Origin of the sequence: Streptomyces sp. NPDC046557 (genome assembly GCF_040645975.1) — a bacterium.
In the GTDB taxonomy this organism is placed as follows: Bacteria; Actinomycetota; Actinomycetes; order Streptomycetales; family Streptomycetaceae; genus Streptomyces.
Genome location: NZ_JBEYZH010000005.1, coordinates 63450 through 121120 on the forward strand (window position 1 = coordinate 63450; position 57671 = coordinate 121120).

The window sequence follows — 57671 nt, forward strand, 5'->3', positions numbered from 1 at the left end:
CCGCGGGGGCGCCCGGTCCGCCGGGCGGGGTCGGTGTTCGCCTCAAACGCCGGCGGGGCCGGTGCCCTGGCCGGGTCGTCGTGCGGTCCTCCGCGGGAGCTGCCCGTGGCGCAGGGCGGGGTCGGTGTTCGCCTCAAACGCCGGCGGGGCTGGGGTGGGGGCCGGGGCCGGGCGCAGCCATCCCCAGTCCCGTGGGGGCACCTCCCAGCGGTAGCTGGGGGAGCTTGTGAGGCGCAACCGACCCCGCCCGGCGCACCGGGCACCCCCCGCGGAGGCCCGCACGACGACCCGGCCAGGGCACCGGTTAGGGGAGGGACGACAACAGCGCCGACAGCGTCAGCGACCACGCGCTGTCCGGTGGGGTGCCGTAGCCCACCACCACCGCCTCACGGGCCGGCAGGTCGGTCGTGGGGTGGCGGAAGGCGGAGAGTCCCTCCAGGGCCAGGCCCTGGCCCGCCGCCGCCTGGAGCACCGGCCGCTCCATGCCCGGCGCGAGGTCCAGCACCACGTGCAGCCCCGCCGCGATGCCCGCCACCCCCGTCACCGACGCCCGTTCGGACACCGCCTCGACCACCGCGTCCCGCCGCCTGCGGTACCGCATCCGCATCCCCCGCACGTGCCGGTCGTACGCCCCCGACCGGATGAACTCCGCCAGCGTCAGCTGCTCCACCGCGCCGGAAGTCCAGTCGGTGTGGCCCTTCGCCGCGAGCACCTCCTCCAGCAGCGCGTCCGGCACCACCATCCAGCCCATCCGCAGCCCCGGCGCCAGGGACTTGCTCGCCGTGCCCAGGTACACCACCCGGTCCGGGTCCAGCCCCTGGAGCGCGCCGACGGGCTGGCGGTCGTAGCGGAACTCGCCGTCGTAGTCGTCCTCCAGGATCAGGCCGCCGGTGGTCCGCGCCCAGTCGACCGCCGCCGCCCGCCGCCGCGGTGTCAGCGCGCCGCCCGTCGGGAACTGGTGGGCCGGGGTGAGCAGCACCGCGCCCGCCCCCGTACCGGGCAGTTCGTCGGTCCGCGCCCCGGCCCCGTCCAGCCGCAACGGGTGCGTACGCAGCCCGGCTTCCGTGAGCAGGTCCCGGTGGATGTCGAGGCCGTAGCCCTCGACCGCCACGTCCCGTACCCGCCGCGCCCGCAGCACCTTCGCCATCAGCATCAGCCCGTGCGCGAACCCGGCGCACAGCACGATCCGTTCGGGCTCCGCGTACACGCCGCGCGCCCGCGCCAGATACCCGGCCAGTGCCTCCCGCAGCTCCACTCGGCCGCGCGCGTCGACCGCGTACCCGAGCGCGTCGTTCGGGGCGGCCGTCAGTGCCCGTCGGGTCGCCGCCGCCCAGGCCGCGCGGGGGAAGCTGCCCAGGTCCGGCGAGCCGGAGATGAGGCTGTACGCGGGCCCCCGGCGCGCGGGGGGACGTACCCGGGCGGCGGCGGGCGCCGGGGCCGCGCGGCGTGGTCTGGCCCGTTCCGCGACGCGGGTGCCCGAGCCCTGGCGGGCCGTCAGCCAGCCCTCCGCGACGAGTTCGGCGTACGCCTCCGCGACCGTGTTCCGGGCGATGGCCAGGTCCGCCGCGAGCGACCGCGAGGACGGCAGCCGGGTTCCGGGCGCGAGCCGCCCGCTGCGCGCGGCCTCGCGCAGGGCCTCCGTCAGCCCGGCGCGCAGGCCCCGTCCGGCGGCGAGGTCGAGGTGCAGGTCGGCACCGAAAGTGGCCCAGGATTCCGTCATGGATGTGGACCATATCGGCGGGCTGCCCCCTTCGTACGGTGGGGGCATGACGACGACGACCAACGCCACGGAACACGCCCCCGAAGAGCCCGCCCGCCTGAACTGGTACAAGCACGCGCCCGAGGTCTACAAGGCCATGGTCGCCCTGGAGATCGCCTCCAAGAAGGGCCTCGACCCGGTCCTGACCGAGCTGGTCAAGACCCGTGCCTCGCAGCTCAACGGCTGCGCCTTCTGCCTGGACATGCACACCAAGGACGCCCTCGCGGCGGGCGAGAGCGTCGAACGGCTCGTGCAGCTCTCCGCCTGGCGCGAGTCCCGACACTTCTACACCGAGAAGGAGCTGGCCGCGCTGGCGCTGACGGAGGCGGTGACCGTCCTGACGGACGGTTTCGTTCCCGACGAGGTCTACGCGACCGCCGCGAAGCACTTCGAGGAGCCCGAACTGGTCCAGCTGATCGCCGCGATCACGACGATCAACGCCTGGAACCGGTTCGGTGTCACCTGCCGCCTGGTCCCGGGCCACTACACGCCGGGCATGTACGGCAACTGAGTCACGGGGCGGCCCGGGCAGCACCGGGCCGCCGGCGCCTCACCCGCCGGGCCGGAACGCCTCCAACGCCGCCGTGTGGTGCGCCCGGGTGACCGCCCAGTCGGCGGCCGGGCCGGCGGTCAGCACGGCCCACTTGCCTCCGTCGGGGGTGCGGGAGACCCGTTCCACGCCCCGGCGGCGGCCGTGGGACTCCACGCTGTCGTACTCGTAGACCAGTTCCGCCGCGTCATCGAACCCCGGGACCTGGCCGACGCGGATCTCCTCGTAGCCCGAAGTTCGGGCGCGCAGATCGGTGGAGGCGCCTTGTACGGCCTGCAGCGGGCTGAGTTCCGCTTCGCTGACCCTAAAGACCTGGAGCAGCGACGTGCGGTCGGGCGAGCGGTAGAAGACGCCGCTCCCGCTCTCCTCACGGGCCCAGCCGGTGGGTACGGCGATGGTGAACCCCTTGGGGTCGCGGACCGTCTCGTGCGCACCGTCCGCGGGGGAGCCGGTGCTCGCGGAGGGGCTCCCGGTCGGGTTGTCGGCCGTCGGGGAGGTGCGCGGCGGCCGGGACCCGGACGCTCCGCCGGCCACTGAGGCGTCGGACGCGGTCGCCCCGGCGCGTGCGGGCGGCCCCGAGGGCTTCCGCTCGACGAACCAGACGGCCGCCGCCCCGATCGCGAGGGCGGCCACCGCGACGCCCGCCGTGGTCGGCGTCAGCCACCGTCCGCCCGCCCCTCCGGGGCGCGGGGGCCCCGGGGGTACGGGCGGCGGTGGCGGCAGGTGCGGGTCGTACACCGGCGGCAGCGGCGGCAGGTTCCCCTCGTACGCGGGCGGCACCGGCGGCCGGCCCGGGTCGTAGGCCTGCGGCGCGGTCGGTGCGAGCGGGTCGTACGCCGGCGGGGCCTGCGACGGCCCGGCCTGCGGGGGCGCGGCCGGGGCCGGTGCATCGGCAGGGGCGTCCCACACCCAGCGCTGCGTCCGCGCGTCCCAGCGGGGCGCGCCCTGCGGCTGCGGGGCCACGGCTCAGCCCCCCAGCGAGGTCAGCAGCCCGGCCAGCGCGGTCGCCGCGCTGACCGACTCCACCAGCGGGGCCCAGCGTTCCAGGGCCGCGCGCAGCCGGGCGGCGAGCCCCGGCCGGATCTCCCCCGCCGTCTCCAGTTCCTCGGCGGCGCCGTCCAGTTCGGCGTCCAGGGCCGACCGGTCCTCGCCCCGCGGCACCCGTACGAGGGCGGCGCGCAGTTCCAGTACCGCGTCGAGCAGCACCTGCGGGGTGGGGGTCCCGGTCTCCACTCCCCCGTGCCGGACGGTGTTGGTGTTGTTGCTGCCGCCGACGCTGAACGCGCTGCCGGTGACGTCTCCGAGCGTGACAGACGGCTGCGCCGAGTCCCTCGCGCCCGCGTTGCTCCCGTCAGTTGCCACCGCTGCTCCCCCTGCCCTTGCCGCCGTTGTGGTGACCGGTGTTGGTGTTGTTGCTGCCGCCGACGCTGAAGGCGCTGCCGTTCACCGAATGGATGAACACCCCGCCCTCGGCGACGTTGACGGCGCGAGCCGCGAACTCCTCGGTGTGCCAGCCCGCTTCGTGCAAGGCGACGATAATGCCGCCGACGACGCGGTCCTGAACGGTTTTCAGGAAGCGGTCCAAGTCCATGAGGTGGAACAGGGATCCGTTGTCCTCGGAGGCGAGTTCGCGGACCGACTGGCGCGGCCCCTCGGGGCGCGCGCCGCCGTGGCCTCCGGTGACGATCCGCCACCAACTCGCCAGGCCGCGGGCCAGGGTGGCGACGGAGGCGGCGATGGAGCCGGGGGTCTGCCGCAGGGCCCAGACAGCCTTTCCGAAAGCGTTGTTGTTGCGGTAGCGCTGGGCGTCGGCGTCCGCGTTGTGGAAGGCGACGTCCACGGGGAGCAGCACGTGCGGTGCTACTTCGAGCATCATCATGCCGCCTTGGGTGTGGACCCGTACGAAGACGGTGACGACGAGGTTCTCGTCCCAGCCGCCCACGCGTACGCGCAGGAAGTGTCGGCGGCGCTCGCCGCCCTCCTCGATGGCGGCGGCCCGCTGCTGCGCGTACTGGGCGTGGATGGCCTGTGCGGCGTCCCGGTGCGGCAGCCCGTTGGCGGGCAGGAACACGCATTCGTCGACGACCAGTTCCCGCATCCGGTCGCCGACGGCGGCCTGGGCCTCGGCGGAGCCGTGCGGCGAGGGCACCCGCAGGCGCTCCAGCAGGGGCACGATCCGGGAGACGAGATGGGCGTTGGTGACGGGCGTCGGCTTGCGGTCGGGCCCCAGGTCCTCGCGGGGTCGCAGTTCGACGGAGAGCTGCCAGGGCCGGTAGGGGTCGCCGGCGCCGCAGAACGGGTCGTTGACGTCGTACATGATCACCGGCGTGTGCTGCTCGGCCCGGATGCGGGCGCGGACGCGCTGGAAGCGCACTCCGGGGGCCGCTTCGGCCGGGTCGCCGGCGTGGTCGGCGTAGCGGCGCTCGTTGAGGTCCTGGGTGATGGTCCGGTAGACGTGGCCGCGCTGGAGGCCGACGACGGTGACGACGGCCGCGAAGACGACGGGCACCCACCAGAAGGCGGCGGTGGCCGCCGCGGTGTCCCCGAAGGAGGGGGTGAGGAGCAGGGTGCCGGGTCCGGCGGAGTCACCGAGGGCGCTCATGAGGGCGAATCCGCCGAGGACGAGGAAGAACAGGCTGAAGGCGAGCGTCAGGAAGACGTAGACGCGCACCATCACGGCCAGCGCCCGCATGAGCGGCGTGTTCCGGCGGCGCAGCCAGTCGGCGAGGCTCAGCAGCAGGAAGGGCAGGACCAGCAGCATGAGGGCGCCGCCGGTGAGGAGGGAGCCGACGAACCAGGCGCCGAGTACCCCGGCCGCCCAGCCGAGTTCGGTGCGGCGGGCGCGCAGGGCGTGGGCGAGGACCCGGGAGGCGTCGTAGCCGTAGGAGGGGGCGACGATGCGCTCTTCGTGGACGTAGAGCTCGTCGATGACCCGGTCGCGGAATCCGGCGTCGAGGTAGGTACCGGCGCACAGGAACCGGCCGGCCTCGCTGAGCGAGGGGTGTACCGGGGGGCGTCCGGTGCGTGGATCGCCCCGGCCGGCCGGACCGGTCGGCTGGTGGGGAATCGGTGTCTCGGTCACCGACCGACCTTAGGTTCCTCCTACATCGCATGACAGGCCGAATCACGCCAAAACGCCCCGACCTGGTTTGGCCGGGGCGCTTCGTCGTTCGTACTGGTTCGAACGGGTGGGTCGGTGCGGGGACCGGCCCGACCCGTCCGGTCAGTCGGTTCAGATCAGGCCGAGCTCGCGCACCGCGTCGCGCTCCTCGACCAGCTCCGCCACGGACGCGTCGATGCGCGCACGGGAGAACTCGTTGATGTCGAGGCCCTGGACGATCTCGTACTTGCCGTCCTTGGTGGTGACGGGGAACGAGGAGATGATGCCCTCGGGGACGCCGTAGGAGCCGTCCGACGGGACACCCATGGACGTCCAGTCGCCGGCGGCGGTGCCGTTGACCCAGGTGTGGACGTGGTCGAGGGCGGCGTTGGCGGCGGAGGCGGCCGAGGACGCGCCACGGGCCTCGATGATCGCGGCGCCGCGCTTGGCGACGGTCGGGATGAAGGTCTCGGCGAGCCACTGCTCGTCGTTGACGACCTCGGCGGCGTTCTTGCCGGCGATCTCCGCGTGGAAGATGTCCGGGTACTGGGTCGCCGAGTGGTTGCCCCAGATGGTGAGGCGCTTGATGTCGGAGACGGCGGCGCCGGTGCGGGCGGCCAGCTGCGAGATCGCGCGGTTGTGGTCCAGACGGGTCATCGCGGTGAACCGCTCGGCCGGTACGTCCGGGGCGGCGGCCTGCGCGATGAGCGCGTTGGTGTTGGCCGGGTTGCCCACAACGAGGACCTTGATGTCGTCCGCGGCGTGGGCGTTGATCGCGGCGCCCTGCGGCTTGAAGATGCCGCCGTTGGCGGAGAGCAGGTCACCGCGCTCCATGCCCTTGGTGCGGGGGCGTGCGCCGACGAGCAGCGCGACGTTGGCACCCTCGAAGCCCTTGTTCGGGTCGTCGAAGATGTCGATGCCGCGGAGCAGCGGGAAGGCGCAGTCGTCGAGCTCCATGGCGGTGCCCTCAGCGGCCTTCATGCCCTGGGGGATTTCGAGGAGCCGGAGCTTGACCGGCACGTCCGCGCCGAGCAGGTGACCGGACGCGATGCGGAAGAGCAGCGCGTAGCCGATCTGGCCGGCGGCGCCGGTGACGGTGACATTCACGGGAGTGCGGGTCATGGCCTTCTCCGTTAGACAGCTGGCGGTGGGGCGTCCCTGCCCCATGTGCTGGAGGACGCCGCTTCGCTGTCCTCTAAATCTTGACGTGAAGAGACATCCGCGGTCAGGCTATCCGACCCCGGGGGCGGCTAATCCACAGGCCCGTGTGGTGCGTGGCACACGGACCCGGATGTTCGAAGGCCCGCCTGCCGTCAGGGCCCCCATTCCACCCGGAAGACCTCCCCCGTCCGATGACCTTCGACGGATTTGACGTAGGCGTTCGCCGCGCGGGCGACCGGCACGGCGTTGAAGCCCGCGAAGGCGTCCCCGTAGGCGTCGAGGGACTCTTGCGGGAGACCGACTGGGTCAGCGCGCCCGCCCCGAGCAGTTGCCGCGAGATGCTGCTGCACGCCTGCCGCAACGCCGGCTTCAGCCCGCGGCTCGCCCACGAGTGCGGGGACCTGCGGGCCGGGTTGTGACTGGTGGCCACCGGCCGGGCGGTCTCGATGCTGCCGAAGCCGATGTGTGGCGCCCCGCCGCCGGGCCCGGTCGTGGTGGACCTGCCGGGCCCGGGGCGGACGCTGGAGGCGCTGGTACGGGCGGGCACCGAGGCGCAGCCGGCGGTCGCGGCGGTCCTGGCGGCCCTGGCCGCCGCGCCGGGCGGACGGTGAACCGGGCGGGTGGTCGGCCCGGCGTGCGGTGCGCTCAGCGGACGGTGAAGCGGACCGCCGTCTCCAGGAACGGGATGTGCACCCAGGGACCGGGCTCCATCACCAGCGCGAGCAGCGTGATGGCCACGCCCAGCACCCCGTACGTCAGGAGGTCCGTGAACCGGGAGCGGACCGCGAGCATCCCCACCGAGGGCAGTACGCGCCGCATCACCGCGGCCGCGATCAGCGCGACGCCGATGATCAGACAGCCCACCCGGGCATAGCCCACGGCCGTCGTCAGCAGCCCGGCCGCGGTGGCGGCGAGGACGCTGAGCATCGGCCACTGCCGGGCGGGCGCCGGCGCGTCCCCGGGAGCGGCCCGGCCGCCGCCCTCGGGGCGGGCGGTGTCCCGGGTGACTGACGGGAACCGACGGGACTTGGGGGCCTCGGCGGCCCCCTCGTCCCCGGCGGTCGGGCCGGTGTTGTGCTCAACCCGCACTGGTGGTCCGTTCCGCCGCCTCGACGACATTGACGAGCAGTTGGGCGCGGGTCATCGGGCCCACACCGCCGGGGTTCGGCGACAGCCACCCCGCCACCTCCGCGACGCCCGGGTGCACGTCGCCGACGATCTTCCCGCTCTCGTCGCGGCTGACGCCGACGTCGAGCACGGCCGCGCCCGGTTTCACGTCCTCCGGCTTGACCAGGTGCGGCACCCCGGCGGCCGCGACGATGATGTCCGCCTGCCGCAGCAGCCCGGAGAGGTTCCGCGTACCGGTGTGGCAGAGGGTCACGGTGGCGTTCTCGGACTTGCGGGTGAGGAGGAGGCCGATGGAGCGCCCGACGGTGACACCGCGGCCCAGGACGACGACGTGCGCGCCGTTGATCTCCACGCCGTGGTGCCGCAGGAGCGCCACGATCCCGTACGGGGTGCAGGGCAGCGGACCGGGCTCGTTGAGAACCAGCCGGCCGAGGGACATCGGGTGGAGTCCGTCGGCGTCCTTGAGCGGATCCATCAGCTCCAGGACGCGGTTGGTGTCGATGCCCTTGGGGAGGGGGAGTTGCACGATGTAACCCGTGCACTCGGGGTTTTCGTTGAGTTCCCGCACGACCGCCTCGATGTCCTCCTGGGAGGCGGTGGCCGGGAGTTCGCGCTGGATGGAGGCGATGCCGACCTCCGCGCAGTCCTTGTGCTTGCCGTTGACGTACCAGCGGCTGCCCGGATCGTCACCGACCAGCAGGGTGCCGAGGCCGGGGGTGACGCCCCGGGCCTTCAGCGCCGCCACGCGGGCGGTCAGTTCGGACTTGATCGCGGTTGCGGTGGCCTTGCCATCGAGAATCTGGGCGGTCATGCGGTCCATCCTCCCGGATGGAGCGGTCCCGGTTCCAGTCGGGCAGAACCGGACGGTCTACTTCATTGCACTTGCACAACGAGTACGCCCCAGCCTCGCAACCGGCTGGACAAGGCCGGTACGGGACCACCACGATGACGTTCGGCAACACGATCGCAATGAGTGCCGCGGGCAGTGCCGGGGGGCGTACCGCAGAAAGCCGAAGTCCTCCGTGCGTGCCGTGCGTCCCCGCACTTCACGGAGGAAAGACCCAGATGAGCTTCGGCGACCCGAACAACCCGTACGGGCAGCAGCAGCCGCCGGCCCCCCAGGGCCAGCCCGGCTACGGATACCCGCAGCAGGCCCCGCAGGGCGTTCCGCCGCAGGCCGGTTACGGATACCCGCAGCAGCCGGGTCAGCCGCCGTACGGCGCCGTGCCGCCCCAGGTACCGGGCACGCTGCAGGCGAACAACGGTTACATCAACGTCGCGGGCCTGGGCACCGTCCAGGTCGCCACGATGGGCCGCCGGTTCGGCGCGCGCCTCATCGACGGCGTCGCGATCGGCATCCTGTACACGATCCTCAGCCTGGTCGGCGTAGCAGGCGTCTTCAGCGCCTCGAAGTCCGTCAACGACTGTGACGTGACGTCGACGACGTACACGTCCTGCGTCAACGACGCGAACGCGGCCACCGGCAGCATGCTGATGACCTTCCTGGGCATCATGCTGCTGTTCTTCCTGGTCACCGCGCTCTACGAGTGGCTGATGATCGCCTTCGTCGGCGCGACCGTGGGCAAGATGGCGCTCGGCCTGAAGGTCGTCAAGGAGAACACCGGCCAGAACCCGGGCCTGGGCGGCGGCTTCGTCCGCTGGATCATCCCGATCGTCGGCGCCTTCCTCTGCTACATCGGCGCCGTCCTGGTCTACCTGTCCCCGTTCTTCGACAACTCGGGCAAGCTCCAAGGCTGGCACGACCGCGCCGCCGGCACCCTCGTCGTCAAGACGAAGTAACCGTCACCGCGTTCACCGCTCGAACGCCCGAAGGCCGCGCCCCCGATGGGGGACGCGGCCTTCGGCCTTTGACGGGGCCCGTCAGTGGAAGAAGTGGCGGGTGCCCGTGAAGTACATCGTCACGCCGGCCTTCTTCGCGGCCTCGATGACCAGCTCGTCACGGACCGAACCGCCCGGCTGCACCACGGCCTTGATGCCGGCCTCCGTGAGGATCTCCAGCCCGTCCGGGAAGGGGAAGAACGCGTCGGAGGCGGCGTACGAGCCCCGCGCCCGCTCCGCGCCGGCCCGCTCGACAGCGAGCTTCGCGGAGTCGACCCGGTTGACCTGGCCCATGCCGACGCCCACCGAGGCGCCGTCCTTGGCGAGCAGGATCGCGTTGGACTTCACCGCCCGGCACGCCTTCCACGCGAAGGCCAGCTCGGCGAGTTCGGCGGCCGAGAGGGCCTCGCCGGTCGCCAGGGTCCAGTTCCGCGGGTCGTCGCCCTCGGCGCCCCGTCCCGCTTCGAACGTGTCGGACTGCTGGAGCAGCACACCGCCGGAGATGGGCTTGAGGTCACCCGGCTGGTGCGGGGTGCCGTCCACCTTCAGGACGCGGATGTTCTTCTTCTTGGCGAGGATCTCGACCGCGCCGTCCTCGAAGCCCGGGGCGGCGATGACCTCGGTGAAGATCTCCGCGACCTGCTCGGCGAGCTCCACGGTGACCGGCCGGTTGACGGCGATGACGCCGCCGAACGCGGAGAGCGGGTCGCAGGCGTGCGCCTTGCGGTGGGCGGCGGCGACGTCGTCGCCCACGGCGATCCCGCACGGGTTGGCGTGCTTGATGATCGCGACGCAGGGCTCTTCGTGGTCGTAGGCCGCGCGACGGGCCGCCTCGGTGTCCACGTAGTTGTTGAAGGACATCTCCTTGCCGTGCAGCTGCTCGGCGTTGGCGAGCCCGCCCGGCTGCCCGTCCGTGTAGAGGGCGGCGGCCTGGTGGGGGTTCTCGCCGTAGCGGAGGGTCGACTTGCGCTCCCAGGCGCCGGCCAGGAACTCGGGCAGGACAGCCTCGGGCTCGGGGGCGTAGGAGTTGGTGAACCAGGAGGCGACGGCCACGTCGTAGGCGGCGGTGTGCTGGAACGCCTCGGCCGCGAGCCGCTTGCGGGCGGTCAGGTCGAAGCCGCCGCCCCGGGCCGCGGACAGGACGTCGGCGTACCGCTCGGGGCTGGTCACGACGGCGACCGAGGGGTGGTTCTTGGCGGCGGCGCGGACCATCGAGGGGCCGCCGATGTCGATCTGCTCGACGCACTCGTCGGGAGTGGCGCCGGACCGCACCGTGGCGAGGAAGGGGTACAGGTTCACGACCACCAGGTCGAAGGGCTCGACGCCGAGCTCTTGGAGCTGCTCGCGGTGGCTGTCCAGGCGCAGGTCGGCGAGAATGCCGGCGTGCACGCGCGGGTGCAGGGTCTTGACCCGACCGTCCAGGCACTCGGGGAAGCCGGTCAGCTCCTCGACCTTGGTGACGGGCACCCCGGCCGCGGCGATCTTGGAAGCGGTGGAGCCGGTGGAGACGAGCGCGACGCCCGCCTCGTGCAGGCCGCGGGCCAGCTCTTCCAGTCCCGTCTTGTCGTAGACGCTGATGAGCGCACGACGGATCGGCCGCTGGGTCGTGGTCGGGTCGTTGCTGCTGTCTGCGGTCTCTACGGCGGTCACTGGATTGTTACCTTTCGTCCCTCAATGCGGTAGCCGTGCCGGGCCAGGCGCCCCACGACGTCGACGAGCAGCGTGCGCTCGACTTCCTTGATGCGCTCATGGAGAGCGGCTTCGTCTTCCCCGTCCCGGATCTCGACGACACCCTGGGCGATGATCGGACCGGTGTCCACGCCGCCGTCCACGAAGTGGACGGTGCAGCCGGTGACCTTGGCCCCGTAGGCGAGGGCGTCGCGGACGCCGTGCGCGCCCGGGAAGGCGGGCAGCAGGGCGGGGTGGGTGTTGATGAACCGGCCGCCGAAGCGAGCCAGGAACTCCGGCCCGACGATCTTCATGAACCCGGCGGAGACCACCAGGTCCGGCTCGTGGGCGGCGGTGGCCTCGGTGAGCGCGACGTCCCACTCGGCGCGGGTGTCGTACGCCTTGACCGGGCACACGAAGGTGGGGATCCCGGCCTTCTCGGCGCGCTCCAGGCCGACGATGCCGTCGCGGTCGGCGCCGACCGCGACGACCCGGGCGCCGAAGCCCTCGGGGCCCTCGGGGTGGGAGTCGATGGCGTCGAGCAGGGCCTGGAGGTTGGTGCCGGAACCGGAGACCAGCACGACCAGGCGAGAGGCGGCCATGGGAGGCCCTTTCTTGGGGGGCATCACTTGCACGTGTTGCGCTTGCTGCACTTGTACGGTCGTACGAAACTCCGGGTCCCCGATATACGGGGAACCATACGAAGCGGTGGACCGCCTGCAACGATACCGGCACACGGGACGGCCCCCGAGGGACGGAGGGACGGCCGGGGGGTAGCGTGCGGCGTGGAACCGCGAACGGCGTGACGCGAGGTGCCCCACGCCGGAGCCACTCCGATGCCACGCCGATGCCACGACCACAGCACCGTCCACGACACAGGGGAAGTAACGCACTCGATGCCGGACCGCCGTCAGCCCGACTCCTCGACCGACGACAACCCCTTCGCGGCGCCCCCCGAGGGCAGGCCCGACCAGCCGTGGCAGCCGCGGGGCGGTGACGGCTCGGGCGGCCCCGGCGGCGCCGGCCCGACGCCCGAGGGCCCGGCCCGATGGGACCCGACGGACCCGATCCAGCGCCGCGCCCGGTACGCGCTGCTCGCGGGCATGTGGGGGTTCTTCTTCGGCATCTTCGGGATCCCGTCGGTGGGGCTGCTGCTGGGCGCGCTCGCGCTGTACTGGGGCGTCAGCGCCCTCCGCGGCGGCGTCGAATCCCTCGGCCCCGCGGCCCGCCCGCAGCGCACGGCGGCGGTCAGCGGCCTGGTGACGGCGACCCTGGCCCTCCTGCTGGCGGCGAGTTCGTACGCGGTGCAGTTGGCGTACAAGGACTTCTACGTCTGCCGCGACGACGCCCTGACCAAGACGGCCGAACTCGAATGCAACACCCTCCTCCCGGACAACTTCCTGGGCCAGGTCCTCAAGGTCCACCGCTGACCAGACCCAGCCCCGCCGGCGATTGAGGCGCGGGCGCAAACCCAGCCCCGCCGGCGATTGAGGCGCGGGGTCTGGGGCGGAGCCCCGGAAGGCCCGGCGCAGCCGGGCTGTCCAGCCCCGCCGGCGTTTGAGGCGCCGGGGTCCGAGGGGCCGGCCCCCGGCAACGCCGCCGCACCCGCCGTGCGCCCGTCAGACGGTCGGCCTCCGCGACAGCACCCGTGCCCCGGACACCCCCGGCACCAACTCGGCCGCCGCAACCGCCGCCATCGACACGGCCACCACATCCGACTCCGTCTCCGGCTCCGGCACCGGCACCGGCACCGGCACCGGCACCGGCACCACCTCCGACGGCACGTCAGCGGCCCCCTCCCCCACCCTCGCCAGAGCCGGCGGAGCCCCCGGTGGAGCCCCCGGTGGAGCCCCCGGTGGAGCCACCATCGGAACCGCCGCCTCCCGCAACGCCGCCCACCGCAACTCCCGTACGCCCGAGTCGTGCCACTCGTCCGGCACGTCCACCCCCCGCGCCCCCCTCACCGGCCGCACCCGCCACCCGTGCACCGCCACAGCCACCGGCACGGCCAGCACCACCGCCCACACCACCGCCGCGCCCCCCACCTGCCACCACACCGGCCCGAACCGCGCCAGCTCCCGCGACCCCAGCGGCCCCGCCGCCACCGCGGCGAGCCCCGCCATCAGCACCCCGCACACCACCGCGCCCAGAGCCGCCGTCCACGCGGTCTCCCCGTACGAGACCTCCCGCGCCCGCCGCACCGCGAACCACCCCACCGCCAACCCCGCCACCACCGGCACGGCCAACGCCGCCCAGGTCAGCGGCGTCCCCGCCCCCACCCCCGGCAGCGCCGCCAACAGCGGGAACCTCGGCAGCGCCGCGTGCGATCCGACCGAGCCGAGCGGCGTCACCGTCGCCCCCGCGCCCAGCGCGAAGCCCGGCCCCAGGCCGTACGCCGCGCCCCACACCATCGCGTTCGGAACCAGCGTCACCGCCAGCAGCAGCACCGCGAACCTCCCCGACCACACCCCGGTCAGCCCCAGGAACGACCCCCGCACCTCCGCCCCGTGCCACACCAGCGACGCCCCGACCAGCAGCACGCCACCGCTCAGCAGCACCAGCGCCCCGGCCGCGCCGGAACGCAGCGCCAGCTCGTAACGGGGGCGCGCGATGGCCCTCCGTACGCCCCCCGCCAGCCACGCCGGCACCCATCCCGGCAGTTCCCCGAGCGGCCTCCCCCGCGCTGCCCACACCCCGCCCGCCGCGGCCAGTACGGCCACCAGCGGCACGTGCCAGGCCGCGCTCAGCGGGTCGGCCGGCATGGGGCCACCCGACGCGTACACCGTCGCCAACGCCCCGACGCCGAGGTACCCGCAGGTCACCGCCGAGAACACGACACCGGCCGGCAACACCTCGTCGTCGCCCCCGCCGTCCACTTGGCCGTCGCCCAGGGCGCTGCCCAGCCGCGCGGCCCGCCGCAGCAACAGCACCGGCAGCGCCACCAGCAGCAGCGGCGTCACCCCGACGGGCGCCGGCACCCCCGACAGGGTCTCGTAGCGGACGAGTTCGGTGCCGTGGGCGAGCAGCCACAGCCCGGCCGCCAGGTGCAGCGCGCCACCCGGCCCGCTGTCGGGGTAGGGGGAGCTGATCCACAGCACGATCACGAGCACGGCCAGGAAGCCGAGCCCCAGTCCTGCGGCCACCGCGCCGCCGAACACGCACGCGGCGGCCGCCGGCGAGCGGCGCCGCACGGCGGCCCGGGGGGCCGTCGGCAACGAGGTACCGCGTTCCGTCACTTGGGTCACCCCGCCATGGTGCCAACGACACGCGCTATGGGCGGGTAACAGGCGATTGTCCGTGGTGTCGCTCAATATACGTTTATGTACTTTTTCGCGCAGAGCTACCGGGTCGCGGGGAGAGTGGCATGACACAAGGCGTCGGAACGACCTCCGCCTCGGGGGAGGCCGACCTCCCTTCCCCCCAGGAACGCCGAAGGCTGCGCGAATCCGCCGAACTGACGCACGGTGAGGTGGCCGCAGCCGTCGGTGTCAGTCCCGCCACCGTCCGCTCGTGGGAGTCGGGGCGGACGCAGCCGCGCGGCCGAAAACGCAAGGCCTACGTCCGGCTCCTCACCCGTCTCTCGGCGTCCCGTCCCCCCGACGCCCCGGAACCGGAGGCCACCGAGGCTGCGAAGGCCGCCGGCCCCACCGCCGTACGGGTCTCCCCCTCCCCCGCGCGGCCGATCAGCTCCCGCAAGCGGCCCAAGGCTGCATCGAAGCGGGCCGCGAAGCCGCCGGCCAACTCCGCGCGACACGAGAGCAGGACCCCGGCCAAGGCCGACGGCGACCACACCCCGCAGCCCCCGGAAGCCGGACCCGAGCCCCAACCACAGCCGCAGCCCCAACCACAGCCACAGCCCGAACCGCAGCCGCAGCCACAGCCACAGCCACAGCCCGAGACCCGGACCGACCCCGAACCCGTCGCCGGCACCGACCCCAACGCCGACGTCGACACGCCGCCCACCGAGGCCCCGGCCGCCGCCGAGGCCGAAGCACCCGTCGACCCGGGCCCCCTGACGCCCGCTCGGGCCTTCGACGCCCTGCACACCTACTCCGCCCCGGCACTCGTACGCCAGGCGTACCTGCTCACCGGTCGCCGTTCACTCGCCCTTGAGGCCGTCGACAAGGCGTTCCTCCAGGCGTGGGCGCGTTGGCCCGAGGTCGCCACCGACCCGGACCCGGTGGGGTGGGTGCGCGCGGTCTCGTACGAGTACGCCCTCTCCCCCTGGCACCGGTTCCGCCGGGCCTTCCGCCACCCCGACAAACCCCCGGCCGAGCCCGCCGACCGGATTACGATGGACGCGCTGTTGGCGCTGCCGACCGCGTACCGCCGGGCCGTCCTGCTCTACGACGGCGTCGGCCTCGACCTTCCCGACACGGCCGCGGAAATCGAGGCCTCGACCCCGACCACCGGCCTGCGCCTCCTGAACGCCCACGCCGCGCTCGCCGCCCGAATCCCCGAGCTGGACGGCCTGCCGCCCGCGCAGCGCTCGGCCCGGCTGCGTGAACGCATGGGCTCGGTCAGGCCTGCCGTTTCCCTGGAGCCCCGCCCGGCAGCCGCCGTACGCACCTCCTGCGAGCGCCGCTCCCGGGCGCTGAGCCGGGCGGCGCTCGGGCTGACGGCGGTGATCGCGGTCGCGACGGCGTACACGGCGACCACGGCGCCGACCGAATACATCGCCCCGATCGCACCGGGTTCGAGCGTCTCGGGGGTGCCCCCGCTCAGCGGACCGCAGCGGTTCACCGAACAGAGCAAGGAACTGCACGACCGGCTCCGCTCGGACCCGGCGGCCGGGCCGGCCCGTCTCGCGCCGAAGGTCGAGTAACGGGGCGGCGCACGGAAAACGGGCGTGGCCCGCACCCCGGGAGGTGCGGGCCACGCCCGTACACGCGTATGGCGACTGCTTACTGAGCGGCGTTCAGGATCTCGCGCGCCAGCTTGGCCGTCTCGGTCGGCGTCTTGCCGACCTTCACGCCCGCGGCCTCAAGGGCCTCCTTCTTGGCCTGTGCGGTGCCAGAAGAACCGGAGACGATGGCGCCGGCGTGGCCCATGGTCTTGCCCTCGGGGGCGGTGAAGCCCGCGACGTAGCCGACGACCGGCTTGGTGACGTTCTTCGCGATGAAGTCCGCCGCACGCTCCTCGGCGTCGCCGCCGATCTCGCCGATCATGACGATGAGGTCGGTGTCGGGGTCCGCCTCGAACGCCGCGAGGGCGTCGATGTGCGTGGTGCCGATGACCGGGTCGCCACCGATGCCGACGGCGGAGGAGAAGCCGATGTCACGGAGCTCGTACATCATCTGGTAGGTCAGCGTGCCGGACTTCGACACGAGACCGATCCGGCCGGGCTTGGTGATGTCGCCCGGGATGATGCCGGCGTTGGACTGGCCGGGGGTGATCAGACCCGGGCAGTTCGGGCCGATGATCCGGGTCTTGTTGCCCTTGGCGGTCGCGTACGCCCAGAAGGCGGCGGAGTCGTGCACCGCGATGCCCTCGGTGATGACGACGGCCAGCGGGATCTCGGCGTCGATGGCCTCGACGACGGCGGCCTTGGCGAAGGCCGGCGGGACGAAGAGGACGGAGACGTTGGCGCCCGTCTTCTCCATCGCCTCGGCGACCGAGCCGAAGACCGGGACCTCGGTGCCGTCGAAGTCGACGGTGGTGCCGGCCTTGCGCGGGTTCACGCCGCCGACGATGTTGGTGCCGTCAGCCAGCATCAGCTTGGTGTGCTTCATGCCCGTGGCACCGGTCATGCCCTGGACGATGACCTTGCTGTCCTTGTTGAGGAAGATAGCCATGTGAGTCTGTGACCTCTGCCCTTACTTCGCAGCCGCGAGCTCGGCGGCCTTGTCGGCCGCGCCGTCCATGGTGTCCACGCGCTGCACCAGCGGGTGGTTGGCGTCCGAGAGGATCTTGCGACCCAGCTCGGCGTTGTTGCCGTCGAGACGGACGACGAGCGGCTTGGTGACCGCCTCGCCCTTCTCCTCCAGCAGGGCCAGCGCCTGGACGATGCCGTTGGCGACCTCGTCGCAAGCGGTGATGCCACCGAAGACGTTGACGAATACGGACTTGACGTCCGGGTCGCCGAGGATGATCTCGAGACCGTTGGCCATGACGGCGGCGGAGGCGCCACCGCCGATGTCCAGGAAGTTGGCGGGCTTGACGCCGCCGTGGTTTTCGCCGGCGTAGGCGACGACGTCGAGGGTGCTCATGACGAGACCCGCGCCGTTGCCGATGATGCCGACCTCACCGTCGAGCTTGACGTAGTTGAGGTTCTTCGCCTTGGCTGCGGCCTCCAGCGGGTTCGCGGCCGCGTGGTCCACGAACTCCTCGTGACCCGGCTGACGGAACTCGGCGTTCTCGTCGAGCGAGACCTTGCCGTCGAGCGCGATGACGTCGCCGTTGGCGACCTTCGCGAGCGGGTTGACCTCGACGAGGAGGGCGTCCTCGGCGATGAAGGTCTGCCACAGGGTCACGAGGACCTCGGCGACCTTCTCGGCGACCTCGGACGGGAACTTCGCCTGGGCGACGATCTCGCGGGCCTTCTCGATGGTCACGCCCTCGTTGGCGTTGACCGGGACCTTCGCGAGGGCCTCGGGGGTCTTCTCCGCGACCTCCTCGATGTCCATGCCGCCCTGCACCGAGGCCATGGCCAGGAAGGTGCGGTTGGTGCGGTCGAGGAGGTACGAGACGTAGTACTCCTCAAGAATCTCGGGAGCGGTCTCGGCGATCATCACCTTGTGGACCGTGTGGCCCTTGATGTCCATGCCGAGAATGTCCGTCGCCCGGGCGACGGCCTCGTCCGGGGTGGCGGCGAGCTTGACGCCGCCGGCCTTGCCTCGGCCGCCGACCTTCACCTGCGCCTTGACGACCGACTTGCCGCCCAGCCGCTCGGTGGCCTCGCGAGCCGCCTCAGGCGTGTCGATCACTTCACCGGCCAGCACCGGTACACCGTGCTTGGCGAAGAGGTCCCTCGCCTGGTACTCGAACAGGTCCACGCGCGTCCGTCCCTTGTCTTCAAAGATTCGCAGTGATTCGCGGTTGTCTGCTATCTGCGTGGGCGTGCCGCGGAGGGCAACGTGACGGCGCTGTCACAAGGAAGGCGCACACGGTGACCGTGGACGCGGCATGTCCGTCTCGCAGGTTATCCCCGTGGGACGTGCGTCCCTAAATCGCGGGTCACACCTGAGCGGTGATACCTGTCACAGATCGCCTCACGGTTGAGCTGCGCGTTCGTGCGATCCGCCGAGTGTCGGTCGTGGGCGCGGGGCCGCTCAGGGGACGGGCAGCGGCCGCTTCTCCAGGGCGGCGGCCATAACGTCGGGGAACAGGTCGGGGGTGCAGGCGAAGGCGGGCGCGCCGAGAGCGACGAGGGCCGCCGCGTGCTCGCGGTCGTAGGCGGGGGCGCCTTCGTCGGACAGGGCGAGCAGGGTCACGAACTCCACTCCGGCACCCTTCATCGCGGCGACCCGCTTGAGCATCCCGTCGCGTATGCCGCCCTCGTAGAGATCACTGATCAGGACCACGACGGTGTCGGCCGGCCGGGTGATCTTGGACTGGCAGTAGGCGAGGGCCCGGTTGATGTCGGTGCCACCGCCGAGCTGGGTGCCGAAGAGCACGTCGACGGGGTCGTCGAGCTGGTCCGTGAGGTCCACGACCGCCGTGTCGAACACCACCAGCCGGGTGGCGATCGCGCGCATCGAGGCGAGCACCGCGCCGAAGACGGAGGCGTAGACGACGGAGGCCGCCATCGAGCCCGACTGGTCGATGCAGAGGATGACCTCCTTCTTCACCGACTGCGCGGCGCGGCCGTATCCGATCAGCCGCTCGGGGACCACGGTGCGGTACTCGGGCAGGTAGTTCTTGAGGTTGGCGCGGATCGTGCGGTCCCAGTCGATGTCCCGGTGGCGGGGGCGGCTGACGCGGGCGGAGCGGTCGAGGGCGCCGGTGAGGGTGGCGCGGGTGCGGGTCGCGAGGCGCTTCTCCAACTGTTCGACGACCTTGGCGACCACCGCGCGGGCGGTTTCGCGGGTCGTCTCGGGCATGGCCTTGTTGAGCGAGAGCAGGGTGCCGACGAGGTGGACGTCCGGTTCGACGGCCTCCAACATCTCCGGCTCCAGCAGCAGGGAGGACAGGCCGAGCCGTTCAATGGCGTCGCGCTGCATGACCTGGACCACGGAGCTGGGGAAGTACGTCCTGATGTCCCCGAGCCAGCGGGCCACCTGAGGCGCGGACCCGCCGAGCCCGGCCGACCGCTCCCCCGCCCTCTTGCGCGATCCGGCGCCGCCGCTTCGGCCGTACAGCGCCGTGAGCGCGGCGTCCATCTCCGCGTCCCGCCCGGAGAGCGCACATCCGGTGCCCTCGCCCTCGCCGCCGCCGAGCACCATGCGCCACCGCCGCAGCCGCTCCCCGGCGTCCGTCGGCCGCCCCGTGCTGATCTCCATCCGTCCGTCCCCCTTCGTCCCGTGTCCGTTGTCCCGCTGTCTGCTGTCTGCTGTGCCGGTCCCTCGTCCGCGGCGCCCTCCCCTCCCCGCGGGGCCGGGCATCAGCCCGCTCCCACCGCCGCTCCGGCCGCTCCGGCGAGCAGCAGGCGGGCCACCTGCGCCACCGCGTCCGCGCGGACGGCGTCCAGCTCCGGGGCGAAGCCCTCGGGGGCCGAGCCCGGCCCGGCCGTACGGGCCCGGCCGGACGGACCCCGCCGGACCAGTTCGCCCAGGGCCCGCTTCACCCCCGGCTCGTACGCCCCGAAGGTCCGCCGCAGCAGGGGCAGTACGTCGATGAAGCCACTCGGCGGCACCGACACCAGCCAGCTGTCGATCAGGCCGAGCAGCCGTTCGTCGTGGACCAGGAGGGTGCCGCCGCCCGCGCTGCCGCCGGCGAAGCCCTCGATCCAGCCCGCCGCGTCGGCCGGGGTGGCCGCCGGGGACAGGGCGAGGCCCATCAGCCGCGCCGTCTCCTCGGGCGGGAGCCGGCCGTCGTCCAGGAGCAGCCGCGCGGCGCGGCCCCGGATCAGCCCCGGCACGGTGTCCCGGCCGGCCAGCGTCCGCAAAACCGCCGACCAACGCTCCCGCAGCCCCTCGTCGGCGTCGGCCAGCAGGGCGATCGCCGCGTGCACGGCGTCGACGTGCCCGCGCAGCTCCGCCGCCGCGTCTGCGTCCAACCCGGCCGCGCAGGCGGGCGGCAGGGCCACGCAAATCCGCTCCGCGAGTCCGGCGGCGACGGCGGCGAGCGCTTCCGCGTCGGTGCCCCGTACGTCGCCGTACCGCAGCGAACGGGCCAGCGCGGGCAGGGCCTTGGCGAGGCGGGCCACATCGGTGTCCAGCGCGGCCCGGTCCGCGAGGGCGCGCAGTACGGCGGGCAGGGCCTCGGACAGGCCGGCCAGCAGGCACCGTTCGGCCAGGGCGGTGACCTCGCCCAGTTCCCCCGCGTCCGCCGCGAGGGCCTCGGCCCGGGCGGTGGCCGCTCCCAGGACGGTGGTGCCCCAGATCCCCGCCTCCGCGACCCGTACCGACAGTTCGGGCTCCCAGCGCAGCCGCCAAGTTTCCCGAAAGGTGCCGGTGCTGTCGCGGGAGGCGGTGGGTATCCCCCAGTCGACGCCGAGCAGTCGGAGCCGGTGCAGGAGCAGGGACTTGGCCGCGTCGGTGTCCTTGCGCAGGTCCAGCTCCAGCTCGCGTCCCTCGGCCTCGACCTTGAGGCGCAGGGACCGCTGTCTGCGGGTGAGGTCCCGTTGGAGGGGGACGGCGGGGGCCGCTTCGGGGACTTCGCCCAGCACGTCCCCGACCACCAGACGGTCCTCGATCAGGGCGAGCGGTATGTCGGAGCCCTCGCACATGACCGCCCGGACCGCTTCCAGCGTTTCGGTCAGGCCGGGCACCGGGCGTCCCCGTACGGCGGCGAGGGTCTGCGCCAGCCGGACCGCCTCGATGACGTGGGCGGAGGAGACCTGCCGGTCCTCGTCCCGGAGCAGGCCCGCGACCTTCGTCAGCCAGCGTTCGACGGGCCGGTCGGGGGCGGTGAAGAGGTGCGCGTACCAGCCGGGCGAGGTGATGCCGGCGCCGTATCCCCCGGCTCGGGCGAGCCGGCGGTGGTTCCAGGGCACCCAGGTCGTCTCCACCTTGATCTTGGGCAGTCCGCTGAGCAGTGCCTTGTCGGCGGTGGCCGTGGTCGGGGCGCGCAGGGCCGGGACGTGCCAGGCGCCGCAGACCACGGCGTAGGTGTCGCCGAACTCGCGGCGCGCGGCCCGCATCCGCTGCCGCATGTACGCCTCGCGGATCAGGTCGCGAGGGTCGCCGCCGGCGCCGTACGCCTCGCGCAGCGCCCCCATGGCCTCACCGAGGGCCTCGAACGCGGCCAGGGGGTCGCCCCGTACAGCGTCCCGGTGTTCGACGACGTCGTCCCACCAGCGCTCGGGGTCGTCGTACCCGGCGCTCTCGGCCAGTACGGCGAGGGGGTCGATCCGGATGGAGTGGGCCTCCCGCTCGCGGTCCTCCGGCGCGGCGAGCGAGTGCGCGGCGGGGAGGTCGATGAACCGGACGGGTACGTCGCGCGCCTGGGCCCAGCGGATGGCGGCCCATTCGGGCGAGAACCCGGCCAGCGGCCAGAACGCGGCCCGGCCCGGGTCGTCGGCGGCGTGGGCGAGCAGGGCGACGGGCGGCCGCATCCGCGGGTCGGCGGCGAGCGGGAGCAGCACGTCGCCTTCCGGCGGTCCTTCGATGAGCACCGCCGACGGCCGCGCTTCGTCCAGCGCGGCCCGCACGGCGCGGGCGGAGCCCGGTCCGTGGTGTCGGACCCCCAGCAGGAGGGGGCCCTCGGCCCGTGCGTTCATGCCGTCACCTCCCGGCAGGCGCGGTAGAAGTCCTTCCAGCCCTCCCGCTCGCGGACGACGGCTTCGAGGTACTCCTGCCAGACCACCCGGTCGGCGGCCGGGTCGCGGACGACGGCGCCGAGGATCCCGGCGGCCACGTCGGAGGGGCGCAGGACGCCGTCCCCGAAGTGGGCGGCGAGGGCGAGGCCGCCGGTGACGACGGAGATGGCCTCGGCGGTGGACAGGGTGCCGCTGGGCGACTTGACCTTGGTGCGGCCGTCGCCGGTGACGCCGTCGCGCAGCTCTCGGAAGACGGTGACGACGCGGCGGATCTCCTCCAGGCCCTCGGGCGCCGCCGGCAGGTCGAGGGCGCGGCCCATCTGGTCGACGCGGCGGGCGACGATGTCCACTTCGGCGTCGGCGGTGGCGGGCAGGGGCAGCACCACGGTGTTGAAGCGGCGGCGCAGGGCGCTGGAGAGTTCGTTGACCCCGCGGTCGCGGTCGTTGGCGGTGGCGATGAGGTTGAAGCCGCGCACGGCCTGCACCTCCTGTCCGAGTTCCGGTATGGGCAGCGTCTTCTCGGACAGGACGGTGATGAGGGTGTCCTGGACGTCGGCGGGGATACGGGTGAGTTCCTCGACGCGGGCGGTCATGCCGTCGGCCATGGCCCGCATGACGGGGCTGGGGACGAGGGCTTCTCGGCTCGGGCCGTCCGCCAGGAGGCGGGCGTAGTTCCAGCCGTAGCGGATGGCCTCCTCCGGGGTGCCGGCGGTGCCTTGGACGAGGAGCGTGGAGTCCCCGCTGACGGCGGCGGCCAGGTGTTCCGACACCCAGGTCTTGGCGGTGCCGGGGACTCCGAGCAGGAGCAGGGCGCGGTCGGTGGCCAGGGTGGTGACGGCTACTTCGACGATGCGGCGCGGTCCGACGTACTTGGGCGTGATCACTGTGCCGTCGTGCAGCGTGCCGCCGAGCAGGTACGTGGCGACGGCCCACGGGGACAGTTTCCAGCGGGTCGGGCGGGGCCGGTCGTCGGCGGCCGCCAGGGCTTTCAGTTCGTGTGCGAAGGCGTCTTCTGCGTGCGGTCGCAGTGCCTCTGCGCGGTGTTCGGTCTCGGTCGTACTCATGGTCCCCCTCCAATGCCCGGCAGCCGCTTCCGACTGCTGACACCAACGGTGCACCACCCCACTGACAACGCCCCCTGTTCGAACCGTTGTTGCAGGTCAGAGCGATTGTCAGTGGGGGTCTCTACGGTGGGACACATGACTGAGCAGGGGGTCCGCTGGACGGCGGAACAAGTACTGGCTCTGGCTCCTGACGACGCGTCTCGGAAGGCGGGAGGCAGGCTGGGTGGGGCGGGTCCGTGGTCGCAGACCGGAGGTTCCGCTTCCGGTGCGGTGTGGGGGTTGTGCAAGGGAAGTGGGAGGACGCCGTACCGAACGGTCGTGGACCTGACGGGCCCGGCGTACAAGTGCTCGTGTCCGAGCCGGAAGTTCCCGTGCAAGCACGCGCTGGGGCTGCTGCTGCTCTGGGCGGCGGAGGGGGTGGGTGATCCGGCGCAGGCGCCGGAGTGGGCCGGGGAGTGGCTGGAAGAGCGGGCGGCGAAGACGGCCCCGCCGGTTGACGCGAAGCCGGTGGACGAGGAGGCGGTCAGGAAACGGGCGGAGCGGCGGGCGGCCAGGATCGGGGCGGGGGTCGTCGAGTTGGAGCAGCGGCTCGCGGATCTGCTGCGGAGCGGCCTGGCCGGCCAGGAGCAGGCGGGGTACGGGGCGTGGGAGGAGACGGCGGCGCGGATGGTCGACGCCCAAGCGCCCGGACTCGCTGCTCGCGTAAGGGAGTTGGGGGCAATACCCGGTTGCGGCCCCGGCTGGCCCGCCCGGATGCTTGAGGAGTTCGCGCTACTGCACCTGCTCGACCGGGCTTGGCTGGGGGTGTCCGGGCTGCCGGAGCGGTTGGCCGCGACGGTACGGACCCGGGTGGGCCTTCCGCCTTCGGCGGAGGGCGAAGCCGTACGGGACCACTGGCTCGTGCTGGCCCAGTACGACTCGGTGTCCCCGGACGGCCGGCTCACCACCCGCCGGATCTGGCTGCGCGGGCTGGCGAGCGGGCGGCCGGCCCTGGTACTGGACTTCGGGCCGCCCGGGCGGGCTCCGGGGTTGGCGCTGCCGGTCGGACTGGTACTGGAGGCGGAAGCCCACTTCCGGCCCGGTTCGGCCGGGCTGCGGGCGGACCTCGGGGAACGGGGTGCGGCCGCGGTGCCGGGCGACCGGGTGCCGGCCGGGGTCAGCGCGCAGGCGGCTCTGGAGGAGTACGGGGCCGCGCTGCGGGAGGACCCCTGGCTGGAGTCGTGGCCGGTGGTGCTGGGTCCGGTCGTTCCGATACCGGGCGAGCCGGGCTGGCAGTTGGCGGACCCGGAGGGGGCGGCGGCGCTCCCGGTCCCGCTCGCGGGGGCCGGGAGCGGATCCCGGTCGGGGCTGTGGCGGCTCGCCGCGCTGTCGGGCGGAGGGCCGGTGACGGTGTTCGGGGAGGTCGGCCACCGGGGGTTCACGCCGCTGACGGCCTGGCAGCCGGATACACCGGAACCGGTGGCTCTGGTCTGACACCCGGAGCCGGCGCGGACACGCGGCCGTCGGTCGGCCGGTCGGGAAAGGCGGGAAGCGATCGGCGCGGGGGAGCGTCGGCGCTGGGGAGGGACCGGCGGCGCGGGGGCGTCGTCGTGCGGGACCGAGAAAGCCGGGGGGCTTTGATGAACGACAACCACGCCAGCTGACGGGCGTTTTGCGGCGACATTTCACCATAGTGCTCCGGTCCCGCGGAGGGGGCGGGACCGGAGCACGGCACGGCACGGCACACCACGAGGGAGGGGTCCGATGAAGACGGTTGGGGCGGTGCACGCCGATCACACGGCGCGGGCGGGACACGAGGAGCGCGGGGCGTACGCCGACTGGGACGAGCTGGTCGCCGCGGCGCTGCTCGGCACCGAGCGGCGCCGCGGCGGCTCCCCGGAGGCGCTGCTGGACGAGGCGGCCGTGCAGACCCTGCGGCGCCGGGCCGGGCTGCGGCCCGCCCGGGCGCGGGATATTCCGGAGGCGGCGCCGCGCGATCCGCGGCCGGAGCCGCCGGAAGCGGCCCGGCGGCGGCTCGCGCGGCTCCTGGCGGGCCGCGCCGGCGCGGGCGGATCGAGCGGGCGGCGGGGGGCCGCCCCGGATCTGACGGAGCTGCTGCCGCAGTGGATGGCCGCCGCGGTCCGGCACGGCTATCGCGCTCCGGTGGCGTTGGTGCCGGCGCTGCTGGACGCCGCCAAGGCCCGCACCGATCTGCGGCCGCATGCCCTGGCCCTGGCCGGGAGCCGGGGCCTGTGGCTGGCCCGACTGAATCCGGAGTGGCGGTTCGCGTTGCGCGGCACGGCGGGCGGCACCTTGGAGCGGCCCGACCCGGAGGACCGCGAGGGGGTGGAACGACTCTGGCAAGAGGGCCTGTTCGCGGAGCGGGTGGCTGTCCTGGGCGCCGTACGGGCCCACGACCCGGCCGCCGCGGTCCGGCTGCTCCGGACGACCTGGGGTACCGAACGGGCCGACGACCGGCTGATGTTCCTGGACTCGCTGCGGGTCGGGCTGTCCGACCGGGACGAGCCGTTCCTGGAGGCGGCCCTGGGCGACCGCAGCCGCAACGTCCGGGCGACGGCTGCCGAGCTGCTGTCGGCGCTGACGGGTTCGGCGCTGGCCGGGCGGATGGCGGAGCGGGCGCTGGCCTGTGTGGGCCCGGACGGGATCGATCCCCCGGCGGAGTGCGACGCGGGGATGCTGCGGGACGGTGTGGTGAAGCGGCCGCCCGCCGGGCGAGGGGAGCGGGCCTGGTGGCTGGGCCAGCTGGTGGAGGCGGCGCCGTTGTCCTGTTGGCGGGAGCGGTTCGGGGGGCTCGGCCCGGCGGAGATCGTGGCCCGGCCGGTGGCGGACGGCTGGGCGGAGGAACTGCATGCGGCGTGGTGCCGGGCGGCGGTGCGTCAGCGTGACGCGCGGTGGTCGAAGGCGCTGCTCGGCTCGGCGTCGGCCCCGCCCGCGGCAGGCCCGGGCACTGCCTCGCTCTCCGAACGGGCGAAGCTGCTGTCGGTCCTGCCGGACGGGGAGCGGGCCGAGTGGGTGGCCGCGTTCATACGGGCGCACGGGCTCTCGGAGGCGTTCCAGCTCCTCGGGGTGTGCGTCGTGCCGTGGGCGGGAGCGCTGGGCCGGGCGGTGGTGGACGCGCTGGACGCGGCCCGGCAGGCGGGCGGCTACCCGTGGAGCTTCAGCGGGGTGATGGGCCTGGCGGAACGCTGCCTCGACCCCGCGGACGCGTCCCGGCTGGAAGCCCTGACCAGGGCCCCCGGCGACCTCGCCGAGCCTGCGGAGCCCGCCGCGGGCGCGGCGGCGTACTGGGAGGAGGCGTTCCAGCGTCTGGCCTCCACCCTCCACCTCCGCGCCGCCATGCTCGCGGAGCTCGCCCCGCCCACCTGAGCGGGCTCCTCAGGCCGTGGCGCCGGCGGCGCGGGAGGGGCGGCGCCGGCGGCGCGGGAGGGGCGGCGGCGGAGGCGGCGGCCCCGGGGTCAGGGCCGGCGGATGTTCGCGTGGACCCAGTCCACGATGGCCGTGGTCGTGGCGCCCGGGGTGAAGATCTCCGCCACGCCCTTCTCTTTCAGCGGGGCGATGTCGTCCTCCGGGATGATGCCGCCGCCGAAGACCTTGATGTCCTCGGCGTCCCGCTCCTTCAACAGCTCCAGCACGCGTACGAACAGCGTGTTGTGGGCGCCCGAGAGGATCGAGAGGCCGATCGCGTCCGCGTCCTCCTGGATCGCGGTGTCCACGATTTGCTCGGGGGTCTGGTGCAGTCCCGTGTAGATGACCTCCATGCCCGCGTCACGCAGCGCACGCGCGATCACCTTGGCCCCGCGGTCGTGGCCGTCGAGACCCGGCTTGGCCACCACCACACGGATCGGACCGGTCACACCCATCGCACTGCCTCCCGAGTGAACGAACGTTAAGTACAGCATCGCGCACGAGCCCGTTTCGCGGTCAAGCAGGAGGGGGAAATCACACGTGGGAGCGTGGAACCACCGCCACTGGTTCACCGCCCCCGCCAACGATTCACGGGGAGCGACACCGAGTCGTCCCGCCACCGTGCCGACAGCCGCACGGCACGGAGGCGGGACACGTCGGCCGTACGGCCGCATTCCCAAGAGGCCCGGAGGCCGCCATGGGGCTGTCGATCACGCCGATATCCATACCCTTGACGTTCACCGTCTCGCAGTCGGCGGCGGCCCTTCGGGCAGCCGTCCTGGAGGCGGTGGTACTGACCGGACACCTGGTCCTGTACCCCACCGGGGTTCTCGCGGAGCGGCTCGCCGCCGAGGCGGCCGCCGGGTCGGCCGGGCAGCGCCCCCCGGTGCTTCTGCTGCACGGGTTCACCGACAACCGCTCGGTCTTCGTCCTGCTGCGCCGCGCGCTCGCGGCGGACGGCAGCCGGCGGGTGGAGACGTACAACTACTCGCCCTTCACCCGCGACCTGCGCACCACCGCCGCGCACCTGGCCCGCCGCGTCGAGGAGCTGTGCGAGCGCAGCGGACAGGAACAGGTCGACCTGGTCGGGCACAGCCTCGGCGGCTTGGTGGCCCGGTACTACATCCAGCGGCTCGGCGGCGACGCCCGCGTGCGCACCCTCGTCACGCTCGGTACTCCCCACTCCGGCACCAGCGTGGCGCCCTGGATGGACGCCCACCCGCTGGTCCGCCAGATGCGGCCGGGTTCGGAGGTCATGAGGGAGCTTGAGGCGCCCGCCCCGGGGTGCCGGACCCGCTGCGTGGCCTTCTGGAGCGAATTCGACGCGCTGATGACCCCGCCGGGGACGGCCCGCCTCGACCACCCCGACCTGATTGCCGAAAACGTGCTGGTCACCGGAATCGGCCACTTGGCGCTGCCCGTACACCCCACCGTCACCGGCGCGATCCGGCGCACCCTGGACGGACCGCTCGCGCGGTCGTCGTCCCCCGGCGAGGAAACCGAAGTGCGCCGCATCGCCATCTGAGCCAGTACTGCAACGGGGGGCGCGGGCAGGGGCACGGTGGCGGGGCAACACCGGACGACTCGCAGTCGAACGAATATCGAACTCAAGGCCAAGGGTCGGTGTGCACGGGACCGAAAGACAGCCGAATGCCCGGTTCCCGCGAGGCCGAAACCCTCCGAAGATTGTCGTCTCCAGTAACCGCCGGGTACAGTCGCGCCACTGCTCTCCTCCGGGGAACCTCCAATTCCCCGGCCACCCAGGCCCCCACTGCCGAGGCGAAAGAGAAGTTGGTGAACGACCGCCCCTCGTCGGGCCAGTACCCCGAAAACGGGTACGACGGCCTCTCCACCACCACTTTCGCTGGCGACCAACCCTACGTTTCCTATGAAACGCAGGGCCAAGACGCCAACTACGGTGTATCCAACGGTTACGACACCTACGGCTCGTACCAGTCGACCGGCACCTACGACGCCACCGCCTGGACCGGACAGGAGAGTTACCTCTCCTCCGTCCCCCACCAGAGCGCGCCGGAGGACACCACGGGCCAGTGGGACGCGAGCGCCTGGAACGACGGCAACACCGCCGCGTACCAGCCGACTTCCTTCGGCTACGACACGACGGGCACCGAGCAGTCCGCGGACCCGACCGCCCAGTGGAACGTGTTCCCCGCGTACGGCCAACAGGACACCGGCACTTACGACGCCACCGCCTGGAACACCGGCCACACCGACGGCTACGACAGCGCCCCCCACACGGGTACGGCGCACACCGGTTATGACGCCTACGCGTACGAAGCGACCAGTGTCGTCCCGACGGTCGTGCCGCAGGACAACCCCTCGGACGCCGCCGACCTCCACGCCGCCGAGACCGCCGTCTTCGAGGTCCTCTCCGACGAGGACGGTCCGGAACCCCTGGCCGCCGTGCACACCATGGCCACCCAGACGATGCCGGTGACGCCGGCGGAGCCGCGCGCCTCGCGCCGGGCCGGCAGCGCGAAGTCGAACGGCACCAAAACCACCAATTCCAAGGCGGCCAACTCCAGGGCCACCGGCGCCAAAGCGACCGGCGGCAGCAGCCGCCGACGTACGCCGGCGAAGCGTTCCGCCCTGCTGACCGTCGCCGTGCCCTCCGCCTGCGTCATGGGCGTCGCCGGGGTCGCGGCCGCCTCGGTCGGCGGCCTCACCGGCACCGATCAGCCCGCCAAGGACACCACCACGATGGCCGCGGCCGACCCGGCCTCGGTGAAACCCGTCGCGGCGAACAACAAGCTGGACACCCAACTCACCGCGCTCAGCGCGGACGCGGGTGACTTCGCGGACCGTGCGAGCCGCACGCAGGAGCGCCTCGACCTGAAGCAGCGCCAGGAAGACGAGAAGAAGAAGCGGGCCGAGGAGGCCGCGGCCAAGGAGGCCGCCCGCCCCAAGTTCGCCCTTCCCGTCACACAGCACGGCCTCAGCGCCGGGTTCGGGCAGGCGGGCGGCATGTGGATGTCCGTGCACACCGGCATCGACTTCCCGGTCTCCTACGGCACTCCGGTCATGGCCGCCACCGACGGCACCGTCCGCACGCAGTGGAACAGCGCCTACGGCAACATGGCCATAGTGACCTCGCCCGACGGCACCGAGACCTGGTACTGCCACCTCAGCAGCACCAAGATCCGCTCCGGCACGGTCAAGGCCGGTGACGTCATCGCGTACTCCGGCAACTCCGGCAACTCCACCGGCCCGCACCTCCACTTCGAGGTACGCCCCGGAGCCGGCTCCCCGATCGACCCCCAGGCGTGGCTGCGCAACCGCGGCCTCGACCCGACATAGGCCTCCCCGAACCCCCGGAACAACGGCCCCCGGCCGCCGGCCCCCGCACCTACGGAACCGACCGGAAACCGACCGGGCGAACCGGCCTTGCCGGCCCGGCTCGGGGAGGGCCCCGAGCGGCTCCCTACAGCTTCTGCACCGGCGCGTAGCGCAACAGCAGCCGCTTCGGCTTGTCGTCCCCGAAGTCGATTGTGGCCTGTGCGTCCGCGCCCGCTCCCCGGACCTCCATGACGGTTCCCAGGCCGAACTGGTCGTGGGTGACCCGGTCTCCGACGGTCAGTGCGATGACCGGCTTGTCGGTGGCCCGACGCGTCGCGAAACCGGAGGGACCCGACTTCGTGCGCGAGGAGGACAGGAACGCCTCGGGCGAGGTCCCGAACGAGGCCCTGCCACCGCCCGACCCGCCGGCCGACCCGCGCAGGGGACCGGCCGGCTTCTGGGAGGCGCCCGTCCGCTTCCACTGCAGGTACTCCGCCGGGATCTCCTCCAGGAAGCGGGACGGCGGGTTGTACGAGGGGGTGCCCCACGCGCTGCGCATCGAGGAGCGGGTCAGGTACAGCCGCTCGCGCGCCCGGGTGATGCCCACGTACGCGAGGCGCCGCTCCTCCTCCAGTTCCTTGGTCTGGCCCAGTGCGCGCATGTGCGGGAAGACCCCGTCCTCCATGCCCGTCAGGAACACGACGGGGAACTCCAGGCCCTTCGCCGTGTGCAGGGTCATCAGCGTGATGACCCCGGTGCCCTCGGTGTCCTCGTCGGGAATCTGGTCGGAGTCGGCGACGAGCGCGACCTGCTCCAGGAACTCCGCCAGGGTGCCGCCGGCGGCACCGGCCGCCGGGGTCCCGGCGTCGTCGTCGTGGGCCTGCTCGAATTCGAGTGCCACCGCCGCGAGTTCCTGGAGGTTCTCGATCCGCGTCTCGTCCTGCGGGTCGGTCGACGCCTGCAGTTCGGCGAGGTAGCCCGTGCGCTCCAGGACCGCTTCCAGCACCACCGCGGGGCCCGCGCCGGATTCGACGATCGTGCGCAGTTCCTCCATCAGCGCGTTGAAGCGCTTGACGGCGTTGGTGGATCGGGCGGCCATGCCGAACGCCTCGTCCACCCGCCGCAGCGCCTGCGGGAAGGTGATCTTCTCCCGCATGGCGAGGGCGTCGATCATCGCCTCGGCCCGCTCGCCGATGCCGCGCTTGGGGACGTTGAGGATGCGCCGGAGCGGGACGTTGTCCTCGGGGTTCGCCAGTACGCGCAGGTACGCGAGGATGTCGCGGACCTCCTTGCGCTCGTAGAACCGGACACCGCCGACGACCTTGTAGGGGAGGCCGACGCGGATGAAGATCTCCTCGAACACGCGGGACTGCGCGTTGGTCCGGTAGAAGATCGCGACGTCACCGGCCTTGGCGTCGCCCGCGTCCGTCAGCCGGTCGATCTCGTCGGCGACGAACTGGGCCTCGTCGTGCTCGGTGTCGGCGACGTAGCCGGTGATCACGGCTCCGGTTCCGGCCTGGGTCCAGAGGTTCTTGGCGCGGCGGTTCTCGTTGCGCTCGATGACCGCGTTGGCGGCGGAGAGGATCGTCTGGGTGGAGCGGTAGTTCTGCTCCAGCAGGATCGTCGTCGCGTTCGGGTAGTCCTCCTCGAACTGGAGGATGTTGCGGATGGTCGCGCCGCGGAAGGCGTAGATCGACTGGTCGGCGTCGCCCACGACGCAGAGCTCGGCGGGCGGCAGGTCCGGGTAGCCGGTACCGACCAGCTCGCGCACCAGCGTGTACTGGGCGTGGTTGGTGTCCTGGTACTCGTCCACCAGCACGTGGCGGAAGCGGCGCCGGTAGTGCTCGGCGACATCGGGGAACGCCTGGAGCAGGTGCACCGTCGTCATGATGATGTCGTCGAAGTCGAGGGCGTTGGCCTCGCGCAGCCGCCCCTGGTACATCGCGTACGCCTGGGCGAGTGTCTTCTCAAAGCCGTCAACGGCTTGGTCGGCGAACGCCTCTTCGTCGATGAGCTCGTTCTTCAGGTTCGAGATCTTGGCGTTGAACGCCTTCGGCGGGAACTTCTTCGGGTCCAGGTCCAGGTCGCGGCAGACGAGCGCCATCAGGCGCTTCGAGTCGGCCGCGTCGTAGATCGAGAACGAGGAGGTGAAGCCGAGCCGCTTGGACTCGCGGCGCAGGATGCGGACGCACGCGCTGTGGAAGGTGGAGACCCACATGGCGTTGGCGCGCGGGCCGACGAGGCCCTCGACGCGCTCCTTCATCTCGCCGGCGGCCTTGTTGGTGAAGGTGATCGCGAGGATCTGGCCGGGGTGGACGCCACGGGCGGCCAGCAGGTGCCCGATGCGGTGGGTCAGCACCCTGGTCTTGCCGGAGCCGGCGCCGGCCACGATGAGCAGCGGGGAGCCCGCGTGCACCACGGCGGCGCGCTGCTCGGCGTTCAGCCCCTCCAGGAGCGCCGCCGGGTCGATGACGGGCTTGGGTGCCCCGTTGCGGTAGTAGGCGTCCCCGGTCATGGGTACGTCGAACCGGCCGCCGAAGAGGTCGTCCACGCCCGGCTCGGGGGCGGGGTGGTCCTCGGGCGGCGGCGGGACCTCGTCGGAGGGGGAGAGGTCCGCCAGGAAACTGTCGTCAAAGAGGCTGCTCATCGCTTTCCGAGTCTAGGGGGCGGGACCGACAGCCGGTCCCGCACCGGGAAATTTCACAGGGCCGCCCCCCGGGACATAGACCCCGCCCTCCGGACACAGACCCGCCCCCGGGACACGGACCCGCCCGCCCACCCACCCGCCCGCCCACCCACCCGCAGCGAAAGCGCGGCGCCTCAGCGCAGCACCAGCGCCAGCAGCCCCGGGAAGCACCGTTCCAGGTCGTCGCGGCGCAGCGCGAGGTACTGCCGGCGGCCTTCGGGGCGCTGGCAGATCACACCGCTCTCCCGCAGCGTCCGCAGGTGGTGGGTGACGGACGAGCGGGGCAGGTCCGGGACGACCTCGCCGCAGAACGCCTCCTCGCCGGAGGCGAGCCTGCGGACGATCTCCAGTCGGGCGGGGTGCCCGAGTGCCGCGAGGACCTCCGCCAGGTCGAGGGCGTCGGCGTCGGCGTGGGTGGGTTCGGCTGCGGCCATGGCCCCACTGTACGCAAATCCGGTACGGACATTGACCCACCGTACGAAGATCCCGTACGGTTCCGTCGTGCCCACCGTACGAGATCTTCGTACGGTTTCGCCCCGACCGGAGGACTCCCCCCATGCCCAGCCCCGCACCCCTGGACGACGCCGCCCTCGCCGCCTCCCTCGACGGCGGCTTCACCAGCCACCACGCCGACGTCAACGGCACCCGGCTGCACTACGTCGACGGCGGCGCCGGCCGGCCGCTCGTGCTCCTCGGCGGCTGGCCGCAGACCTGGTGGCAGTGGCACAAGGTGATGCCCGCTCTCGCCCGCGCCCACCGCGTCATCGCGGTGGACCTGCGCGGCATGGGCGGCTCCGCCAAGCCCGAGGGCGGCTATGACAAGAAGACACTGGCCGCCGACGTCCGCGCCCTCCTCGCCCACCTCGGGATCGAGCGCGCCCACCTCGTGGGCCACGACATCGGCGCGATGGTCGCCTACGCCCACGCCGCCAACCACCCCGAGGCCACCGACCGGATCGCCCTGCTCGACGTCTCCCACCCCGACCCCGGCTGGTACGAGGGCACGCTCCTCCCCCGTCCCGGCCGGTTCCACAAGTGGTGGTTCGCCTTCAACCAGGTGGAGGACCTCCCCGAACAGCTCCTCGCCGGCCGCTCCCACCACCTTCTGGACTGGCTCTTCGCCCGCGCCGCCGCCGATCCCGCCACCATCGACGCCCACTCCCGCGCGGTCTACGCCCGCGCCTACGACTCCCCCGAGGCGATCCGGGCGTCCAACGACTGGTACCGCGCCTTCCCCCAGGACATCGAGGACCTCGCCGGCTACGCCCCGGTGACCGCCCCGCTGCTCGCGCTCGGCGGCGAGTTCAGCAACTACGACCTGCTGACGGAAGCGGTGCCGCCGCTGGGCACCGACACCCGGGTGGTCCGCGTCGACGAGAGCGGCCACTACCTCCCCGAGGAGCGGCCGGAGGTCGTCGTACAGGAGCTGCTCCGCTTCCTCGGCTGACGGCCGGCTGCCCCCTCGGCTGACGCCCGACCTGCCCACGGGCCGCCGCCGGCCGCCCCGTACGCTCGACGCCATGGACGTACTGATCAGCGTTTTCCTCGCCCTGCACATCATCGGCATCGCCTCGCTCCTCGGCGGCTTCCTCACCCAGATGAAGGCGATGAGCGCCGGCACCGCCCGCTTCGTGCCCGCGATGCTGCACGGCGCGCTGACGATGCTGGTCACCGGCGTACTACTGGTCGGCTTCCGGGAAATGGACGGCGGCACCGTCGACAACATCAAGATCGGTGTGAAGCTCGCGATCCTGTTCGTCGTCCTGGCGCTGGTCTACGTCAAGCGGGACGAGGAGCGGGTGGACAAGGCGCTGTTCGGCGCGGTCGGCGGTCTGACCATGGCCAATATCTTTATCGCCGTCCTCTGGCACTGATCGCTTGACACCGATCGTCCAACGCCACTGACCGCTCAACCCCGATCAGTTCGGGGCATCTCGTCATCTCCCCGTTACCTCCAGGTTTAGCGTCCTCCCCCAAGACCGACGGAAGGACGTGAGGCCCCCGTGGCCAGTCATCGAAGGCCCAGGCAGCGCCCGCTCTCCCGCGGCCCCGTACGGACCGCGGCCACCACCCTCGCCCTCGCGGGCGCTGCCACCGCCACCGCCTTCGAAGGCACCTCCCAGGCCGAACCCGTCCAGACGCCGACCCAGGTCAAGGCCGAGGTGGACCGGCTCTACCAGGACGCCGAGGCGGCCACCGAGCGGTACAACGGGGCGAAGGAGAAGGCCGACGAGGCCGAGCGCGAGCTGTCCGGCCTGCGCGACGAGGCCGCCCGCCGGGCCGACCGCCTGGGCGCGGCCCGCAGCGCGCTCGGCGCGCTCGCGGCCGGCCAGTACCGCAGCGGGGGCCTGGGGCCCACCGTGCAGCTCGCGATGTCCGGGAACCCGCGGGAGTACCTCGACCGGGCCGCGTTCCTCACCCGGACCGGGGACCGCACCGCCGCGCGGGTGGCCGCCGTACGCCGGGGGCTCGACGAGGTCGACCGGCTGCGCGACCAGGCGTCGGGGCGGCTCGCGGAGCTGCGGACGCGGCGGGACGAACTCGCCGCGGCCAAGGCGGCCGTCGAAGGCAAGCTGAACGCCGCCAAGCAACTGCTGAACAAGCTCACCGCCGAGGAACGGGCCGCCTACGAGGCCCGGTCCGCGCCCGCCGGTACGCAGGGCCCGCTGCCGGTCCCGGCGGGGGACGGGAGCCGCGCCGCCCGCGCGGTGGCGTTCGCGTACGGGGCGATCGGCAAGCCGTACGTCTGGGGCGCCACCGGACCGGGGTCCTTCGACTGCTCGGGCCTCACCCAGGCGGCCTGGGGCGCGGCCGGGGTCGCGCTGCCCCGCACCACCTACACCCAGATCAACGCCGGACAACGCGTCTCCCGCGACCGGCTCGCCCCCGGCGACCTGGTGTTCTTCTACTCCGGGGTCACACATGTCGGACTCTACGTCGGAGACGGCAAGATGATCCACGCCCCGCACCCCGGGGCGACGGTCCGCGTCGCGCCGATCGACTCGATGCCCTGGGCCGGCGCGGCCCGCCCCGCGTAGACCCGGACCTCCCGGCCTACGGCGCCTTGACCGTCTTGCTCAGCCAGTCGAAGGTCTGCGGGATCTGCTTGGACCACGACTCCAGGTTGTGGCCGCCGGTCACCTTCTCCGCGTGCACCGTGGTCGGGCTCTTCGCGATCGCCTTGAGGTCCATGCCGGACAGGTAGCCGTCCTGCTCGGCCCCCGACATCCACAGCGAGACCGGCGGCGGGGCGGGCGCGGCCGTCAGCACGTTCTTGAGGTTGTGCGTGCGGCGCAGCTCCGGGTCCTTGGCGACCAGCGACGAGGGCTCCTGGCCGGGGTCGTTGTAGCCGGACAGGGAGACGGCCGCGCTGTACCGGTCGGGGTGGTTCATCGCCAGCTTGGCGGCGCAGTACGCGCCGGCCGAGTACCCGGCCACTCCCCAGGTGCGGGCCTCGGGCGAGACCCGGAAGTTGTCGGTGACCATCTTGCGGACGTCGACGCTGAACCAACTGTCGGCGTTGACCTTGCCGGGGATGTTCGCGCAGCCGGTGTCGGCGTTGCCGAGCAGCATGGCGCGCGGCGAGACGAGGACGAAGGGCTGTACCTTGCCGCTCTTCATCAGCGGTTCCAGCACCTCGTGCGCCTTCAGGCCCTGGAACCAGGACTTGCCGGTTCCCGGTATGCCCGGGATCAGCTCGACCACGGGGAACTTCTTGTCCTTGTAGGCGGGGTCGTTGTACTGGGGCGGCAGCCACACCATGACGTCGCCCTTGACCCCGGAGACCTTGCCGTCGAGTTCGGTCTTCTTGACCCGGCCGCCGAGCCCCTCGACCGGCTGGAAGTCCTGGCGCACCTTCGGCTCGGCCTCGACCTTCTTCCCGCCGAGTCCGTCCGCTCCGAGGTCGGGGGCGGCGGTGACGTAGCTGCCGGTGCCGAGCAGATCGCCCCACGAGGCGTAGAAGGTCTCCTGCCGGTTCACCGCGACGAACACCAGCGCGACCGCCGTGACCTGGGCGAAGCCCACCATCAGGGCTCGCGTGGCGACGCGTGCGACGACCGGGCCGCGCACCCTGCCCCACACCAGCAGGGGCAGCAGTACGGCGAGCACGGTCAGGGCGATCGCCGTGGCGAACAGGGGGGTGCCGGTCAAGCTCATCACGAGTGCCAAGAGACCCGGCGCCCGCACCGGGGTTCCCGTTCCCCGGTGCGTCGTTGATCACAGGCAGCGCGGCGGGACGACGCCCGTCACACCGGGGGACGGGCCGTCACACCAGGCGGCGGGCCGTCGCCCAGCGGGTCAGCTCGTGCCGGTTGGAGAGCTGGAGCTTGCGCAGGACGGCGGAGACGTGCGACTCGACCGTCTTGACGGAGATGAACAGCTGCTTGGCGATCTCCTTGTAGGCGTAGCCGCGCGCGATCAACCGCAGCACCTCGCGCTCGCGCTGCGTGAGCCGGTCCAGGTCCTCGTCCACCGGCGGCGCGTCCGTCGAGGCGAACGCGTCGAGCACGAAGCCCGCCAGGCGCGGCGAGAACACCGCGTCCCCGTCCTGCACGCGGAAGACGGAGTCGACCAGATCGGTGCCGGTGATGGTCTTGGTGACGTAGCCGCGCGCACCGCCCCGGATGACGCCGATGACGTCCTCGGCCGCGTCCGACACCGACAGGGCCAGGAACCGCACCGGGTTCTCGGCCGCCGCCATCAGCGGGGCGCAGCGCCGCAGCACCTCGACCCCGCCGCCGCCGGGCAGGTGCACGTCGAGGAGCACCACCTCGGGGCGGGTGGCGGTGATGACGGTGACGGCCTGGTCGACGTCGGCCGCCTCGCCGACGACCTCGACGCCGGTCCGTGCGGTGTCGCCGATCTCGGCCTGTACGCCGGTGCGGAACATCCGGTGGTCGTCGACGAGCACCACCCGGACGTTCCTCGTCTGCTGCGCCCCGCTGTCCTCGGTCATGCCGCCCTCTCCATCTCCAGCTCGACTTCCGTGCCGCCGTCGGGCGCGGACCGCAGCCGTGCGGTCCCGCCGTGGCGCCGCATCCGGCCGATGATCGATTCTCGTACGCCCATGCGGTCGTCCGGTACCGCGTCGATGTCGAAGCCCGGTCCCCGGTCCCGTACGGACACGAACACGGTGCGGCCCTCGACTTCCGCGTAGACCTGTACGGGTCCGCCGTCGCCACCGTACTTGGCGGCGTTGACCATCGCCTCGCGCGCGGCCTGGACCTGGGCGGCCAGCTTCTCGTCGAGGGGGCAGTCGCCGACGACGACGACCTCGATGGGAACGCCGTGGTGGTCCTCCACGTCGGCGGCGGTCTTCTTCACGGCCTCCGCGAGGGTGCCGGGTTCCTCGGTCTCGTCCTTGCCGGTGCCCTCCGGCTTGTAGAGCCAGTTCCGCAGCTCGCGTTCCTGGGCGCGCGCGAGGCGGCGCACCTCCCCCACGTCCTCGGCGTTGCGCTGGATCAGGGTGAGGGTGTGCAGCACGGAGTCGTGGACGTGGGCGGCCACTTCGGCGCGTTCCTGGGCACGGATGCGCATCAGGCGTTCCTCGGAGAGGTCCTGCGTCATCCGGATCAGCCACGGACCGGCGAGCAGGGCGACGCCGACGAGGACGGCGAGGGTGGCGGTGAGGACGTTGCCGAGTTGGGCGGCGGAGCCCTGTACGACGATGAAGACGGTCAGGCCGACGCCGACCAGCACGACGCCGGCGAGCGCCCGGCCGGCCTGGAGCAGGCGCTTCTGGCGGCCGGCGGCGGCGCTCCAGTGGGCGCGGCGGGCGTTGTCGGCCTGCCGCCACACCAGGACGACCCCCGCGCCGACCAGCAGCGTCGGCCAGACGTAGCGGCCGTTGGAGCCGCCGACCCGGAGTTGGGAGAAGTAGATGGCGGCGCCGACGCACAGCGCTACCAGGGCGGTGATCTGCCCCTTGTCGGGCTTGCGCAGCCGTCGGGTGCCGTCCGCCAGGGTCTCGAAGTAGGAGCGGTGGCCGGTGCGGCCGCCCACGCCCAGCGGTACGAAGACCCAGAACGCGGCGTACAGCAGCACGCCGAGGCCGTCCCCCCACATGAACATGGCGAGGAAGACGAGCCGGACCCAGATCACGGGCAGCCCGAGGTGCCCGGCGAGTCCGCGCGCGACCCCGCCGAGCATCCGGCCGTCGGCGCTGCGGTACAGCTTGCGGTGCGGGAGGTCCTCGGGGTCCTTCGGCGCGTTCGGGAGGCGGGGGACGGCGGCTACGGGCATGTCACCGATGGTCACATGCCGGCGGTGCGGGGTCATCAGGGCGTTCCCCCAGTTCGACCCGGGGGATATCAGGGTTGTCCCAGGGTCGGGCCGGATGTCCCGGGCCCCGGCGGCCGTCACCATGGACGCATGACCGACGTACACGACTCCCCGCCGCAGGACACCGGGGCCCCTGCCCCGGCCGGGCGTCCGGCGCTGCGCCGCAGCAAGCACGACAAGGTCCTCGCGGGCGTGTGCGGCGGTCTCGGCCGGTACTTCGACCTGGACCCGGTGGTCTTCCGCATCGTGCTCGGCGTCCTCGCGGTCACCGGAGGCGTCGGTCTGATCTTCTACGGGTTCGCCTGGCTGCTGCTCCCCCTGGACGGCGAGGAGGACTCCGAGGCGAAGAAGCTGCTCACGGGCCGGGTGGAGGGGGCGACCCTGGCGGCCCTGTTCGCGGCGCTGGTGGGCTGTGCGCTGTTCCTGTCGATGCTGGACAACGGCGGCCTGGGCGTCTTCTCCATCCTGGTCGTCCTGGCGCTCGGCGCGGCCGCCTACTGGTCCCGCCGGCACCGCGCCTCGGCGCCGCCGGAGCCCGCTTCCCCCGAGGCCCAGCGGGTCGCCGCGCACCGGCCGGTGCCGCCGCCCGAGACGCAGGCGCCGCCCGTGCCCGGCAGCCCGTCCTGGTGGCGGGATCCGCTGGTCAAGGACGGCACCACCGGTCCCGTCGGCTCGACGGGCTACCTGTGGGGGCCGGACGACAGCGTGGCCGGTGCGAGCGGTCCCGCCCCGGCGGTCGCGGCGCCGTCCTCGCGGGCGGTACGCCGGGGAAGCGGGATCGGCGGCAGGGTGTTCGTGCTGGCGGTCCTGGCGGGTGGCAGCGCCTGTGCGTCGGTGTGGCGGGGCAGCACCCTCTCGCACGCCCTCCAGGTCGGGCTGGCCGCCGCGCTGGCGGTCTTCGGGCTGGGCCTCGCGGTCAGCTCCGTCAAGGGCCGCACCGGCCTCGGCACGATCCTGCTGTCCCTGCTCACGGCCGGGCTGCTGGCGGGGGCGGCCGTACTGCCCCGCGACATCAGCACCGACTGGCACGACGTGCGGTGGCGGCCGGCCGCGGTGACGGACGTACGGCCGCTGTACTCCTCGGGGACCGGGCTCGCCACCTTGGACCTGAGCCGGCTGGACGTGCCGAAGGGCAGCACCTTGACCGTCCGGGCGTCGATCGAGGCAGGCCGGCTGAAGGTGGTCGTGCCCCGGGAGGTCACCGCGAGGACCGACGTCTCGATCCGGGTGGGCGACATCCGGTTCCCCGGGGAGACGAGCCGGGACGTGCGGATCAAGAGCGGTGGCGAGACCCGGCAGGCGACCCTGCCCCCCGCCGCCGGCACCGAGGCCGGCGGGACGATCGAGCTGCACCTGGACGCGGGTGTGGGACAGGTGGAGGTGGCCCGTGTGGCGTCATGAGTTCCAGCCCGGCAGGCTGATCGCGGGCCTGGTCCTGCTCGCGGGCGGTGTCCTCTACCTGCTCGACGCGACGGGTGAGGCCGACGCGCCCTGGTACGCCGTCGTCCCGATGACGATCGGCGGTTTCACCCTCGCGGCCCTGGCGGGGCTGGTGACCTACGCCGTGCGCCGGGACCGGCGGGAGCGCAACAGCGCGTCCAGCGACAGGTAGGGCGCCCCGGCGAGCACCAACGGCAGCCAGGCCATCAGGTAGGCCAGGTCGTTGCCGTAGTAGTACGGGGTGACGGCCCAGGAGACCGTGAGCCACAGGCTGAGCGAGATCAGCGCGCCTCCGGTGGCCGCGATCCGGGTCAGCAGGCCCGCGAGGACGCCGAGGCCGACGAGCAGTTCACCGATGGCCAGGGCCACGGCGAAACCGACGGGGGACTTGAGGGCGAGGTCCACCAGGGCGGGCACAGCGGCGGTGTCCCGTACGCCGTGCATCAGCTCGCCGATGGAACCGGGGCCGGAGGCGGAGAGGAACGCGGAGTCGGTGAGCTTGTCCAGACCCGCGTAGACGAAGGTCACGCCCAGGAAGATCCGCAGCGGGAGGAGCGCGTACCGGGCGGCGACGCCCCGCACGCCGGTTCCGGCCTCGGGAGGGACGTCGGCCGCAGAGACATCAGTTCGGTTCACGCCCCATGTGTACCCGCTTCATTCGGCCACGTCGATGGCGCAACGGTTGGATTCCACTCCGGCGGCTGTGACCACTTGGATCTCGACCCGGCCCGGTTCCACTTCCGCCGGGACGGGCACGGTCAGCACCGTGTCCGACGGGTTGGTGAAGCCGCCCGCCACCGGCACCAGCGGCACATGGACGTGCACGGCCCCGATCCGCACCACCAGCCGGGCCAACATCTCCGGCGTCTGTGCCCCGGGCGGTACGAACCCCACGCCCCGGATCTCGATGTCGTCGCCGGGGCGGACGGCCGCGTCCAGGTCGCCGGGTTCCCGTCTGCGCACCACCGACAGCACCAGGGGGCGGCTGCCCTCCGCGTACTTCGCCGCGAGGTACACCGCCGCCGACAGCGCCACGAGCAGCGTCAGCGCCCACGGCAGCCTGGGCAGCCGGTCCGGGAAGCGGGCCAGCGACACCGCCGCGAAGGCCAGCACCACCGTGGAGACCAGTACGTACTGGGCGTCGGGGAAGCTGCCCCGCCCGGCGTCGTCGGTGAGCAGGTCGGCGCCGCTGGGGTGGTCGGCGGGCAGCTTCTGCAGCCGCTGGCCCATGATGCGTACGCAGACCACCCGGCGCACCAGCACCGCGACGCCCGAGGTCAGCGCGAGCACCGCCAGCAGTGGCAGGGCCCGCCCGAGCGCCAGCCCCGCGTACAGGGCCTCGCGTTCCGGTCCGGGCGAGGAGGCGGCCAGGCGCAGCGCCGGCAGCAGCGCGGCGAAGGCGGTCAGTACCAGCCAGGCGACGGGCACCGCCTTCGAGGTGGACAGCCGGTTGTCCTCGCCGACCAGCGGGGCCAGCAGCCCGCCGCGCAGCGACTGCGCGCGGGCGGCGACGGTCAGCAGCCCGGCCAGTACCAGCGCCGCGAGCAGTCCGGCGGTGCGGGCGGTGGACCAGCCGTTGCCGAGCGCGGTGCCGATCTCGACGACCAGCAGCACCCCGGCGGTGATCCACAGGGTGAGGACGGCGCGTCGGGAGAGCAGGTACAGCCAGGAGTGGCCGGCCTCGCGGCCCCGGTCGGCGACGGTGCGCGCGGACAGGGTCAGCTCGTCGGAGACCCACTGGCGCGACGCCCCGGCGGAGCGGGCCACCGCGGCCGGCAGCCCTTGCCCGGCGGCGAACTCCTCCCGCTTCTCCAGGAACGCGGCCACCGCGCGGCGGTGGCCCTCCCGGGCTCCGTGCGGGCAGTCGTCGCAGGTGCAGGTGCCGCCGTGGGTACTTCGGGGGATCTCTTGGACAGCCACGTGCGTGCCGCCTCTCTGAACTCCGGTGCGATGCCAGCGAATTGTGCACCACTGCGGCACTGCTCCGGATTGCGCACGATGTCAGAGCAGGTGATTAACCGTTCATGATGTTGACGTCACCCGTCCGGCGGCCCTCCGCGTCACGCTGCGGGGGCGCGTCCGCCACGGTCTGCCACAGCGGCTGGTAGCTCACCCAGGCGGCCAGGTCCGTCCCGAACCGCTCCCGCGTCGAGACCGCGGCGCGGTGGTCGACGGGCACCGGTTTCCCGGCCGCCCGCGCGATCAGTTGGACCTGCGCCGCCCGCTCGGCGGCGATGAACCACCAGGCGGCCGCGTCCACGGAGCCGCCGACCGTCAGCAGCCCGTCGTTGCGCAGGATCAGCGCCTTGTACGGGCCGAGCGCGCGGGCGATCCGTACGGGGTCGCGGGGCTCGGTGTACTCGTCGAGGAGCGCGTGGTCCTCGAAGAAGGCGCAGGCGTCGCGGGAGACCGGGGCCAGCAGTTCGCCGAGCGCGGCCAGTGCCCTGCCGTACGGGGCCTGCGCGCGGACCACCGCCACCACCTCGGGGCGGGCGCGGTGCACGGCGGCGTGCGCGGCGAAGGCCAGTTGGTTGACCCGTCGGGCCCCTTGGAGCACCTGTCCGTCCCCGTCGACGAGCAGCAGGTCGGCGGCGGTCAGGGAGGCGAAGGCCCGGCCGAAGGGGTTCACCCAGTAGCAGTCCTCGAACTCGGGGTCGCGCGCGCTGAGGTGCCCGCCGACCCCGTCCTCGTAGCCGAGCCGGGCGAACAGCCGCAGCGCCCCGGCGAGCCGTTCCCTGCGGTGGGCGCGTTCGCGCGCTGGGTCCGTGTGCGCGGGCGGCAGCTCGAAGCGCAGCTTCTCCGCGGGCACGGGTGCGGGTCGTTCGGCCATGGCCCTCCCTCCTCCGGTCGCGGCGCAAGGTACCGGCGGGCGCCCGAAGAGGCCATACACGCGGCGAAGCCGCCGTTCCCCATCAGGGGAGCGGCGGCTTCGTCAGCGGGTACGGGCGGGGATCACTCCCACTCGATGGTGCCCGGCGGCTTGCTGGTGCAGTCCAGGACCACGCGGTTGACGTCCGGTACCTCGTTGGTGATGCGGGTCGAGATCCGGGCGAGCACCTCGTACGGCATGCGCGTCCAGTCCGCGGTCATCGCGTCCTCGGAGGAGACGGGGCGCAGCACGATGGGGTGGCCGTAGGTGCGGCCGTCGCCCTGGACGCCCACGCTGCGCACGTCCGCGAGCAGGACGACCGGGCACTGCCAGATCTCCCGGTCCAGACCGGCCGCGGTGAGCTCCTCGCGGGCGATGGCGTCGGCCTCGCGCAGCAGGTCCAGACGCTCCTTGGTGACCTCGCCGACGATGCGGATGCCGAGGCCGGGGCCCGGGAAGGGCTGGCGGTGGACGATCTCGTCGGGCAGGCCCAGTTCCTGGCCGACCATCCGGACCTCGTCCTTGAAGAGCTGGCGCAGCGGCTCGACGAGCTCGAACTCGATGTCGTCGGGCAGGCCGCCCACGTTGTGGTGGGACTTGATGTTGGCCGTGCCGCTGCCGCCGCCGGACTCGACCACGTCCGGGTACAGGGTGCCCTGGACCAGGAACGCCACGGCCGGGCCGCCCTCGGCCTCGGCGATGATCTCGGCCTGGGCCTGCTCGAATACGCGGATGAACTCGCGGCCGATGATCTTCCGCTTGGTCTCCGGGTCGGAGACGCCCGCGAGCGCGTTCAGGAAGCGTTCCTGCGCGTCGACGACCTTGAGCTGGACGCCGGTCGCGTTGACGAAGTCCTTCTCGACCTGCTCGGTCTCGCCCTTGCGCATCAGGCCGTGGTCGACGTAGACGCAGGTCAGCTGCGAGCCGATGGCCTTCTGGACGAGGGCGGCGGCGACGGCGGAGTCCACGCCACCGGAGAGGCCGCAGATGGCACGCTTGTCGCCGACCTGCTCGCGGATGGCCGCGACCTGTTCCTCGACGATGTTGCCGGTGGTCCAGGTCGGCTTGAGGCCCGCGCCGCGGTAGAGGAAGTGCTCCAGCACCTGCTGGCCGTGCGTGGAGTGCATGACCTCGGGGTGGTACTGCACGCCGTACAGCTTCTTCTCGTCGTTCTCGAACGCGGCGACGGGGACGACGTCGGTCGAGGCGGTGACGGAGAAGCCCTCGGGGGCGGCGGAGCAGGCGTCGCCGTGTGACATCCACACCGACTGGCTCTCGGGGGTGCCCTCGAAGAGGGTGGAGCCGGCCTTGGACACGGCGAGCGGGGTACGGCCGTACTCGCGGGCGCCGGTGTTGTCGACCTGGCCGCCGAGGGTGGTCGCCATCAGCTGGAAGCCGTAGCACATGCCGAAGACGGGGACCCCGGCCTCGAAGATCGCGCTGTCCAGCTGCGGGGCGCCCTCTTCGTAGACGGAGGACGGGCCGCCGGAGAGGATGATCGCCTTGGGGTCCTTGGCCAGCATCTCGGCCACGGGCATGGTGCTGGGCACGATCTCGCTGTAGACCCGTGCCTCGCGGACGCGGCGGGCGATGAGCTGGGCGTACTGTGCGCCGAAGTCGACGACGAGAACCGTGTCCGGGGCGCTGTCGTGGGCGGCGGAGGGTGCTTCTGGCACGGGGGCGGCCTTCCGGCGGAGAAAAGGTGGCTGTTTTGTCGATTCTAACGGCGGCGGCACCCACTGCTTTGTCGTACCGTCCGAGGACCGCGGACCGTGACGCACCGCGACCCCTCGGTCACAGCGAGCGCCGCGCGTCCCCGATCACCCGCTGCGCGTCGGCGCCGTAGACCGCGGACTCGCGGAGGGTGTTCCAGACGCGGTCGTACGTCGCGACACTGTCGGCGTCATCGAGCCACATCTCCGCGTGCCAGTCCTCCACGATCACGAGCCGCTTGTCGTAGATCCAGAAACCGTTGCCGGGGTGGATCTTCAAAGGGTTCGAGAACGGAATGACGCCCAGTTCGACCGTGTCGAGGCCGATGACGCTCAGCAACCTGTCGAGCTGCGCCGCGAGGACCGCGGGGGGACACACGAGGGCGTGCAGCGCCCCTTCCCACATCATGATGTGGTGCCGCTTGGCGGAGTCGTACAGCGCTTCCTGGCGGCGTACCCGCGCCCGCACCGCGGCCTCGGTGTCACGGGGCGACTGCATGAGGTCGGCGTGCCGGGTGAAGACGGCCCGGGCGTAGTCGGCCGTCTGAAGCATGCCCGCGACGAGGCAGTTCTCCCAGATACGCAATGTGGTGGTGCGGGCGTGCTCGGCGGTGATGGCGTCCTGCACCGCTCGATGTCCGGAGGCCAGTTGGCGGCGCCATGAGCGGATGTGGGACTCGAAGCCCTTGAGCCGCGCCTGAAGTTCGTCGGTGGCGTCCGGGCTGCCGGTCGCTTCCGCCCAGGCCCGCAAATCGTCGGCCGTCGCGGTCTGCCGCCCGTTCTCCAGCTTGTAGACCTTGGAGTGCGTCCAGCCGAGCAGCTCCGCCAGCTGTGTACCGGTGAGCCTGCCCGCAGGGCCCGATACCCGCAGGTCTCGGAGCCTGGCCCCGAGCGCGGCCCGCGCCTTCTGAAAGTCTGTGCTCACCGGTCACACGCTACTTACGGGCCGCCTAGCCGGCCAGGCCCGCCGCGAACGCCTCGTAGCGAACCGCGTAGTGCCATGCCGCGTCGCGAATCTGGGCGTAACGGTTGACGGCCACCGGCTCGGTGATCAGCTCCACGTCGACCAGGTTGTCGGCCTCATCGAAGTTGAGGAGGGCCACGAACCGGGAGTCGAAGATCCAGAAGTCTTCGGCGGGCAGCCGCAGGTGGTCCGCCTCCTCCCGCCAGAGGTTGCGGATGTCCTCACCCACGGCGCAGTTCCGCTTGGCATTGTCGAGCAGATAGAGCTGCCCCGCAGACGGCGGGTTGTCGACGATCCGCACCCGCTCGAAGCGTTTGCCCTGATCCGTCTGCCCTCGGACGGTACGGGACCAGGCGTCGTCGTAGTCCCACTGCACGGGCTCACCGGCCACGAACTGGGCATAGGTCTCGGTGGCCTCGTCCGACGCGAAGCGCCGCCTGGTCTCCAACCTCCAGGCCGTGTGCTCGAAGTTCTCGAAGAGCCGCCCGAAGGCGTCGAGGTCGATGACGTGCGGAACCCGCTCCGCCTCCTTGGGGCCGAAGTCCACCAGCAGTTCCCTGGGGACCACGACCGGGACCTAGCCCTCACCGAGGTACTGGAGCTGCTCGATGTCCTCCGGGTCCGTGAGTGGCCTTCCCTGGACGACGATCTCCCCGCTGTCCAAGTCCTGGTGCAGGGCGGGACAGCCACCGCCGCCCGAGCCCGTGCCGTTGAAACGCAGTCGCCGCGCCATGAACTCGCCCCTTCTGTCGGGAACTTCCACGCCCAGCATTCACGGAACCCGGACGCCACGGTAGGTCATACCCAAGACCACGTGGGAACATCCGAGAACATCTCACCGGGGTGCGAGAACAATCGAGAACACGGCCTCGCGGCCTCAAGTCGCCATCCCTACCGTCCATTTCATGGCAACGCAGACCACCATGAGCCCCCCGGTCCACCTCTCCCTGCCCGCCGGCGCGCCCAGACCCGCGGCCGGGTGCGATGTGTGCGCCGCGCTCGCGAGGCAGCGGTCGGAGGCGTACCGGAACGGCGACCGCTCGGCGGTGTCGGACTGCAATGTGGAGATCGTCGCCCACCGCGGGCGGGACGGGTGCTGAGGCGGCCGGTGTACGGGTACGTCGCGCACACCATCCGGCACGCGCCCGAGGGCGGGATCACCCACGAGGCGTTCTGCACGGCCCCCCACTGCGGGGCCGACTCCGGGCCGCAGGAGGCGCAGGAAGCCGCTCAGGACTGGGCCCTGCGGCACACCGGGCTGACCGGCCACGACCTGTTCCGCCGGGTGTGCACCGACCATGCGCGCGTCACGCGCCCGACCGCAGGGCCGTCTCACGATCCGGGCGGGGTTGGTCGAGAAGGGGAGGGATGGTAATAATCCCTTCCATGCGCAAGCAGCTGAGCTTCCTCTTTACCTATGGCACCGGCCGGTCCGGTCGCCATGGGTCCTCGTGATGCTCGCTTGAGCCGCTGACTTCCCAGAGCGCCCCGGTCCGACAGGACCGGGGCGCTCTCGCGTTTCCGCTCCTGACGGCACTATCCACAGGAGAACCGCCATGAGCACGATGACCACCACCACGATCGCCACCACCCCCGAGCAGCTGATCGCCGACTCCCGCGCGCGCATCGACGCCATCGACGACCGGATCATCGGTCTGATCCAGGAGCGGATGGCCGTCTCGACTGTCATCCAGGAGGCCCGGATCGGCTCCGGTGGCCGCCGGGTGCACCTGTCGCGCGAGATGGAGGTGCTCTCCCATTGGAGCGATGCTCTCGGGAAGCCCGGCACCTCCCTCGCCATGACCCTGCTGGAGCTGTGCCGCGGCCGCGTCTGAGGTCGGGTCCGAGGCCGTCGCCGCACGAGCCCGTCCCGCGGGCGGTTGTTCGTCACCCGTCCGAAGGCGTGACCGGCCGCCGGCCGCCTTCGTTGATGCCGGTGGCCGCGCCTGCCAGGCGCGGTCGGCACCACCACGCGTGGCTCCACGGGAGCGATGAGGCGTACCGCCCGACGGGTGTGCGTCGTGGGACCTCGCTCCCGCGTGACCGGACGGCAGGGGACAGCAGCCCGGTCACCCAAAGGAACGGCCGGCCCGGGGGACGCCCCGGGCCGGCCGTTCCGTCGTCACGTCAAGACGTGCGCGCGGACCGCTGGCCGCGGGCGCCCCGCCGGCGGACGGCCACGTACAGCGCGCCGCCCGCCGCGACCAGTGCCGCCGCGCCGACCGCGAGCGGCCCGACGGTGCTGCCGGTCGAGGCCAGGTTGCCGCCCTGCGCGGTGGTGCCCGTACCGGTGCCGCCGGAAGCGGTCGACGTGGACGAGGGGCTCGCTGACGCGCTCACGCTCGGGGACGGGGACGGGGACGGGGACGGGCTGCCGCTCGTAGACGGGCTCGGGCTCGGGTCGGTGCCCGTGCCGCCCTTGGCGTTGATGACGACGGCGGCCGTGTTGTCCGCCGCGTTCGGGTCGAAGGCGTGCGGTCGCGGCGCGTTCGCGCCCCAGTCGCCGACGGTGACGGAGCCCTTGGCGCCCGCCACGACCTTCTCGATCTTCAGGTCGAAGGGGTAGACCACCTTCTCGTTCTCGCTCACCCGGCTGCCGAGCGCGCACTCGTAGCGCGGCGCGCCGAGTTGCTCGGCGCGCTTGGTGCCGTCCGCGTCGACGGCGAGGCACTCCTGCGGCTTGCGGGTGACCTTGGCGCCCTCGGGGACCACGACGACCGTGCGGGCCAGCGAGTCGGCCGGGAGCGCGGCGCGGATCCAGGCCGGCCCCTTGTTCTCGAACGTGAAAGCGGTGCTGAGGGTGTCGTCCTTCTTGCCCTTGAGGGACACCGGGCTCGTCGCGAAGTCGGCGGTGTTCTGGGTGTGGAAGGCGAACTCGCGCCGATTGTCACCGGGGTTCAGGTCCGTCGCGCGCAGCGGCGCGGACGCGGCCGGCGCGCTCTTCGCGGGGGTGGCGGTCAGCGTGCGGCCGGTCGCCGCCTTGCCGCTCCACGACGCGGCCTTCGGCTCGTCGCCGGCCGGGTGGATGCCGTAGACGAGCGAGTCGTCGTAGGCGTGCCGGGTCGCCTTGATGTGGAGCGGGCTGTCGCCGGCCAGCTCGTAGACCGCGCCGGGGACGAAGTCGCCCTCGACGGCGCAGAGCACGGTGGTCAGATCACCGGCGGTGCGGGTGCGGCAGTTGTCGTAGGTCTCGACGAGCTCCATGCCGCGCGTGGTGCCCAGCTCCAGGACCACTCCCTTCGCCGCCTGCGTGCCCGCGTTGGCGAACACGAGCGGCAACGGCTGGCTTTCGCCCGGCGTGAGGTCCTTCTTGAGCTTCATCTCCCGCATCACCAGGTCGGGGCCGCCGACACTGATCTTGGTGGTGAGGGGGGTGATGGTGGCCCCCGGGGTCTCGCCCGTCACCGTGATCTCACCGGTCGCGCCGTTCGCGGCTCCCTTGGCGGTGGCCACGTCCAGTTCCAGGCCGACGGGAAGACCGACGTAGGCGCACTCCAACCCGCCGTCCTTCTCCGTGCAGTGGTGCTCGGGGCCACTGGTGTGCTCGCGCACGGTCGCGACGCCGGCGACCTTGCTCAGGTCGACCGTGAACAGGCCCTTGAAGGAAGGGGCGGGGGTGGCGGGCCGGTCGAGGCTGATGCTCAACCGCTGCTCCCTGGCGGAGCCGCCGTCCACCGGCAGTGGGAGGTCCAGGGCGGCGGGGCCGACGAGCGGAAGGACGGGATCCGCGGCGTTCGCGGGGACGGCGGCCGTGCCCAAGGCCACCAGGCCGCAAGCGGCCAGCAGGGAGATGCGCTTTCTCATGTTCCCCTGGACCCCCGAACGCGCGGCGCGGTTGCCCGCCCCACTGTGTGATGGACACCACAGCCTCCCCGGCGCAATTCCGCTACAACCTTCTACGTCGGCCACCGGTCACTCATGTGTGTCGGGCGGGCACCGCGCTCGGAGGGGGAGCGCGGTGCCCGCCGCTTTCATACGGGGCTCCCGTGCGGTCAGTTCCCGGGTTCCGTTTGCCTGGCGGGAATCTCGGGCACCGCGAGGAACGGCAGCCGCAGCGCGCCGAACGCCTCCTCGGGAACGGCCGGGGCGACCGGTTCCACCGCGGCGAGCCGGACGTATCCGGCGCCCTGCGCGGGCCGCGGGTCCGGCTCGCCCTTGTTGGGCCAGTAGGACATCGCCCGCTCCGCCTGTGCCGTGATCGTCAGCGACGGATTGACGCCGAGGTTCGCGGAGACCGCCGCGCCGTCGACCACCGAGATGCCCGGGTGCCCGTACAGCCGGTGGTAAGGGTCCACGACGCCTTCCTCGCGGGACGCGCCGATGGGGCAGCCGCCGAGGAAGTGCGCGGTCAGCGGGGTGCCCATCAGCTCGCCGACGTTGCTGCCGGGGAAGCCGTTGATCTCCTCGGCCAGCAGGGTGGCGGCTTCGGTGGCTTCCGCGATCTGCACCGGGTTGGGGGCGCCGTGGCCCTGGCGGGCCGTCAGCAGGCCCTTGCCCAGGCCGCCGGGCTTGCGGTAGGTGGTCAGGGAGTTGTCCAGGGACTGCATGACCAGGCCGATGATGGTCCGCTCCGACCAGCGATGGTTGGAGAGGGAGCGCAGCAGTTGGACGGGGTGGGTGGCGGTCCGGGCGAACCAGGCCCGTACCCGGTGGGTGTGGTGGGGGACCTGGAGGATGGTCAGGAACCCCATGGCGTTGGAGCCCTTGCCGTAGCGGACGGGCTCGATGTGGGTGGCCGCGTTCGGGTGGACGGACGAGGTGATGGCGACGCCCTTGGTGAAGTCGGCGCGGGCGGCGGCGCCGTGGCGCCGGCGGTAGCGGCGGTCGTCGGTCTGGGCGCCGACCAGACCCTCGGAGTTGGTCCGGGTGAGGTCGCCGAGCCGGTCCGAGATGCCGGGCAGTTCGCCGCGGTCCTTCATCGCGTGCAGCAGGGTCTGGGTTCCGTAGGTGCCCGCCGCGACGACCACGTACCGGGCGCGCAGCACCTTGGCCCTGCCCCGGCGCCGGCTGTCGGTGGGGACGGTGCGCACGCGGTGGCCGCCGTCGGGGTGTTCCGAGAGCGCGGTGACGGTGGTCATGGGGTGGATGACTGCGCCCGCGCGTTCCGCGAGGTGGAGGTAGTTCTCGGTGAGGGTGTTCTTCGCGCCGTGGCGGCAGCCCGTCATGCACTCGCCGCATTCGGTGCATGCCGTGCGGGCTGGGCCGACGCCGCCGAAGTAGGGGTCGGGTACCTCTTCGCCGGGCCGGACCTTGCCGTTTCCGCCGGCGTCCTCGCCGTCGCCGAAGAAGACGCCGACGGGGGCCATGTGGAAGGAGTCCCCGACGCCCATCTTCTCGGCGACGGCCTTGAGGTGGACGTCGGAGGGGGTCATCGTCGGGTTGAGCCGCACACCGAGCATCCGCTTGGCCTGGTCGTAGTACGGGGCGAGTTCCTCGCGCCAGTCGGTGATGGAGGCCCACTGCCGGTCCTCGAAGAAGGCGGTGGGCGGCACGTAGAGGGTGTTGGCGTAGTTGAGGGAGCCGCCGCCCACCCCCGCGCCCGCGAGCACCATCACGTTGCCGAGCAGGTGGATGCGTTGGATCCCGTACAGCCCGAGCGCCGGTGCCCACAGGTAGTTGCGCAGGTCCCAGCTGGTGCGGGGCAGGCTCTCGCGGGTGAAGCGGCGTCCTGCCTCCAGGACGCCGACCCGGTACCCCTTCTCGGTGAGTCGCAGTGCCGAGACCGACCCCCCGAAGCCCGATCCGATGACGATGACGTCGTAGTCGTAGTCGTAGTCATGCTCGTGGTCGTGCTCGTGGCCGTGGCCGTGGCCGTGGTCGTACGACACTGCCGTGCCTCCCGATCGGTGCTGCTAGCGCAGGTGGAGAGCCTTCATGATCTTGAGGCTGCGGGTCATGAACGCGGCGTACTTCTCGTCGTCCATGCCCAGCGACGGCGCCATCGGCAGCAACCGCTGGTGGGCCACGGTCTGGGCCTCGGTGTACTTGAGGATGCCCTCGGAGCCGTGCCGGCGGCCGAGGCCGGATTCCTTCATGCCGCCCATGGGCGACTGGGCGCTGCCGTACGCCGGGGCGTAGCCCTCGTTGATGTTGACGGTGCCGGTGCGCAGGCGGGCGGCGACAGCGTGGCCGCGGCGGGCGTCCTTGGTCCAGACGCTGGAGTTGAGCCCGTAGGGGGTCGCGTTGGCCAGGGCGACGGCCTCGTCCTCGTCGGTGAAGCGGTAGATCGAGACGACGGGGCCGAAGGTCTCCTCCCCGCACACCGCCATCGGGGCGTCGACGCCGTCGAGGATGGTCGGCTCGTAGAAGAGCGGGCCGATGTCGGGGCGGGCGACGCCGCCCGCGACGAGGGTGGCGCCCTTGGCGACGGCCTCGTCCACGTGCCGGCGTACGGTCTCCAGCTGACGTTCCCCGACGAGCGAGCCCATGTCGGCCCCGTACGCGAGGGAGTTGCCGAGCCGCATGGCCTTCGTGCGGGCGGCGAACCGTTCGACGAACGCGTCCGCGACGGAGGCGTGGACGTAGAGCCGCTCGATGGAGATGCACAACTGGCCCGCGGAGGAGAAGCAGGCGCGGACGGCGCCGGCGGCGGCCTTCTCCACGTCGGCGTCGTGCAGGACGAGCATGGCGTTCTTGCCGCCGAGCTCCAGGCTGACGCCGACGAGGCGGGCGGCGGCGCCCTGGGCGACCTCGCGGCCGGTACGGGTGGAGCCGGTGAAGGAGACGTAGTCGGCGTGGCGGACCACCTCCGGGCCGACGACGGGGCCGTCGCCGAGCACGATCTGGAACACCTCGGCGGGCAGTCCCGCCTCGATCAGCAGGTCACGGGCCCACAGGGCGGTGAGCGCGGTCTCCGTGTCGGGCTTCATGACGAGTGCGTTGCCGGCGACGAAGGCGGGCAGCGCGTCCCCGACGGACAGTTCGAGGGGGTAGTTCCAGGGGGCGATCTGGCCGACGACGCCGCGCGGCTGGCGCAGCTCGGTGACCTTGGTCAGCGTCGGCATCGCCCCGGTGTGGCCCTTGGGACGGAGGTAGGACGCGGCCTTGCGGCCGTAGTGGCGGGCGCCGACGGCGACGGCCTGCACCTCCTCGTGGGCGTGCAGGCGGGCCTTGCCCGTCTCCAGCTGGATCAGGTCGAGCACCTCGGCCTGTCGCTCCAGCACGAGGTCGTGGAAACGGAGCAGGACGGCCGCGCGTCGGCGTACGGGCACGGCGGCCCAGGCTCCCTGCGCGGCCCGCGCCCGGTCGAAGGCCGTGGCCACGTCCTCGGGGGTGGCCTCGGGGAGGTCCGCCAGCTTGGCTCCGGTGAAGGGCGAGTGGTTGGCGGTGCGGCCGGAGCCGATCACTCCGCGGGTCAGCCGGGCGACCAGGTCGGGCGTCACCACGTCGGCCGCGGTACGGGCGCCGGCCGGGGCGGCGGCGACCGGGTTGGTGGGCTGCGGAGCGGAGCGGAGAGGGGCGGAGAGGGCCTGCGAGTCCGTCATGGCGGTGAGCGTATGCCGCCCCGGGGCCTTTGGGTACCCGTCGGTAACCGGATTTTCCCATTTCCGCCAGTGTCCGCCGGCAGGATGACCGGCCGGCGCCGTTTCAGCCCGCCTTGGGGACGGGCTGCCAGCCGCTGAGCACCGTGTCGAACTGCTGGCGGGTCGTCGCCCAGTCGGCCGCCGGCCCCGACATGTAGACCGCGTACTCGACCTCGTCCGGCGTCACGTACATCTGCTCGACGGCCCGGCGCGGTCCGGCCTGGGCGCCCTTCTCGGTCCAGCTGAAGTCCCACAGGGCCGCCCGGGTGGTGCCCCGGAAGGTGTTCCCGTGCAGGTCGTGGCGCTTGTAGTCGGTGCGCTCGCGCAGCTGCTTCTCCAGGTCGAGCAGGTGCGTGTACGGGTTCGGCCAGTCCGGGCTCTTGTCGACGGCGATCCGGATGAAGTGCTTGCCGCCGTCCGGCGTGTAGTCGATCTGGTCACCGTCCATCCGGCGCGACCAGTCGTTCGGGACGAAGAGCGAGAAACCGGCCGGGTCGACGACCTTCTTCCAGCCGGCCGGCGGGGCAACGGCATCGTTGTCTTCGTCCTGCTGCCCGTCCGGCGCGCTCGCGTTCTTGTCGGAGCCTCCGCCCCCGTCGGTGGCCTGCGTGTACTTGAGCACGCCGAAGACCCCGCCGCCGCCCAGCAGCGCCGCCACCAGGGCGACGACGGCGGCACGCCGGATGCGGCCCCCCACCGGATTGCCGGACGTCGGGGCCGGTCCGGGCGGCGGCTGTTCGGCGAGGTGCGCCGTCCGCGTCTCCGGCGCCGCTCCCGCCGCGCGCTCCGCCCGCGCCTCCTGGGCGGGAGCCAGCTCGTCCGTGGTCATCGCGCGGGTGGGCACGTAGGCCTGCGCCGCCTTCGGCTCCCGGCCCTCCATCGCCTCCAGCAGCATCCGCTCGGCCTCCTGCGCCGAGGGCCGCTCGGCGGGGTCCTTGCGCAGCAGGGCGGTGATGACGGGACCCAGCGCGCCGGACTGGCGCGGCGCGGGCGGCTCGTCGTTGACCACCGCCTGGAGGCTGGAGATCGGCGAGGTACGGCGGAAGGGCGAGCGCGCCTCGACAGCCGTGTAGAGGGTGGCTCCCAACGACCACAGGTCGGAGGCCGGGTCGGGCGCCCCTCCCGTGACCCGCTCGGGGGCCAGGTAGTCGATGGAGCCGACCAGTTCACCGGTGCGCGTGATCGAGGTGTCGCCCTCGATCGCCGCGATCCCGAAGTCGGTGAGCAGGACCCGGCCGTCCTTGGCGAGCAGCACGTTGCCCGGCTTCACGTCCCGGTGCAGGACGCCGACCGCGTGCGCCGCGCGCAGGGCGCCCAGGACGTGCAGTCCGATCCGGGCCGCCTCGCGGGGCTCGATCCGGCCGGCCGCCTTGGCCGCCTCGGCCAGCGAGGGACCGTCGATGTACTCCATGACGATCCAGGGCCGGTCGTCGTGCTCCAGGACGTCGTGGACGGTGACCACCGCCGGGTGCTGGATCCGGGCAGCGGCCCGGGCCTCCTTCTGCGTCCGGGCGTGCAGCACGTCCCGGTCCGCCTGCGCGACGTACAGACCCGCCGTCAGTTCCTTGACGGCCACCGTACGGTGCAGCAACTCGTCATGCGCGCGCCACACCTTGCCCATGCCGCCGCTGCCGATCGGCTCGACGAGCCGGTACCGGCTCGCGAGCACCGCGCCCGCACCTGTCTGCTGTTCCACGAAACCCCGCCACTCTGTGCACTTCGGGCCAGATTACGGAGCCCCGGGCGATGCTCCCACCGCGCGGGGGCGGTAAGACAGCACTGTGACGGAATCGCCGTACTGATGGCCCGTCAATCCCCGTTCAGCCACCGGTTCGGTAACTCGCCGTGGCCTTGTCGAAGACCTCGGTCACCTTGCCCTCCTCGTCCTGCGGGCCCGTCACCAGCACCACGTGATAGGTGCCGCCGAGCGCGACGACGAAGTTGCGCGCGACGACGGACCGGCCCGCTGAATCGATCCACGTGTACCGGCCGGTGGCCCGCAACTGGTTGCCGACCTTCGTGGTCTTCACGTCACCGCCGCTCGCCCAGGTGGAGGAGCGGTACGGGGACAGTTCCGGTTCCTTGTCCTTCTGGTACGTCGCCGGGTCGGGGCTGCCCTCCACCTTGTCCCGACCCGGCACCACGGTCAGCGTGAACTGACCGTCGCTGTACCGGACCTGGCCGGCCTCGTTGATGCCCCGACGCTCCCAGCCCTCGGGGACGGCGATCTCGAAGTGCTCGGGGTCCTGCTGCGTCGTGTACCCGGGCGGCGCCGGGGCCGTGGTCTGCGGGGCCGGCCGGGACTCGGGGCTGCCCGAGGGTGCCCCGGCGCTCGCCTTCGGCGGGGCCTGGCTCGGCGGGGTCGTCGTGGGCGCGCCCTGGGCGGCCGGCGGGGGCTTCGTCGTCCCGGGATCGGCGGAGCGGGGCATGAACAGCAGCGCGTACGCCACCGCTGCGGCGAGGAGCGCGAGGATGGCGACCAGCAAGGTCCGCCCCAGGGAGCGCGGGGCGCGGGCGGTGTCCGCGCTGCGGTGGCGGCCGTGCAGGTCCCCGCGCCGGCGCACGACGGGCAACCGCGCCGGGTCCGGCTCGGGCATCGGCAGCATCCCGAAGCCGGCGTCCGGCTCGGGCGCGGACCGGACCAGGGACCGCAGCCAGCCGCGCAACTCCTCGAAGTCGGGCCGCTCCGTGGGGTCTTGGCGCAGCAGCGACTCCACGATCGGGCGCAGCGGGCCGCACTCCTCGGCGAAGGCGGGAGGCTCCGCGCACACCATCTCGACCAGCTCGGAGACGCTGTCCTCGGGGTACGGGGCGTGGCCCTGGACGGCGCGGTACAGCAGCGCGCCGAGCGCCCACAGATCGGTGGCGGGGCCGACGGGCGGGGCCAGTTGCCAGTGGCCGTGCACGGAGCCGGCCTGTTCGGGTGCCCACCGCTCGGTGACGGCCCCGACGACGGCCATCCGGGTCTGCCGCGCGCGCTCGGCGTCCAGGCCGGTACGCGGGCCGCCGGCCCAGCCGGGCCCGGCTGGGGGCATAGGGACGGGGGCGGAGTCGGAGGCCGGGTCGGGGTCGGGGGCTTCGGCCTGGTGGTAGCCCTGGGGCAGGGCGAGTTGCGCGGGGAGCGCGGGCCGGGCCGGGGGCAGCTCGGCGCGCTCGGGCCGCGACTCCGCCGGGTGCCGGGGGCCGGACTCCGGGTCGGGGTCGGGGTCGGGGTGGGGCCGCGTATCGCGGTCGGGCTCGGGGCGGCGGGGGGTGGCGCCGTGCCAGGCGCCGGCGGTCGTGTCCGGTCCGCCGTACGGGTACGCGTACCCCTGCGGCAGGTTCGAACCGCCGGGGAGGGCCTCCGGGAGGGCTTGCGGCAGGGCTTCCGGCAGGGCGGCGCCGGCGGCCCGGCGCTCCTCGTCGACCCGGGCGGCGGCGGCCCGCGCCCCGGCCCGGTAGGCGGCGATGGTCCCGGCGCGGGCGGCGGCCTGCCGGTCGGGCCCGTCCTGCGACGGCGGTTCGGGGTGCGCGTCCGGGTGGATGTGGTCGGAGTACCGGGGGCCGGTGTCGTATCCGGGCGCCACGAGCGGCGCGTAGACGGGGGCGTACGGCTGCGCGTCGGAGCTCGCCCCGAACGCCTCCGCCCCGGGACCGGGCGCGTACGGCTCCGCGTCGGTACCGGAGGCATACGGATTCGCCTCGGCCGCAGGCGGCAACGGCTCCGCGCCGGGGTCGGGGGCGTACGGATTCGCCTCGGGGTCCGGGCCGTACGGCTCGTCCGCGCGCGCCCCGGTGGCCGGAGTGTCCCATCCCGCCCCACCGCCACCGCCGGCACCGCCCCCGCCGCCACCGACACCGCCGTCGGAACTGTCGGGCACCGGGTCGTATCCGCACAGGGCCTCCTCGGCGGCGCCCGCCGCCAGGCCCGTCAGGACGACCCGCCCGTCCTCGCATATCAACACGGTCCGGACGGTGATGTTGCGGTGGGTCCAGCCGTGGGCGTGCAGCACCCGCAGCGCGGTCAGCACGTCGGAGGCCACTTCCGCCGCCCGGTAGGGGCTCAGCGGCTCATCGGCGATCAGGGCGGCCAGCGGCCTCGCCGGGACCAGTTCGCTCACAATCCACAGCGACCCGCCCTCCGCGAACACGTCGAAGACCTGGTCCAGCCGCGGATGGTCCGGCACCGAGGCCGCCGCCTGCGCCGCGGCGATCGCCCGGCGCACCGCCGGTAGTTCCCCGGACGAGCGCCGCCCGGCCACCGGCCCGCGCGTCCCGTCCAGCAGCTCCGCGTCCACGACCTCCGGCAACGGCACCTGCCGTACCAGGACTTCCTGTCCGCTGCGTGTGTCGAAGGCGCGCGTCTCGACCAGCTCGTACTCGT

At 72.8% G+C, this 57671-nt stretch carries 48 protein-coding genes and 1 pseudogene (1 of these 49 only partly in view); 17 read left to right on the forward strand and 32 right to left on the reverse strand.

Annotation, left to right across the window (positions count from 1 at the left end):
• Positions 1-304 precede the first annotated feature (304 nt).
• Positions 305-1720 (reverse strand): PLP-dependent aminotransferase family protein, encoded by a 1416-nt coding sequence (locus ABZ934_RS13545; RefSeq protein WP_361312294.1) that lies wholly within the window; start codon positions 1718-1720, stop codon positions 305-307.
• 46 nt (positions 1721-1766) lie between these two features.
• On the opposite strand from ABZ934_RS13545, the gene ABZ934_RS13550 reads away from it, so the two are divergent.
• Positions 1767-2270, forward strand: coding sequence for a carboxymuconolactone decarboxylase family protein (locus ABZ934_RS13550; protein ID WP_361312295.1), 504 nt, complete (start codon positions 1767-1769; stop codon positions 2268-2270).
• Positions 2271-2309: 39 nt separating this feature from the next.
• Here the strand turns inward: ABZ934_RS13550 and ABZ934_RS13555 are convergent, their stop codons facing one another.
• The 4 genes from ABZ934_RS13555 to ABZ934_RS13570 all read right to left on the reverse strand — a co-directional run bounded on the left by ABZ934_RS13555 (position 2310) and on the right by ABZ934_RS13570 (position 6531).
• Complete coding sequence (locus ABZ934_RS13555) at positions 2310-3272, reverse strand: hypothetical protein (RefSeq protein WP_361312297.1); 963 nt, start codon at positions 3270-3272, stop codon at positions 2310-2312.
• Between the two features lie 3 nt (positions 3273-3275).
• Positions 3276-3671, reverse strand: coding sequence for a hypothetical protein (locus ABZ934_RS13560; RefSeq protein WP_361312298.1), 396 nt, complete (start codon positions 3669-3671; stop codon positions 3276-3278).
• A complete protein-coding gene (locus ABZ934_RS13565; RefSeq protein WP_361312300.1) occupies positions 3661-5391 on the reverse strand; it encodes a hypothetical protein in 1731 nt (576 codons plus the stop codon). Before ABZ934_RS13565 ends, ABZ934_RS13560 begins: the two co-directional genes overlap by 11 nt.
• Before the next feature lie 150 nt (positions 5392-5541).
• On the reverse strand, positions 5542-6531 hold the full coding sequence (locus ABZ934_RS13570; protein ID WP_361312301.1) for a malate dehydrogenase: 990 nt from the start codon (positions 6529-6531) through the stop codon (positions 5542-5544).
• A 230-nt stretch (positions 6532-6761) separates the two neighbouring features.
• Between ABZ934_RS13570 and ABZ934_RS13575 the strand changes: the two genes are divergently transcribed.
• Entirely contained in the window at positions 6762-6989 is a 228-nt protein-coding gene (locus ABZ934_RS13575) for a hypothetical protein (protein WP_361312303.1), read from the forward strand.
• A 3-nt stretch (positions 6990-6992) separates the two neighbouring features.
• Positions 6993-7181 carry a hypothetical protein gene (locus tag ABZ934_RS13580; RefSeq protein ID WP_361312304.1) on the forward strand — a complete coding sequence of 63 codons (189 nt, stop codon included), beginning with the start codon at positions 6993-6995 and terminating at the stop codon, positions 7179-7181.
• 34 nt (positions 7182-7215) lie between these two features.
• Here the strand turns inward: ABZ934_RS13580 and ABZ934_RS13585 are convergent, their stop codons facing one another.
• Entirely contained in the window at positions 7216-7659 is a 444-nt protein-coding gene (locus ABZ934_RS13585; RefSeq protein WP_361312306.1) for a DUF3017 domain-containing protein, read from the reverse strand.
• Positions 7649-8509 (reverse strand): bifunctional methylenetetrahydrofolate dehydrogenase/methenyltetrahydrofolate cyclohydrolase, encoded by an 861-nt coding sequence (locus tag ABZ934_RS13590; protein ID WP_361312307.1) that lies wholly within the window; start codon positions 8507-8509, stop codon positions 7649-7651. The genes ABZ934_RS13585 and ABZ934_RS13590 overlap by 11 nt, the downstream gene beginning before the upstream one ends.
• A gap of 254 nt (positions 8510-8763) precedes the next feature.
• Between ABZ934_RS13590 and ABZ934_RS13595 the strand changes: the two genes are divergently transcribed.
• Positions 8764-9498 (forward strand): RDD family protein, encoded by a 735-nt coding sequence (locus tag ABZ934_RS13595; RefSeq protein ID WP_361312309.1) that lies wholly within the window; start codon positions 8764-8766, stop codon positions 9496-9498.
• A gap of 81 nt (positions 9499-9579) precedes the next feature.
• On the opposite strand, the gene purH is transcribed toward ABZ934_RS13595, so the two are convergent.
• Positions 9580-11187: a bifunctional phosphoribosylaminoimidazolecarboxamide formyltransferase/IMP cyclohydrolase gene (gene purH / locus ABZ934_RS13600; RefSeq protein ID WP_361312311.1), complete on the reverse strand. Its 1608-nt coding sequence runs from the start codon at positions 11185-11187 to the stop codon at positions 9580-9582.
• Positions 11184-11807, reverse strand: a complete 624-nt coding sequence (gene purN / locus ABZ934_RS13605; protein WP_361312313.1) for a phosphoribosylglycinamide formyltransferase — start codon at positions 11805-11807, stop codon at positions 11184-11186. The genes purH and purN overlap by 4 nt, the downstream gene beginning before the upstream one ends.
• 294 nt (positions 11808-12101) lie before the next feature.
• Between purN and ABZ934_RS13610 the strand changes: the two genes are divergently transcribed.
• Positions 12102-12635, forward strand: a complete 534-nt coding sequence (locus ABZ934_RS13610; RefSeq protein WP_361312314.1) for a hypothetical protein — start codon at positions 12102-12104, stop codon at positions 12633-12635.
• Between the two features lie 189 nt (positions 12636-12824).
• Here ABZ934_RS13610 and ABZ934_RS13615 read toward each other — a convergent pair whose 3' ends face one another.
• Complete coding sequence (locus ABZ934_RS13615; protein ID WP_361312316.1) at positions 12825-14450, reverse strand: DUF6350 family protein; 1626 nt, start codon at positions 14448-14450, stop codon at positions 12825-12827.
• A 119-nt stretch (positions 14451-14569) separates the two neighbouring features.
• Between ABZ934_RS13615 and ABZ934_RS13620 the strand changes: the two genes are divergently transcribed.
• Complete coding sequence (locus ABZ934_RS13620; protein WP_361312318.1) at positions 14570-16030, forward strand: helix-turn-helix domain-containing protein; 1461 nt, start codon at positions 14570-14572, stop codon at positions 16028-16030.
• Between the two features lie 79 nt (positions 16031-16109).
• On the opposite strand, the gene sucD is transcribed toward ABZ934_RS13620, so the two are convergent.
• From sucD to ABZ934_RS13645, 5 genes are all read right to left on the reverse strand, one after another.
• Positions 16110-17000 carry a succinate--CoA ligase subunit alpha gene (gene sucD, locus ABZ934_RS13625; RefSeq protein ID WP_031145895.1) on the reverse strand — a complete coding sequence of 297 codons (891 nt, stop codon included), beginning with the start codon at positions 16998-17000 and terminating at the stop codon, positions 16110-16112.
• A gap of 21 nt (positions 17001-17021) precedes the next feature.
• Positions 17022-18200, reverse strand: a complete 1179-nt coding sequence (sucC, locus tag ABZ934_RS13630) for an ADP-forming succinate--CoA ligase subunit beta (protein WP_361312320.1) — start codon at positions 18198-18200, stop codon at positions 17022-17024.
• A gap of 276 nt (positions 18201-18476) precedes the next feature.
• The gene (locus tag ABZ934_RS13635) at positions 18477-19646 is read right to left on the reverse strand and encodes a VWA domain-containing protein (RefSeq protein ID WP_361312322.1); all 1170 of its coding nucleotides are present in this window, start codon (positions 19644-19646) and stop codon (positions 18477-18479) included.
• A 101-nt stretch (positions 19647-19747) separates the two neighbouring features.
• On the reverse strand, positions 19748-22027 hold the full coding sequence (locus ABZ934_RS13640) for a DUF5682 family protein (protein ID WP_361312323.1): 2280 nt from the start codon (positions 22025-22027) through the stop codon (positions 19748-19750).
• Positions 22024-23130 carry an AAA family ATPase gene (locus ABZ934_RS13645; protein ID WP_361312324.1) on the reverse strand — a complete coding sequence of 369 codons (1107 nt, stop codon included), beginning with the start codon at positions 23128-23130 and terminating at the stop codon, positions 22024-22026. Before ABZ934_RS13645 ends, ABZ934_RS13640 begins: the two co-directional genes overlap by 4 nt.
• Positions 23131-23265: 135 nt before the next feature.
• On the opposite strand from ABZ934_RS13645, the gene ABZ934_RS13650 reads away from it, so the two are divergent.
• Both ABZ934_RS13650 and ABZ934_RS13655 read left to right on the forward strand, forming a co-directional pair.
• Positions 23266-24603: an SWIM zinc finger family protein gene (locus tag ABZ934_RS13650; RefSeq protein WP_361312325.1), complete on the forward strand. Its 1338-nt coding sequence runs from the start codon at positions 23266-23268 to the stop codon at positions 24601-24603.
• 270 nt (positions 24604-24873) lie between these two features.
• On the forward strand, positions 24874-26496 hold the full coding sequence (locus ABZ934_RS13655) for a DUF5691 domain-containing protein (protein ID WP_361312326.1): 1623 nt from the start codon (positions 24874-24876) through the stop codon (positions 26494-26496).
• Positions 26497-26585: 89 nt separating this feature from the next.
• On the opposite strand, the gene ABZ934_RS13660 is transcribed toward ABZ934_RS13655, so the two are convergent.
• A complete protein-coding gene (locus ABZ934_RS13660; RefSeq protein WP_361312328.1) occupies positions 26586-26990 on the reverse strand; it encodes a cobalamin B12-binding domain-containing protein in 405 nt (134 codons plus the stop codon).
• 242 nt (positions 26991-27232) lie between these two features.
• On the opposite strand from ABZ934_RS13660, the gene ABZ934_RS13665 reads away from it, so the two are divergent.
• Positions 27233-28060, forward strand: a complete 828-nt coding sequence (locus ABZ934_RS13665) for an alpha/beta fold hydrolase (protein ID WP_361312330.1) — start codon at positions 27233-27235, stop codon at positions 28058-28060.
• A gap of 125 nt (positions 28061-28185) precedes the next feature.
• On the forward strand, positions 28186-29853 hold the full coding sequence (locus ABZ934_RS13670; protein WP_361312332.1) for a M23 family metallopeptidase: 1668 nt from the start codon (positions 28186-28188) through the stop codon (positions 29851-29853).
• A gap of 124 nt (positions 29854-29977) precedes the next feature.
• Here the strand turns inward: ABZ934_RS13670 and pcrA are convergent, their stop codons facing one another.
• Both pcrA and ABZ934_RS13680 read right to left on the reverse strand, forming a co-directional pair.
• Positions 29978-32479, reverse strand: coding sequence for a DNA helicase PcrA (gene pcrA / locus ABZ934_RS13675; RefSeq protein ID WP_361312333.1), 2502 nt, complete (start codon positions 32477-32479; stop codon positions 29978-29980).
• Between the two features lie 173 nt (positions 32480-32652).
• Positions 32653-32952, reverse strand: a complete 300-nt coding sequence (locus ABZ934_RS13680; RefSeq protein WP_361312334.1) for a helix-turn-helix domain-containing protein — start codon at positions 32950-32952, stop codon at positions 32653-32655.
• Between the two features lie 122 nt (positions 32953-33074).
• Here ABZ934_RS13680 and ABZ934_RS13685 point away from each other — a divergent pair, with 122 nt between their 5' ends.
• From ABZ934_RS13685 to ABZ934_RS13695, 3 genes are all read left to right on the forward strand, one after another.
• Positions 33075-33965, forward strand: a complete 891-nt coding sequence (locus tag ABZ934_RS13685) for an alpha/beta hydrolase (RefSeq protein ID WP_361312335.1) — start codon at positions 33075-33077, stop codon at positions 33963-33965.
• Positions 33966-34038: 73 nt separating this feature from the next.
• Positions 34039-34392, forward strand: a complete 354-nt coding sequence (locus ABZ934_RS13690) for a hypothetical protein (RefSeq protein ID WP_361312337.1) — start codon at positions 34039-34041, stop codon at positions 34390-34392.
• A 129-nt stretch (positions 34393-34521) separates the two neighbouring features.
• Positions 34522-35556, forward strand: coding sequence for an NlpC/P60 family protein (locus tag ABZ934_RS13695; RefSeq protein WP_361312339.1), 1035 nt, complete (start codon positions 34522-34524; stop codon positions 35554-35556).
• 16 nt (positions 35557-35572) lie between these two features.
• On the opposite strand, the gene ABZ934_RS13700 is transcribed toward ABZ934_RS13695, so the two are convergent.
• The 3 genes from ABZ934_RS13700 to ABZ934_RS13710 form a co-directional block, all read right to left on the reverse strand.
• Complete coding sequence (locus tag ABZ934_RS13700) at positions 35573-36676, reverse strand: alpha/beta hydrolase-fold protein (protein WP_361312596.1); 1104 nt, start codon at positions 36674-36676, stop codon at positions 35573-35575.
• A gap of 109 nt (positions 36677-36785) precedes the next feature.
• Positions 36786-37475 (reverse strand): response regulator transcription factor, encoded by a 690-nt coding sequence (locus tag ABZ934_RS13705; RefSeq protein WP_361129670.1) that lies wholly within the window; start codon positions 37473-37475, stop codon positions 36786-36788.
• Positions 37472-38761, reverse strand: coding sequence for a PspC domain-containing protein (locus ABZ934_RS13710; RefSeq protein WP_361312598.1), 1290 nt, complete (start codon positions 38759-38761; stop codon positions 37472-37474). Before ABZ934_RS13710 ends, ABZ934_RS13705 begins: the two co-directional genes overlap by 4 nt.
• A 129-nt stretch (positions 38762-38890) precedes the next feature.
• On the opposite strand from ABZ934_RS13710, the gene ABZ934_RS13715 reads away from it, so the two are divergent.
• Together ABZ934_RS13715 and ABZ934_RS13720 are read left to right on the forward strand one after the other, a co-directional pair.
• Positions 38891-40201 carry a PspC domain-containing protein gene (locus tag ABZ934_RS13715; protein WP_361312340.1) on the forward strand — a complete coding sequence of 437 codons (1311 nt, stop codon included), beginning with the start codon at positions 38891-38893 and terminating at the stop codon, positions 40199-40201.
• Positions 40188-40412, forward strand: coding sequence for a hypothetical protein (locus tag ABZ934_RS13720; RefSeq protein ID WP_361312342.1), 225 nt, complete (start codon positions 40188-40190; stop codon positions 40410-40412). The genes ABZ934_RS13715 and ABZ934_RS13720 overlap by 14 nt, the downstream gene beginning before the upstream one ends.
• Here ABZ934_RS13720 and ABZ934_RS13725 read toward each other — a convergent pair.
• From ABZ934_RS13725 to ABZ934_RS13750, 6 genes and pseudogenes are all read right to left on the reverse strand, one after another.
• Positions 40358-40822, reverse strand: a complete 465-nt coding sequence (locus ABZ934_RS13725) for a DoxX family protein (RefSeq protein WP_361312600.1) — start codon at positions 40820-40822, stop codon at positions 40358-40360. The genes ABZ934_RS13720 and ABZ934_RS13725 overlap by 55 nt on opposite strands.
• A gap of 72 nt (positions 40823-40894) precedes the next feature.
• Entirely contained in the window at positions 40895-42160 is a 1266-nt protein-coding gene (locus tag ABZ934_RS13730; RefSeq protein WP_361312344.1) for a hypothetical protein, read from the reverse strand.
• A 94-nt stretch (positions 42161-42254) separates the two neighbouring features.
• Positions 42255-43070, reverse strand: a complete 816-nt coding sequence (locus ABZ934_RS13735; protein WP_361312346.1) for a class II aldolase/adducin family protein — start codon at positions 43068-43070, stop codon at positions 42255-42257.
• A gap of 122 nt (positions 43071-43192) precedes the next feature.
• Positions 43193-44785 carry a glutamine-hydrolyzing GMP synthase gene (gene guaA / locus ABZ934_RS13740; RefSeq protein ID WP_361312348.1) on the reverse strand — a complete coding sequence of 531 codons (1593 nt, stop codon included), beginning with the start codon at positions 44783-44785 and terminating at the stop codon, positions 43193-43195.
• Between the two features lie 118 nt (positions 44786-44903).
• A complete protein-coding gene (locus tag ABZ934_RS13745) occupies positions 44904-45746 on the reverse strand; it encodes a helix-turn-helix transcriptional regulator (protein ID WP_361312349.1) in 843 nt (280 codons plus the stop codon).
• Positions 45747-45771: 25 nt separating this feature from the next.
• Positions 45772-46518 (reverse strand): annotated as a pseudogene (locus tag ABZ934_RS13750) (DUF6879 family protein).
• A gap of 172 nt (positions 46519-46690) precedes the next feature.
• On the opposite strand from ABZ934_RS13750, the gene ABZ934_RS13755 reads away from it, so the two are divergent.
• Together ABZ934_RS13755 and ABZ934_RS13760 are read left to right on the forward strand one after the other, a co-directional pair.
• Entirely contained in the window at positions 46691-46885 is a 195-nt protein-coding gene (locus ABZ934_RS13755) for a hypothetical protein (RefSeq protein ID WP_361312351.1), read from the forward strand.
• A 456-nt stretch (positions 46886-47341) separates the two neighbouring features.
• Positions 47342-47620 carry a chorismate mutase gene (locus ABZ934_RS13760; protein WP_361312352.1) on the forward strand — a complete coding sequence of 93 codons (279 nt, stop codon included), beginning with the start codon at positions 47342-47344 and terminating at the stop codon, positions 47618-47620.
• A gap of 292 nt (positions 47621-47912) precedes the next feature.
• On the opposite strand, the gene ABZ934_RS13765 is transcribed toward ABZ934_RS13760, so the two are convergent.
• The 5 genes from ABZ934_RS13765 to ABZ934_RS13785 all read right to left on the reverse strand — a co-directional run.
• Positions 47913-49589, reverse strand: coding sequence for a peptidase (locus ABZ934_RS13765; protein WP_361312354.1), 1677 nt, complete (start codon positions 49587-49589; stop codon positions 47913-47915).
• A gap of 188 nt (positions 49590-49777) precedes the next feature.
• Entirely contained in the window at positions 49778-51613 is a 1836-nt protein-coding gene (locus tag ABZ934_RS13770; protein ID WP_361312356.1) for a GMC family oxidoreductase, read from the reverse strand.
• A 24-nt stretch (positions 51614-51637) separates the two neighbouring features.
• Positions 51638-53269, reverse strand: coding sequence for a succinic semialdehyde dehydrogenase (locus ABZ934_RS13775; protein WP_361312357.1), 1632 nt, complete (start codon positions 53267-53269; stop codon positions 51638-51640).
• A 103-nt stretch (positions 53270-53372) separates the two neighbouring features.
• Positions 53373-55004: a serine/threonine-protein kinase gene (locus ABZ934_RS13780; protein WP_361312359.1), complete on the reverse strand. Its 1632-nt coding sequence runs from the start codon at positions 55002-55004 to the stop codon at positions 53373-53375.
• Between the two features lie 124 nt (positions 55005-55128).
• Positions 55129-57671: the 3' portion of a serine/threonine protein kinase gene (locus ABZ934_RS13785; protein ID WP_361312360.1), read on the reverse strand. It continues 61 nt past the right edge of the window; only the last 2543 of its 2604 coding nucleotides appear in the window; its start codon lies off the right edge, out of view; it ends in the stop codon at positions 55129-55131.

Coding starts and splice junctions, on each gene's coding strand:
- ABZ934_RS13550 (WP_361312295.1), top strand. CDS start 1,767: ATGACGACGACGACCAACGCCACGGAACACGCCCCCGAAGAGCCCGCC.
- ABZ934_RS13620 (WP_361312318.1), top strand. CDS start 14,570: ATGACACAAGGCGTCGGAACGACCTCCGCCTCGGGGGAGGCCGACCTC.
- ABZ934_RS13755 (WP_361312351.1), top strand. CDS start 46,691: ATGGCAACGCAGACCACCATGAGCCCCCCGGTCCACCTCTCCCTGCCC.
- ABZ934_RS13590 (WP_361312307.1), bottom strand. CDS start 8,509: ATGACCGCCCAGATTCTCGATGGCAAGGCCACCGCAACCGCGATCAAG.
- ABZ934_RS13685 (WP_361312335.1), top strand. CDS start 33,075: ATGCCCAGCCCCGCACCCCTGGACGACGCCGCCCTCGCCGCCTCCCTC.
- ABZ934_RS13705 (WP_361129670.1), bottom strand. CDS start 37,475: ATGACCGAGGACAGCGGGGCGCAGCAGACGAGGAACGTCCGGGTGGTG.
- purN (WP_361312313.1), bottom strand. CDS start 11,807: ATGGCCGCCTCTCGCCTGGTCGTGCTGGTCTCCGGTTCCGGCACCAAC.
- sucD (WP_031145895.1), bottom strand. CDS start 17,000: ATGGCTATCTTCCTCAACAAGGACAGCAAGGTCATCGTCCAGGGCATG.
- ABZ934_RS13650 (WP_361312325.1), top strand. CDS start 23,266: ATGACTGAGCAGGGGGTCCGCTGGACGGCGGAACAAGTACTGGCTCTG.
- ABZ934_RS13570 (WP_361312301.1), bottom strand. CDS start 6,531: ATGACCCGCACTCCCGTGAATGTCACCGTCACCGGCGCCGCCGGCCAG.
- ABZ934_RS13635 (WP_361312322.1), bottom strand. CDS start 19,646: ATGGAGATCAGCACGGGGCGGCCGACGGACGCCGGGGAGCGGCTGCGG.
- ABZ934_RS13665 (WP_361312330.1), top strand. CDS start 27,233: ATGGGGCTGTCGATCACGCCGATATCCATACCCTTGACGTTCACCGTC.
- ABZ934_RS13640 (WP_361312323.1), bottom strand. CDS start 22,027: ATGAACGCACGGGCCGAGGGCCCCCTCCTGCTGGGGGTCCGACACCAC.
- ABZ934_RS13595 (WP_361312309.1), top strand. CDS start 8,764: ATGAGCTTCGGCGACCCGAACAACCCGTACGGGCAGCAGCAGCCGCCG.
- ABZ934_RS13735 (WP_361312346.1), bottom strand. CDS start 43,070: ATGGCCGAACGACCCGCACCCGTGCCCGCGGAGAAGCTGCGCTTCGAG.
- ABZ934_RS13765 (WP_361312354.1), bottom strand. CDS start 49,589: ATGAGAAAGCGCATCTCCCTGCTGGCCGCTTGCGGCCTGGTGGCCTTG.
- ABZ934_RS13575 (WP_361312303.1), top strand. CDS start 6,762: ATGACCTTCGACGGATTTGACGTAGGCGTTCGCCGCGCGGGCGACCGG.
- pcrA (WP_361312333.1), bottom strand. CDS start 32,479: ATGAGCAGCCTCTTTGACGACAGTTTCCTGGCGGACCTCTCCCCCTCC.
- ABZ934_RS13690 (WP_361312337.1), top strand. CDS start 34,039: ATGGACGTACTGATCAGCGTTTTCCTCGCCCTGCACATCATCGGCATC.
- ABZ934_RS13655 (WP_361312326.1), top strand. CDS start 24,874: ATGAAGACGGTTGGGGCGGTGCACGCCGATCACACGGCGCGGGCGGGA.
- ABZ934_RS13680 (WP_361312334.1), bottom strand. CDS start 32,952: ATGGCCGCAGCCGAACCCACCCACGCCGACGCCGACGCCCTCGACCTG.
- ABZ934_RS13715 (WP_361312340.1), top strand. CDS start 38,891: ATGACCGACGTACACGACTCCCCGCCGCAGGACACCGGGGCCCCTGCC.
- ABZ934_RS13760 (WP_361312352.1), top strand. CDS start 47,342: ATGAGCACGATGACCACCACCACGATCGCCACCACCCCCGAGCAGCTG.
- ABZ934_RS13545 (WP_361312294.1), bottom strand. CDS start 1,720: ATGACGGAATCCTGGGCCACTTTCGGTGCCGACCTGCACCTCGACCTC.
- ABZ934_RS13645 (WP_361312324.1), bottom strand. CDS start 23,130: ATGAGTACGACCGAGACCGAACACCGCGCAGAGGCACTGCGACCGCAC.
- ABZ934_RS13670 (WP_361312332.1), top strand. CDS start 28,186: ATGCCCGGTTCCCGCGAGGCCGAAACCCTCCGAAGATTGTCGTCTCCA.
- ABZ934_RS13775 (WP_361312357.1), bottom strand. CDS start 53,269: ATGACGGACTCGCAGGCCCTCTCCGCCCCTCTCCGCTCCGCTCCGCAG.
- ABZ934_RS13710 (WP_361312598.1), bottom strand. CDS start 38,761: ATGCCCGTAGCCGCCGTCCCCCGCCTCCCGAACGCGCCGAAGGACCCC.
- ABZ934_RS13660 (WP_361312328.1), bottom strand. CDS start 26,990: ATGGGTGTGACCGGTCCGATCCGTGTGGTGGTGGCCAAGCCGGGTCTC.
- ABZ934_RS13610 (WP_361312314.1), top strand. CDS start 12,102: ATGCCGGACCGCCGTCAGCCCGACTCCTCGACCGACGACAACCCCTTC.
- ABZ934_RS13700 (WP_361312596.1), bottom strand. CDS start 36,676: ATGAGCTTGACCGGCACCCCCCTGTTCGCCACGGCGATCGCCCTGACC.